General features: G+C 66.3%; 43 protein-coding genes and 5 tRNA genes (1 of these 48 only partly in view). 28 read left to right on the forward strand and 20 right to left on the reverse strand.

The annotated features are described in order from the left end of the window. A protein-coding gene (locus ACLQ3C_RS02245; protein ID WP_425703036.1) for an HIT family protein crosses the window boundary here: on the reverse strand, positions 1 to 261 show its 5' portion. 171 nt of this gene lie to the left of the window's left edge; 261 of the gene's 432 nt are visible here — the first part of the coding sequence; the start codon lies at positions 259 to 261; its stop codon lies beyond the left edge, outside the window. A gap of 471 nt (positions 262 to 732) precedes the next feature. On the opposite strand from ACLQ3C_RS02245, the gene ACLQ3C_RS02250 reads away from it, so the two are divergent. Together ACLQ3C_RS02250 and ACLQ3C_RS02255 are read left to right on the forward strand one after the other, a co-directional pair. Continuing rightward, positions 733 to 10,014, forward strand: a complete 9,282-nt coding sequence (locus ACLQ3C_RS02250) for a fatty acid synthase subunit beta domain-containing protein (RefSeq protein ID WP_425703038.1) — start codon at positions 733 to 735, stop codon at positions 10,012 to 10,014. Beyond that, a complete protein-coding gene (locus tag ACLQ3C_RS02255; RefSeq protein ID WP_425703040.1) occupies positions 10,014 to 10,409 on the forward strand; it encodes a holo-ACP synthase in 396 nt (131 codons plus the stop codon). The genes ACLQ3C_RS02250 and ACLQ3C_RS02255 overlap by 1 nt, the downstream gene beginning before the upstream one ends. Before the next feature lie 32 nt (positions 10,410 to 10,441). On the opposite strand, the gene ACLQ3C_RS02260 is transcribed toward ACLQ3C_RS02255, so the two are convergent. Further along, positions 10,442 to 11,065: a TetR family transcriptional regulator gene (locus ACLQ3C_RS02260; protein WP_425703042.1), complete on the reverse strand. Its 624-nt coding sequence runs from the start codon at positions 11,063 to 11,065 to the stop codon at positions 10,442 to 10,444. Between the two features lie 29 nt (positions 11,066 to 11,094). Next, positions 11,095 to 11,571 carry a thioredoxin-dependent thiol peroxidase gene (bcp, locus tag ACLQ3C_RS02265; protein WP_425703044.1) on the reverse strand — a complete coding sequence of 159 codons (477 nt, stop codon included), beginning with the start codon at positions 11,569 to 11,571 and terminating at the stop codon, positions 11,095 to 11,097. A gap of 185 nt (positions 11,572 to 11,756) precedes the next feature. On the opposite strand from bcp, the gene ACLQ3C_RS02270 reads away from it, so the two are divergent. From ACLQ3C_RS02270 to ACLQ3C_RS02290, 5 genes are all read left to right on the forward strand, one after another. Continuing rightward, a complete protein-coding gene (locus ACLQ3C_RS02270; RefSeq protein WP_425703046.1) occupies positions 11,757 to 11,978 on the forward strand; it encodes a DUF3618 domain-containing protein in 222 nt (73 codons plus the stop codon). Then, the gene (locus ACLQ3C_RS02275; RefSeq protein WP_425703048.1) at positions 11,975 to 13,192 is read left to right on the forward strand and encodes a L,D-transpeptidase; all 1,218 of its coding nucleotides are present in this window, start codon (positions 11,975 to 11,977) and stop codon (positions 13,190 to 13,192) included. The genes ACLQ3C_RS02270 and ACLQ3C_RS02275 overlap by 4 nt, the downstream gene beginning before the upstream one ends. A gap of 89 nt (positions 13,193 to 13,281) precedes the next feature. Further along, positions 13,282 to 13,354 (forward strand) — tRNA-Lys (locus ACLQ3C_RS02280). Positions 13,355 to 13,736: 382 nt separating this feature from the next. After that, the gene (locus ACLQ3C_RS02285; RefSeq protein ID WP_425703050.1) at positions 13,737 to 14,294 is read left to right on the forward strand and encodes a permease; all 558 of its coding nucleotides are present in this window, start codon (positions 13,737 to 13,739) and stop codon (positions 14,292 to 14,294) included. Between the two features lie 231 nt (positions 14,295 to 14,525). Next, positions 14,526 to 15,734, forward strand: a complete 1,209-nt coding sequence (locus ACLQ3C_RS02290) for a L,D-transpeptidase (RefSeq protein ID WP_425703052.1) — start codon at positions 14,526 to 14,528, stop codon at positions 15,732 to 15,734. 203 nt (positions 15,735 to 15,937) lie between these two features. On the opposite strand, the gene ACLQ3C_RS02295 is transcribed toward ACLQ3C_RS02290, so the two are convergent. The 3 genes from ACLQ3C_RS02295 to orn form a co-directional block, all read right to left on the reverse strand. Then, a complete protein-coding gene (locus ACLQ3C_RS02295; RefSeq protein WP_425703054.1) occupies positions 15,938 to 16,099 on the reverse strand; it encodes a hypothetical protein in 162 nt (53 codons plus the stop codon). A 151-nt stretch (positions 16,100 to 16,250) separates the two neighbouring features. After that, positions 16,251 to 16,323, reverse strand: a tRNA-His gene (locus tag ACLQ3C_RS02300). 103 nt (positions 16,324 to 16,426) lie between these two features. Then, positions 16,427 to 17,026, reverse strand: coding sequence for an oligoribonuclease (gene orn / locus ACLQ3C_RS02305; protein ID WP_425703056.1), 600 nt, complete (start codon positions 17,024 to 17,026; stop codon positions 16,427 to 16,429). Positions 17,027 to 17,179: 153 nt separating this feature from the next. Here orn and ACLQ3C_RS02310 point away from each other — a divergent pair, with 153 nt between their 5' ends. After that, positions 17,180 to 18,742: a helicase HerA-like domain-containing protein gene (locus ACLQ3C_RS02310; RefSeq protein WP_425703058.1), complete on the forward strand. Its 1,563-nt coding sequence runs from the start codon at positions 17,180 to 17,182 to the stop codon at positions 18,740 to 18,742. A gap of 101 nt (positions 18,743 to 18,843) precedes the next feature. Here the strand turns inward: ACLQ3C_RS02310 and cmrA are convergent, their stop codons facing one another. From cmrA to ACLQ3C_RS02345, 7 genes are all read right to left on the reverse strand, one after another. Then, the gene (cmrA, locus tag ACLQ3C_RS02315; protein ID WP_425703060.1) at positions 18,844 to 19,653 is read right to left on the reverse strand and encodes a mycolate reductase; all 810 of its coding nucleotides are present in this window, start codon (positions 19,651 to 19,653) and stop codon (positions 18,844 to 18,846) included. A gap of 110 nt (positions 19,654 to 19,763) precedes the next feature. Further along, positions 19,764 to 21,827 (reverse strand): FAD-dependent oxidoreductase, encoded by a 2,064-nt coding sequence (locus ACLQ3C_RS02320; RefSeq protein WP_425703062.1) that lies wholly within the window; start codon positions 21,825 to 21,827, stop codon positions 19,764 to 19,766. Positions 21,828 to 21,910: 83 nt separating this feature from the next. After that, complete coding sequence (locus tag ACLQ3C_RS02325) at positions 21,911 to 22,462, reverse strand: PadR family transcriptional regulator (RefSeq protein WP_425703064.1); 552 nt, start codon at positions 22,460 to 22,462, stop codon at positions 21,911 to 21,913. Positions 22,463 to 22,522: 60 nt separating this feature from the next. After that, positions 22,523 to 24,322 (reverse strand): alpha/beta hydrolase, encoded by a 1,800-nt coding sequence (locus ACLQ3C_RS02330; protein WP_425703066.1) that lies wholly within the window; start codon positions 24,320 to 24,322, stop codon positions 22,523 to 22,525. Further along, positions 24,322 to 24,699 carry a hypothetical protein gene (locus tag ACLQ3C_RS02335; protein WP_425703068.1) on the reverse strand — a complete coding sequence of 126 codons (378 nt, stop codon included), beginning with the start codon at positions 24,697 to 24,699 and terminating at the stop codon, positions 24,322 to 24,324. Before ACLQ3C_RS02335 ends, ACLQ3C_RS02330 begins: the two co-directional genes overlap by 1 nt. Before the next feature lie 262 nt (positions 24,700 to 24,961). Beyond that, positions 24,962 to 25,034, reverse strand: a tRNA-Arg gene (locus ACLQ3C_RS02340). A 170-nt stretch (positions 25,035 to 25,204) separates the two neighbouring features. Next, positions 25,205 to 26,146: a formylglycine-generating enzyme family protein gene (locus ACLQ3C_RS02345; protein WP_425703070.1), complete on the reverse strand. Its 942-nt coding sequence runs from the start codon at positions 26,144 to 26,146 to the stop codon at positions 25,205 to 25,207. Between the two features lie 196 nt (positions 26,147 to 26,342). Here ACLQ3C_RS02345 and ettA point away from each other — a divergent pair, with 196 nt between their 5' ends. The 4 genes from ettA (at position 26,343) to ACLQ3C_RS02365 (ending at position 34,221) form a co-directional block, all read left to right on the forward strand. Next, complete coding sequence (gene ettA / locus ACLQ3C_RS02350; protein WP_425703072.1) at positions 26,343 to 28,016, forward strand: energy-dependent translational throttle protein EttA; 1,674 nt, start codon at positions 26,343 to 26,345, stop codon at positions 28,014 to 28,016. Between the two features lie 195 nt (positions 28,017 to 28,211). After that, on the forward strand, positions 28,212 to 33,011 hold the full coding sequence (locus ACLQ3C_RS02355) for an NAD-glutamate dehydrogenase (RefSeq protein ID WP_425703074.1): 4,800 nt from the start codon (positions 28,212 to 28,214) through the stop codon (positions 33,009 to 33,011). Between the two features lie 42 nt (positions 33,012 to 33,053). Beyond that, positions 33,054 to 33,536 carry an acyl-CoA thioesterase gene (locus ACLQ3C_RS02360; RefSeq protein ID WP_425703076.1) on the forward strand — a complete coding sequence of 161 codons (483 nt, stop codon included), beginning with the start codon at positions 33,054 to 33,056 and terminating at the stop codon, positions 33,534 to 33,536. After that, positions 33,526 to 34,221, forward strand: a complete 696-nt coding sequence (locus ACLQ3C_RS02365) for a hypothetical protein (protein ID WP_425703078.1) — start codon at positions 33,526 to 33,528, stop codon at positions 34,219 to 34,221. The genes ACLQ3C_RS02360 and ACLQ3C_RS02365 overlap by 11 nt, the downstream gene beginning before the upstream one ends. A 9-nt stretch (positions 34,222 to 34,230) precedes the next feature. Here the strand turns inward: ACLQ3C_RS02365 and ACLQ3C_RS02370 are convergent, their stop codons facing one another. Continuing rightward, positions 34,231 to 36,057 carry an alpha-amylase family glycosyl hydrolase gene (locus ACLQ3C_RS02370; RefSeq protein ID WP_425703519.1) on the reverse strand — a complete coding sequence of 609 codons (1,827 nt, stop codon included), beginning with the start codon at positions 36,055 to 36,057 and terminating at the stop codon, positions 34,231 to 34,233. A gap of 153 nt (positions 36,058 to 36,210) precedes the next feature. Beyond that, positions 36,211 to 36,627: a globin gene (locus ACLQ3C_RS02375; RefSeq protein WP_425703080.1), complete on the reverse strand. Its 417-nt coding sequence runs from the start codon at positions 36,625 to 36,627 to the stop codon at positions 36,211 to 36,213. Between the two features lie 205 nt (positions 36,628 to 36,832). On the opposite strand from ACLQ3C_RS02375, the gene ACLQ3C_RS02380 reads away from it, so the two are divergent. From ACLQ3C_RS02380 to ACLQ3C_RS02390, 3 genes are all read left to right on the forward strand, one after another. Beyond that, positions 36,833 to 37,501 (forward strand): HNH endonuclease, encoded by a 669-nt coding sequence (locus tag ACLQ3C_RS02380; protein ID WP_425703082.1) that lies wholly within the window; start codon positions 36,833 to 36,835, stop codon positions 37,499 to 37,501. Positions 37,502 to 37,633: 132 nt separating this feature from the next. Next, positions 37,634 to 37,870, forward strand: a complete 237-nt coding sequence (locus tag ACLQ3C_RS02385) for a hypothetical protein (RefSeq protein ID WP_425703083.1) — start codon at positions 37,634 to 37,636, stop codon at positions 37,868 to 37,870. Beyond that, complete coding sequence (locus ACLQ3C_RS02390; RefSeq protein ID WP_425703085.1) at positions 37,857 to 38,363, forward strand: DUF5130 domain-containing protein; 507 nt, start codon at positions 37,857 to 37,859, stop codon at positions 38,361 to 38,363. Before ACLQ3C_RS02385 ends, ACLQ3C_RS02390 begins: the two co-directional genes overlap by 14 nt. Positions 38,364 to 38,580: 217 nt before the next feature. On the opposite strand, the gene pepN is transcribed toward ACLQ3C_RS02390, so the two are convergent. Then, positions 38,581 to 41,163: an aminopeptidase N gene (pepN, locus tag ACLQ3C_RS02395; RefSeq protein ID WP_425703087.1), complete on the reverse strand. Its 2,583-nt coding sequence runs from the start codon at positions 41,161 to 41,163 to the stop codon at positions 38,581 to 38,583. 182 nt (positions 41,164 to 41,345) lie between these two features. Between pepN and ACLQ3C_RS02400 the strand changes: the two genes are divergently transcribed. From ACLQ3C_RS02400 to ACLQ3C_RS02415, 4 genes are all read left to right on the forward strand, one after another. Continuing rightward, on the forward strand, positions 41,346 to 41,951 hold the full coding sequence (locus ACLQ3C_RS02400) for a DsbA family oxidoreductase (RefSeq protein WP_425703089.1): 606 nt from the start codon (positions 41,346 to 41,348) through the stop codon (positions 41,949 to 41,951). A gap of 159 nt (positions 41,952 to 42,110) precedes the next feature. Beyond that, complete coding sequence (locus tag ACLQ3C_RS02405; protein WP_425703091.1) at positions 42,111 to 42,584, forward strand: ribose-5-phosphate isomerase; 474 nt, start codon at positions 42,111 to 42,113, stop codon at positions 42,582 to 42,584. A gap of 38 nt (positions 42,585 to 42,622) precedes the next feature. Continuing rightward, the gene (locus ACLQ3C_RS02410) at positions 42,623 to 43,426 is read left to right on the forward strand and encodes an Fpg/Nei family DNA glycosylase (RefSeq protein ID WP_425703093.1); all 804 of its coding nucleotides are present in this window, start codon (positions 42,623 to 42,625) and stop codon (positions 43,424 to 43,426) included. 484 nt (positions 43,427 to 43,910) lie between these two features. After that, entirely contained in the window at positions 43,911 to 44,786 is an 876-nt protein-coding gene (locus ACLQ3C_RS02415; RefSeq protein WP_425703521.1) for a PE-PPE domain-containing protein, read from the forward strand. A 99-nt stretch (positions 44,787 to 44,885) separates the two neighbouring features. On the opposite strand, the gene ACLQ3C_RS02420 is transcribed toward ACLQ3C_RS02415, so the two are convergent. The 3 genes from ACLQ3C_RS02420 to ACLQ3C_RS02430 form a co-directional block, all read right to left on the reverse strand. Beyond that, positions 44,886 to 45,584 carry a L,D-transpeptidase gene (locus ACLQ3C_RS02420; protein ID WP_425703095.1) on the reverse strand — a complete coding sequence of 233 codons (699 nt, stop codon included), beginning with the start codon at positions 45,582 to 45,584 and terminating at the stop codon, positions 44,886 to 44,888. 274 nt (positions 45,585 to 45,858) lie between these two features. Continuing rightward, the gene (locus ACLQ3C_RS02425) at positions 45,859 to 46,044 is read right to left on the reverse strand and encodes a hypothetical protein (protein ID WP_425703097.1); all 186 of its coding nucleotides are present in this window, start codon (positions 46,042 to 46,044) and stop codon (positions 45,859 to 45,861) included. 30 nt (positions 46,045 to 46,074) lie between these two features. Further along, positions 46,075 to 46,296 (reverse strand): hypothetical protein, encoded by a 222-nt coding sequence (locus ACLQ3C_RS02430; protein ID WP_425703099.1) that lies wholly within the window; start codon positions 46,294 to 46,296, stop codon positions 46,075 to 46,077. A 177-nt stretch (positions 46,297 to 46,473) separates the two neighbouring features. On the opposite strand from ACLQ3C_RS02430, the gene ACLQ3C_RS02435 reads away from it, so the two are divergent. Beyond that, positions 46,474 to 47,748, forward strand: a complete 1,275-nt coding sequence (locus ACLQ3C_RS02435; RefSeq protein ID WP_425703101.1) for a sensor histidine kinase — start codon at positions 46,474 to 46,476, stop codon at positions 47,746 to 47,748. Further along, the gene (locus tag ACLQ3C_RS02440; RefSeq protein WP_425703103.1) at positions 47,745 to 48,416 is read left to right on the forward strand and encodes a response regulator transcription factor; all 672 of its coding nucleotides are present in this window, start codon (positions 47,745 to 47,747) and stop codon (positions 48,414 to 48,416) included. The genes ACLQ3C_RS02435 and ACLQ3C_RS02440 overlap by 4 nt, the downstream gene beginning before the upstream one ends. Before the next feature lie 538 nt (positions 48,417 to 48,954). Here the strand turns inward: ACLQ3C_RS02440 and ACLQ3C_RS02445 are convergent. Continuing rightward, positions 48,955 to 49,025, reverse strand: a tRNA-Gly gene (locus tag ACLQ3C_RS02445). A 234-nt stretch (positions 49,026 to 49,259) separates the two neighbouring features. Between ACLQ3C_RS02445 and ACLQ3C_RS02450 the strand changes: the two genes are divergently transcribed. The 7 genes from ACLQ3C_RS02450 (at position 49,260) to ACLQ3C_RS02480 (ending at position 57,624) form a co-directional block, all read left to right on the forward strand. Next, positions 49,260 to 49,333, forward strand: a tRNA-Pro gene (locus ACLQ3C_RS02450). 86 nt (positions 49,334 to 49,419) lie between these two features. Further along, complete coding sequence (tig, locus tag ACLQ3C_RS02455; RefSeq protein ID WP_425703105.1) at positions 49,420 to 50,802, forward strand: trigger factor; 1,383 nt, start codon at positions 49,420 to 49,422, stop codon at positions 50,800 to 50,802. Between the two features lie 324 nt (positions 50,803 to 51,126). Then, a complete protein-coding gene (locus ACLQ3C_RS02460) occupies positions 51,127 to 51,732 on the forward strand; it encodes an ATP-dependent Clp protease proteolytic subunit (protein WP_425703107.1) in 606 nt (201 codons plus the stop codon). 50 nt (positions 51,733 to 51,782) lie between these two features. Next, complete coding sequence (locus ACLQ3C_RS02465) at positions 51,783 to 52,478, forward strand: ATP-dependent Clp protease proteolytic subunit (RefSeq protein ID WP_425703109.1); 696 nt, start codon at positions 51,783 to 51,785, stop codon at positions 52,476 to 52,478. A 302-nt stretch (positions 52,479 to 52,780) separates the two neighbouring features. Beyond that, a complete protein-coding gene (clpX, locus tag ACLQ3C_RS02470) occupies positions 52,781 to 54,061 on the forward strand; it encodes an ATP-dependent Clp protease ATP-binding subunit ClpX (RefSeq protein WP_425703111.1) in 1,281 nt (426 codons plus the stop codon). Positions 54,062 to 54,258: 197 nt separating this feature from the next. Continuing rightward, positions 54,259 to 54,882: a molybdenum cofactor guanylyltransferase gene (locus ACLQ3C_RS02475; RefSeq protein WP_425703113.1), complete on the forward strand. Its 624-nt coding sequence runs from the start codon at positions 54,259 to 54,261 to the stop codon at positions 54,880 to 54,882. Positions 54,883 to 54,978: 96 nt separating this feature from the next. Further along, a complete protein-coding gene (locus ACLQ3C_RS02480) occupies positions 54,979 to 57,624 on the forward strand; it encodes a valine--tRNA ligase (RefSeq protein ID WP_425703115.1) in 2,646 nt (881 codons plus the stop codon). Positions 57,625 to 57,671 lie beyond the last annotated feature (47 nt).

The raw sequence follows: 57,671 nt of genomic DNA on the forward strand, positions 1-57,671 counted from the left end.
GTTGATCGCGAGATTGATGCCGTCGGCGGAGAGGTCGGAATCCTTCATCGCCGCGGCGACCGCCTGGCCGCCCCACAACATCGCGGCGCCGGTCTGCGGGTCGAGGTCGGACAATCCGGACGAGTGGGTGCGGGGAACGATCAAGGTGTGCCCGCGGGTGATGGGCCGGATGTCGAGGAAGCCGAGCACGTGCGGGTCGGAATAGACCACGCGGGCCGGTGCCGCGCCGGCCACGATGTCACAGAAGACGCAGTCGGTCATGACCGATCACCCTACGTGCCCCAGATCGGACACCGGAAAGGTTCGCGCTCGTCAGACCGCCGTGGGCGTGTCCCAGCTCACATAACGGTTCTATAACGAATCGCGGACGTCGTACCGAGTGTGCATCTTGTCCTCGGAAATCCCCGTGAACTGGCGCAACCGGCGCCGGGATGAAACCCGACCGAGTGCACACCTGTGTTACCCGCCGGATTACCCACGGGTATACCGGGCCGTCGGGCCAGAACATGAGGAATCCCTCACTTTCCTGTGTCATGATGAGTGCCACGAACACGTCGGTGGTGCCCTACTGCCGAACGCGCCGAGCCGAAGCCGTTGTCGGACAACGTGTTCATGACCAATGCGACCACAATTTCGGGCCGGCTCCACCGAGCGCCGGTCTCGATCGTGCGTGCCCGCAGCCGGGCGCAATCACCTGTCGTACGACAACCGGACACAACCACAGGAGTTCATGTGACCGTCGATCACCATCGTTCCGGAGCAGACCGCGCCCGCCCCAGGGACGCCAACGCGGCCACGCAGGCACTGATCGATCGCCTTGACGCCGGCGAGCCCTACGCGATCAGTTTCGGAGGTCAGGGCGCGGCGTGGCTGCAGACCCTGGCGGAGCTGGTGGTCGACGCCGACCTCGAACATCGGGTGGCGACGATCGTGGATGCCGCCGAGCGGCTCGTGGAGCCGGTCGCCGAGCAGATCACTATCGCTCGGCCCGACGGGTTCCACCCGATGTCCTGGGTAAACGCGTTCGACGCCGGCGAGTCTGTTCCGACCGACGCCGAACTGGCCGACTTCACGCTCTCTGGTCCGGGCGTCCTGATGAGCCAGCTCGCTGCACTCGAATCGCTCAAGAAGCAGGGGCTCGATACCGCGCAGATCACCCCACGGTCGGTCATCGGGCATTCGCAGGGCTCGTTGGCCACCGGCGCGGTCGGGGTCGACGGCGGCGCGGTGTCCGGCCAGGGCCTGCTGCTGGCGGTTGCACACCTGATCGGCGCTGCCGGCACCATCGTCGCGCGTCGTCGGGGACTGGTCCCCACCACCGACGGTTCGCCGATGGTCGCGGTATCCGGAGTGCGGCCAGAACGGATCGAATCCCTGCTCCGGCAGTACCGTGCCGAACTCGCGGACCCGGAACAGTCGACCGCGCCGGTCATCGCGATCCGCAACAGCCGCACCTCGCTGGTGCTCTCCGGCGCCCCCCGTCACCTCCGGGCGTTCGCCGCGCTCTGCGAGAAGGTTGCCGCCGACGCCGCCGACGAACGCAAGTGCAAGGTCACCGGAGGCGCTCCCTTCGATCCGACCTTCGACGATCTCGCGGTCAGTGTCGCCTTCCACCATCCGGCGATGGACGGTGCCGTCGATCTGGTCGGGCAGTGGGCGCACGCGTGCGGCATCGATGTCGAACTCGCCACGCGCCATGCCCACGACATCCTCGTCGCCGCGGTGGACTGGGTGAGCACCGTCGAGGTCGCAGCCGGCAGCGGGGCACGCTGGATCCTGGACTTCGGCCCCGGCGATCTCGCCACCCGTCTCACCGCTCCTATCGTGCGTGGCCAGGGGATCGGTCTCGTGCCCGCCGCACTGCGTGGTGGACAGCGAAACCTGTTCACCCCCGGGGGGATTCCCGAAGTCGCCCGCCCCTGGCGCGAATTCGCGCCGACCCTTGCGCAGCTGCCCGACGGGCGGCGCGTGGTACAGACCGCGTTCACCAAATTGACCGGGCGGTCGCCGATGCTGCTGGCCGGGATGACACCGACGACGGTCGACCCGGCCATCGTCGCCGCCGCTGCCAATGCCGGTCACTGGGCCGAGCTCGCCGGTGGTGGACAGGTCACCGAGCAGATCCTCGCCGACAACATCGCCACCCTCACCGATCTACTCGAGCCCGGGCGGCAGGCCCAGTTCAACGCGCTGTTCCTCGATCCGTACCTGTGGAAGTTGCAGCTCGGCGGCCGGCGCCTCGTGCAGAAGGCGCGCGCACAGGGTGCGCCGATCGACGGTGTGATCGTCTCGGCCGGCATTCCCGAACTCGACGAGGCCGTCGCGCTCGTCGACGAGTTGGTCGAGGCCGGTTTGCGTTTCGTCGCATTCAAACCCGGCACGGTCGCCCAGATCCGATCGGTGATCCGGATCGCGGCCGAGGTGCCACATCACCCGGTCATCGTCCAGATCGAAGGTGGTCGCGCGGGTGGGCATCACTCGTGGGAGGACCTCGACGACCTGCTGCTGGCCACCTATGGCGAGCTGCGCGCCCGCTCGAACGTCGTGGTTTGCGTGGGTGGTGGTATCGGTACGCCCGAGCGTGCCGGGGACTACCTCACCGGCGCGTGGGCCACCACGCACGGTCATCCGCTGATGCCGCTCGACGGTATTCTGATCGGCACCGCGGCGATGGCCACCAAGGAGGCCACCACCGCGCCCGGCGTCAAGCAGTTGCTGGTGGACACCGTGGGCTGTGGCGAATGGATTGGTGCAGGACGCGCGAGCGCCGGAATGGCCTCGGGCCGTAGCCAACTCGGCGCCGACATCCATGAGGTCGACAACGCGGCCTCGCAGTGCGGCCGACTGCTCGACGAGGTGGCCGGTGACGCCGATGCGGTCGCACGGCGCCGCGACGAGATCATCGCCGCGATGGCACCCACGGCCAAACCGTACTTCGGCGACGTCGCCGACATGACCTACCGGCAGTGGCTGGACCGCTACATCACCCTCGCGGTGGGTGCGGCCGACGGCGATCGGCTCGCCTGGGCCGACATCTCGTGGCAGCAGCGGTTCGTCGAGATGTTGCGCCGCGCCGAGGCTCGCATGAATGCGCAGGACTCGGGCCGGATTCCCACGATGTTCGCCGGCATCGACGCGACCGACGACCCTTACGCCGCAATCGAAATGCTCCTCGGCGCCTATCCCGAGGCCGCAGTCGACGTGCTGCACCCCGCCGACGTCACGTTCTTCCTGGAACTGTGCCGCACCCCCGGCAAGCCGGTGAACTTCGTGCCCGTCATCGACAAGGACGTGCGCCGATGGTGGCGCAGTGACTCGCTGTGGCAGGCACACGACGCGCGATACCCGGCCGACGCGGTCTGCATCATCCCCGGTCCGGTGGCCGTTGCCGGCATCACCCGCGTCGACGAGCCCGTCGGCGACCTCCTCGATCGCTTCGAGGCGCACGTCGTCACCGACCTCACCGCCGCCGGTGCGCAGCCGTGCGTCATCGATTCGCGCAAACTGGCGGGGCTGATCGCCGACACCGGTCCGCTGGCCGGCGTGCTCGACGCCGACGACGTCTGCTGGGCGGGTCGGATGGTTCCGAGTCCGATTGCCCGACTGGGAGATCGCGGCAGTTGGTCGGTGCTCTCCGGAGTCCGCTGTGAGCACGAGCCCACCGGCTCGGTCCTGGAAATGGTCGCCGATGAGCGCTTCGACCTCATCGTTCCGATCTCGACTGCCTCGGTACGGATCCCGTTGCGTGTGGACACCTCGCTTCGTGACGGCGGCAACCCATCGGTGCTCGCCGACGACGCGGCCGCCGCGATGCGTGAGATCCTCACCGTCGCTGCCGGTGGCTCATTGGCTGATGTCACCGACGCAATGTCGACGACGACCGTGGCGTGGGCGCCGGATTCGGTCGCCGACCACGCCGCCGTGACCGGCCACTCGCTGCCCGCACACCTGCATCCCACGACACCGGCCGAGCCGTTCGGCTTCGCGGTGCCCGACACGTTGGTCGGCGCCTGCTGGCCGAGCGTGTTCAGTGTCATCGGGGCCGCCACCACCGACGACGGACTTCCGATCGTCGAAGGCCTGCTCGATCTCGTGCACCTCGACCACGCCGTGCACATCGTCGGTGATATCCCCACGGTCGCAACGGATCTGACCGTGGCCGCGACGACCGGTCCGGTGACCGACACCGAGGTCGGCCGGGTCGTCGAGGTAGCTGTCGACGTTCGCGACGGTGATACCCCGATTGCCCTGATGACCGAGCGCTTCGCGATACGCGGACGCCTCGGAGCGACCGAGCTGGCCGACCCGGTCCGCGCAGGTGAGGCGATCGTCGACGAGGGGAGCGCGACCCGCAAGACGCTGCGCATCGCGACCATCACGGCCCCGGCGCGGATGAGCGGATTCGCCGCGGTCTCCGGCGACCGCAACCCGATACACACCGACCTCTGCGCCGCGCGCCTCGCGGGCCTCGGCGAGCCGATCGTGCACGGGATGTGGCTCTCGGCCGCGGCCCAGCAGGTGGTGACCGCCACCGATGCCAAGAATCCGAGCCCGTCTCCGCGTCCCCTGACCGGTTGGACCGCACGGTATCTGGGCATGGTTCGCACGGGAGACGTCATCACCGTCCGGGTCGACCGCGTCGGCCTGGACGCCGGCCGTGAGGTCGTCGAGGTCACCGCCAAGGTCGGTGACCACCTCGTGATGAGCGCCACCGGCCTGCTCGCTGCACCGCGCACCGTGTACGCCTTCCCCGGTCAGGGCATTCAGAGCAAGGGCATGGGCCTCGATGCCCGCTCACGGTCGAAGGCTGCGCGTGAAGTGTGGGATCGCGCCGACGCGCACACCCGTGCCGCCCTGGGCTTTTCGATCCTCGCGGTGGTTCGTGACAATCCGACGACCCTGATCGCGGGCGGGTGCACCTATCACCACCCTGACGGGGTGCTGTTCCTGACCCAGTTCACCCAGGTCGCGATGGCGACTCTCGGTGTCGCGCAGATCGCCGAACTCCAAGAGAACGGTGGCTTCGTCGAGGGAGCGATCACCTGCGGTCACTCGGTCGGCGAGTACAACGCGCTTGCCGCGTGTGCCGGTGTGCTGCCGCTCGAGGCGGTCCTGGAAGTCGTGTTTCAGCGTGGCGAGGCCATGCACCACCTGGTGCCCCGAGACAGCGAGGGCCGCAGCGACTATCGGATGGCCGCGATCCGGCCGAGCCAGTTCGGCCTCGACGACGCCGAGGTGACCGAATTCGTGGCGCAGCTCGGCGCCGACTGCGGCGAGTTCCTCGAGGTCGTCAACCTGAACCTGCTCGGCTCGCAGTATGCGATCGCCGGCACCGTCGGTGGCCTGCAGGTACTCGAGGACGAGATCGAGCGTCGCCGTATCGAATTCGGCGGGAAGCGCTCGTTCATCCTGGTGCCGGGCATCGACGTGCCGTTCCACTCCACGGTATTGCGTGCGGGGGTGCCCGAGTTCCGTGGCAAGCTCGAGGCGCTGCTGCCCGCGGAGTTCGATCCGTCCATCCTGGTCGGTCACTACATCCCGAATCTCGTTCCGCGATTGTTCAACCTCGGCCATGACTTCGTCGCCGAGATCGCCGCACTGGTCCCGTCCGATCCGCTGAACGCGGTGCTCGCGGAATGGGATTCGTGGTCGGCACGCCCGGCCGCACTCGCCCGGGTGATCCTCATCGAGTTGCTGGCCTGGCAATTCGCCAGCCCGGTGCGCTGGATCGAGACCCAGGACCTGCTGTTCTCCGGACCCGAGCGGGGCGGCCTCGGTGTGCAGCGCTTCGTCGAGATCGGACTCAAGGGTGCGCCGACCCTCGCGGGGCTGGCGACCAACACCCTCAAACTCGACCGCTATCAGCGCACCACCACCGAGGTGGTGAACCTCGAACGCGACGCCGAGGTCATCCTGGCCCGCGACTCCGCACCGGAACCCGAGGACGCCGACGAGCCGGCCGCGACCACGCCGGATCAGTCGGTCGCTGCCGAAACCGTGACGGCGGCAACTGCTTCGGCTACACCTGCGCCTCCTGCCTCCGCCGGTCGGCGACCCGAGGACATCTCGTTCGGACCGGCCGACGCGGTCCGGGCCGTGATCGCGCTGTGGACCAAGATGCGCACCGATCAGATCGGCGCCGCCGACACCATCGAGGCCCTGTGCGACGGGGTGTCCTCGCGCCGCAACCAGCTGCTCCTCGACATCGGCGGCGAACTCGGCCTCGGTGCCATCGACGGTGCCGCCGAGGCCGACATGGCCGCCCTCGCATCCACCGTGGACAGCCTCGCCCGCGGATACCGCCCGCTCGGTGCGGTGCTGACCGACGCGGTCGGCGACCAGATCCGCAAGGTGATCGGGCCGGCCGGCAAGCGGCAGTCCTACCTCACCGACCGCGTCACCGGCGTCTGGCAACTGGGCCCGGGCTGGGCCCTGCACACCCAGGTCGCGCTCGCACTGGGCACCCGCGAGGGTGCCAGCGTCCGGGGCGGCGACCTCGGCGATCTGCTCGACGGTACCGTTGCCGACACCGCGGCTCTCGACACCGTGATCGACCGCGCCGTGGCCGCAGTGGGCGAGTCGCGAGGCATCGCCGTGGCCAAGCCCGCCGCCGAATCCGGCGGCGGCGCAACAGTTGACGCGGCCGCACTGGGTGAGTTCACCGAAGCGATCACCGGACGCTCCGGCGCGCTCGCCTCCGCCGCCTACACCCTGCTCTCGAAACTTGGCCTGGCCGGGCACAGCTCGGCACCCGAGCAGACCGAAGACCCCGATGCCGTGCTCGCCGCGCGGGTCGGCGACGAACTGGGACCGGAGTGGGTGCGGACGGTGGCACCGGCCTTCGACGCCGCCAAGGCCGTGCTCATCGACGATCGCTGGGCCGGTGCACGCGAGGACCTCGTGCGGATCTGGCTGACCGCCGACACCGAGCTCGATGCCGACCAGGACACGGTCGTCAGCCGCTTCGCCGGGGCGGGTAATACGGTTGCAGCACAGGCTGACTGGTGGCGCGACCGGGCCCGGACCTCCGGGAATCAGGTACACGAGCGCCTTTTCGGGGCCATCGCCCGCATCGCCGGCGAACCCGCACGTGGACAGTGGGCCGACGACGTTGCGGTGGTGACCGGGGCCAGCAAGGGCTCGATCGCCGCGTCGGTCGTGGCCGCGCTGCTGGCCGGCGGCGCCACCGTGGTGGCGACCACCTCGCGACTGAACTCCGAACGACTTGCCTTCTACACGAAGCTTTTCCGGGAGAATGCGCGTTTCGACGCAGCTCTGTGGGTGGCGCCGGCGAATATGGCCGCCTACACCGACGTCGACGATCTCGTGCATTGGGTGGGCAGCGAACAGACCGAGAACCTCGGTGGCACCACCGCGGTGGTCAAGCCCGCGCTCAAACCGACGCTGCTGTTCCCGTTCGCCGCTCCGCGGGTGGCCGGTGACCTCACCGACGCGGGTGCGCGTGCCGAACTGGAGATGAAGGTCCTGCTCTGGTCGGTGGAGCGGCTGATTGCCGGTCTGTCCGAGATCGGCGCCGACTACGACCTCGCCGCACGGTTGCACGTGGTGCTGCCGGGCTCGCCCAACCGCGGCATGTTCGGCGGTGATGGTGCCTACGGTGAGAGCAAGGCGGCACTCGATGCACTCGTGACCCGATGGGCGGCCGAGGAGTCCTGGGGTTCGCGGACCACCCTGGCGCATGCCCTGATCGGCTGGGTCACCGGCACCGGGTTGATGGGTCACAACGACGGCATGGTCGCCGCGGTCGAGGCCGCCGGGGTGCGCACCTGGACCACCGACGACATGGCCGCCAATCTGCTCGGCCTGTGCGACCCGGGCACCCGAGCCGCCGCACGTGCGGCGGCGGTGACCGCCGACTTCACCGGTGGGCTGGACCCCTCGATCGACCTCAAGGCACTCGCCGCGCAGGCCGCTGACGAAGCCGACGGGACCGGAGGAGTCGACGAGGTACTGCCGGCCGACGAGGACGGGCCGGCGACTGTCGCGGCACTGCCGGCCCCGGCCCGCGCGGTCGGCGGGCCCACCCCCGTGTGGCCACGGATCGACTCACGGCCGGAAGATCTGGTCGTCATCGTCGGGACCGGTGAGCTCGGTCCGTACGGGTCGGCGCGCACGCGGTTCGAGATGGAGGTCGACGAGAAGCTCAGTGCTGCCGGCGTTGTGGAGCTCGCCTGGAACACCGGGCTGATCACGTGGGACACCGCGCCCCGGCCGGGCTGGTATGACACCGCCACCGGCGACCCGGTGCCCGAGGCCGACATCGCCGAGCGGTACCACGATGAGGTCGTGCAGCGATGTGGCATCCGTCGCTACGCCGACGAGGGTGCCATGGTCGAGGGCACCGCACCGCTGCTGACGTCGGTGTTCCTCGACGAGGACCTGACCTTCACGGTGTCCTCGGAGGCCGAGGCCCGCGCGTTCGCGTCGGCCGATCCGGAACGTACGCGGGTCGTGGCCGGCGCCGAGACCGGCGACTGGCAGGTCACCCGGCTGGCCGGCACCGAGATCCGGGTGCCGCGCCGATTCGAGTTGACGCGCACGGTCGGCGGGCAGATCCCGACCGGATTCGACCCGACCCGCTGGGGCGTCTCGGCGGACATGGCCGAGTCGATCGACCGCGTCGCGCTGTGGAACCTGGTCGCCACCGTCGACGCGTTCCTCTCCTCGGGCTTCACCCCGAGCGAGCTGATGCGATGGGTGCACCCGGGTCTGGTGGCCAACACGCAGGGCACCGGTATGGGCGGGATGACCTCGATGCGCGAGCTCTACATCAACACCCTGCTCGGTGAGGCCAAGGCCAACGACATCCTGCAGGAGGCTCTGCCCAATATCGTTGCCGCCCACGTCGTGCAGTCCTACGTCGGCAGCTACGGCGCGATGATCCATCCGGTCGCCGCGTGTGCGACCGCGGCGGTCTCGGTCGAGGAGGGCGTCGACAAGATCCGGTTGGGCAAGGCGCAGTTCGCGGTGGCCGGCGGCTTCGACGATCTCGGTATCGAGGGCGTCGTCGGATTCGGCGACATGTCGGCGACGGCGGAATCGTCGAAGATGGCCGCACGCGGAATCGACGAGCGTCGCTACTCGCGGGCCAACGACCGCAGGCGGGGCGGATTCGTCGAATCCCAAGGCGGCGGAACGGTTCTGCTGGCCCGCGGCGATGTCGCGGCGGAGATGGGACTGCCGGTCCTCGGCGTGGTGGCGTGGGCGCAGAGCTTCGGTGACGGCGTGCACACCTCCATTCCGGCCCCCGGGCTCGGTGCGCTGGGTGCCGCACGCGGCGCCCTGGACTCGCCGCTGGCCGATGCGCTGGGTGCCCTGGGTGTGGCCGCCGACGACGTCGCGATCATCTCCAAGCACGACACCTCCACCCGCGCAAACGATCCCAACGAATCCGAACTGCACGAGCGGCTGGCAGACGCGATCGGGCGCAGTGTAGGCGCTCCGCTGTTCGTCGTCTCCCAGAAGTCGCTGACCGGTCACGCCAAGGGTGGTGCGGCGGCCTTCCAGCTGATCGGACTATGTCAGATGCTGCGGGCCGGCGTGATCCCGCCGAACCGGAGCCTCGACTGCGTCGACGAGCAGATGAAGCAGTACCGGCATCTGGTCTGGCCGCGCGAGACGCTGCGGACGGGGGAGCGACTGCCGCTCAGGGCCGGGCTGCTGACCAGCCTCGGATTCGGGCACGTGTCGGGTCTGATCGCCGTCGTCCATCCCGAGGCGTTCATCGCTTCGCTGCACCCGGCCGAACGCGACGACTATCGCCGCCGCGCCGCCGACCGGGAACGCAACGGCCGCCGCCGATTCCTCGAGGCCATGTGCGGTGGCGAAGCCGCCTACCGTCGTCCGTCCAACCGTCGATTCGACGCGTCGCGCGACGAACACGACGCCGAGGCCCGCGTACTACTGGATCCGTCGGTGCGGCTGGACGGCTCCGGCGCCTACGGTGATGCGGCACAGTCGGTCTCGGACCAGAGACGCGCGGAAGCGATCTGATGGCGGTGTTGGGAGTCGGGATCGACCTGGTGTCGATCCCGGAATTCGCCGAACAATTGTCCCAGCCCGGTACGACGTTCACCGACCGGTTCACGGTCGGTGAGCGTCGGGACTCGGCCGCCGGGACCGGAGCGGACGCACGTCATCTCGCCGCGCGGTGGGCGGCCAAGGAGGCCGTCGTCAAGGCGTGGTCGGTGAGCCGGTTCGCCCGGTCGCCGTTGCTCCCGTTGATCCGGCACAGCGACATCGAGGTGGTCACCGACAACTGGGGCCGTCCCGCGATCCGGCTGGGCGGGGAGATCGCCGAGCACCTTCGCGACACGCAGGTGCACATCTCGCTCACGCATGACGGGCCGTCGGCCGCGGCGGTGGCCATCCTGGAAGGCGACGGCTGACGCGGTTCCGCGGCGGCCGGATCAGACTGTCCTCACACCGAGCTCGTGCTCTCCTCGAGGAGCAGATAGCCGGCCAGCATGCGTTTGAGTTCGCTCACCGTCTCCGGGTGGTCGTGGCCGTCCTGGACGGAGAAACTCAGCAAGGAGTATGCGGTATGCACCAGAACCTGCGACATCATGTCGCGGCGGGTGCGCTGCGACGGCGTCAGCGGGGCAAGCAGGCGCGACACCTGCTCGGCGAGTACGCGCTCGTTCTGCGAGGCGGTCGCCCGGGTTGCCGGTGTGGACTGAACCGCCAACCACACCGCACGCCGCGACGGATCGTCACGCCACAGCGCCGCAAGGTGATCGAGAAACTTCTCGAGCAGTACCGGCCACTCCAGTGAGGGCACCTCGGAGGCGAAAGCGGTGAGTTCTTCGCGTACGGCGACGGTATCGAGGCGGTCGAGCTCGCAGACGATCACATACTTGTTGGCGAAGTACTGGTAGAGCGTTCCGATGGGAACCTCTGCGCGTGAAGCGATCTCCTCGCACGTCAACGACTCGAATCCGACCTCGGTGAGCAGTTCCCGTGCAGCGGCGAGCATCGCGGAGAACTTGCGCCTACTACGTTCCTGCGTGGGAAATTTGCGCGGGACGAGGGGCTGGGGGGTCATCGTGTCGGCTGTCGATCGGCGCGGGCCGGTCAGTCCAGCGCCAGATCACGCCGCAGTTTCGCGACGTGTCCGGTGGCACGGACGTTGTATTGCGCGAGGGCGATCGTCCCCGTCTCGTCGACGAGAAATGTCGATCGGACGACGCCGGTGACGGTCTTGCCGTAGAGCTTCTTCTCACCGAAGGCGCCCCACCGGCCGAGTACGGTCTTGTCCGGATCACTCAGCAGGGGAAAGGTGAGTCCCTCGGCTGCGGCGAACTTTGCGAGCTTCGCCGACGGGTCGGGCGAGATCCCGATCACGTCGATGCCCGCGTCGCCGAGTTCGCCGAGATTGTCCCGGAAGTCGCAGGCCTCCTTGGTGCAGCCGGGGGTGGCGGCGGCCGGATAGAAGTAGACGATCACCTTCCGGCCGGCGTAGTCGGCCAGGGACACCGGGTTGCCTTCCGCGTCGGGGAGCGTGAAGGCGGGTGCCGGGTCACCGACCTGGAGACGCTGTGTGGCTGACATGACGCCCAGGTTAGTCGATGTGGGCGGTGCTCACGGTCGGGTCATGGCGTAACCTAATGAGACCGCTGGCACTGTATCCGCTCCGCGCCGGGATTCGTCCCCGCGCGGGCGCGTTGTGTTCGGGGGTGACCATGCGGCCCGCCGGGCCGCATGACCGATCTTCTTGACATTCCTGGGAGGACCACGTGGCCGGGGATACCGACCGTATCGAGCAGGACATCGCGAAAGCCCGCGAGGACCTGGCCCACACACTCGACGTGCTGGCCGAACGTGCCAATCCGCAGCGTCTGGCCGGTGACGCCAAGAGCGCTGCGCTGGCACTTCTGAACAAGCCTGCGGTGAAGTACACCATCGCAGGCGTCGGCGCTGTCGTCGTCGTTCTCGTCATCCGCCGGATCAGTCGGTGATACGGGCGCGGGGCTCATACGCCCGGAACGCGCTCCTCGTACTCGCTGTCGGCGCTGTCGCGACCGTTTTGCCCGGTTGCGCGGCGTCGCCGTCGTATCCCGACGCGGTCGGGAACACGCCGGCGCTGAGTTCGTTGGGGGAGCCGAATATCTCGATCACCGGATGGGCCGACCGTCCGCTCAAAGACAATGCGATGGGGGTCATGCCCGGCGCGCCGCTGGTCGTGACCGCGCACGAGGGCAGTCTGAAATCGGTCGTGGTGTCGGGTTCGGACGGCCCCGTGGCCGGTACGGTCTCGGCCGACGGGTCGACCTGGACCGCGGCCGGGCCGCTCGACTTCGGTGATCGCTACACCTTGACCGCCGCGGCGCAGGGCATTGACGGCGCGGGAGCCCGCAAGCTGAGCTTCAGTACCGCCTCGGCGGAGTCGACCGCCACGGCGTCGACCGTGACCGACCAGAACGAGACCGTCGGTATCGGACAGCCCGTCGTGGTCAACTTCGACCAGCCGGTGGCCAACAAGCTCAACGCGCAGCGGGCCATTGCGGTGACCACCAACCCGCCGGTGGAGGGCGCCTTCTACTGGTTGAACGACTCGATGGTGCGGTGGCGGCCCGAGCACTATTGGAAGCCCGGCACCAAGGTCGACGTGAAGGTGAACACCAAAGGCATCGATCTCGGCAACGGGGTTTACGGCGACAACAACCTCACCACGAACTTCACCGTCGGCCGCAGCCTCATCGCCTCCGGCGACGACGCGACGCACATGATCACGGTGTCGATCAACGGCAAGGTGGTCAAGACCATGCCGACGTCGATGGGCAAGGATTCCTCGCCGACCAACAATGGCATCTACATCGTGGCCGAGCGGGACCCGAGCGTGATCATGGATTCCTCGACGTACGGCGTGCCGGTGAATTCTCCCGGCGGCTACAAGGAGACCGTCTACGACGCCACCCGGATCTCGTTCAGCGGCATCTATCTTCACTCCGCGCCGTGGTCGCTGGGTGATCAGGGCGTCGACGACGTGAGCAACGGCTGCCTCAACGTCAGCCCCGCGAACGCCGAATGGTTCCTGAACACCGCCCTGCGCGGGGACATCGTGACCGTGAAGAACGCTGTGGGACCGATACTTCCGGGCGACGACGGTCTCGGCGACTGGAACGTTCCGTGGTCGGTGTGGAAGAAGGGCAACGCCACCAACGACGGATGATGCACGGCGGCCGAGCCGAGAACTGCGTGTGACCAGCCGATTTCATGGATCGGGCACCCGTCAGGTAATGTTTCGTCTCGGTTCGCCAAGCGCCATTAGCTCAATTGGCAGAGCAGCTGACTCTTAATCAGCGGGTTCGGGGTTCGAGTCCCTGATGGCGCACAGACAAGCCCCTCACCGGTGGAAACTCCGGTGAGGGGCTTTCTCGTTCTCGTGCCACAGTCCGTGAAATATCTGTCCGCCGCCCGCGGTGTCGCTGTCGTGGATCACCTGGTGCGGGGGGACGCAACGCACCGGCTGGGCGCCCAACCGTCCAAGCTCGTTCTGGCGCAGCGGCTCACGGACGCGTGGCTGTCGACCCTCACCCGCCCCTGAGGGGCCGGCGAACGAGAGCCCTGAGCCCGTGTGATGACACCGCCGCGTCCTGGCCGGTGGGCTCGACGGCGGGCGCGGTCCTCAGGTCGGAGCCGGCACGGGTATCGAAGCGGTCACGTTGTGGTGGGTCGAACTTGGCAATCAGGACACCGAGGGCAACGATGGCTGCATGAGCGACAACATGACGACCGCCGTTCCCGATCAGCAACCCAAGGGCAGGCTCCCGTCGTGGGCGGTGAAGACGATCGCCATCGCCGTCGTCGTCGTTCTCGTGGTGATCGCGTACTTCATCCTCGCGGCATTCCTGCCGCGGTGGTGGTCGCAGAAGATCGGTTCGGCGGTGGGGCAGAGCATCACCACCGGCAGCTTCTACGGGATCGGCCTCGGGCTCGTGTGCACTCTGGTCTCCTTGCTGCTGTTGGCGCTTGCCTGGCGCGCCCGTCGCTGGGGCGAGACCCGCTATTGGGCGCTGGCGTTCGTCATCCTCGCGGTGGTGGCGTCGATTCCGAATCTGCTCACCCTGACCGTCGTCGCCGGCGGTGGCAGCGGTGCTCACGCCGGTGAACGGATACTCGACGTGGAGGCGCCGGGATTCCGCGGTGGAACGCTCGTCGGAGTGATCATCGGTGCCGTGATCTTCGCGGTGGCCACGGCCCTGTGGATCCGATTCCGGCGCCGGCGGAGCGCCGGCCGAACCGCGGCGGCGACCCCGGCCCCACGTGAGTGAGTCCGATCCGGACAAACTGGTACGATCAGCGCAAAAGCGACATGAACGTCCCGCCGCAAGGCGGGGCGTTCGTCGTGTCGGCACCGCGTTCTGGACAACTCCGATGCCGACGTCATTCGCTGAACAGACATCTGGTACACGACAACTCGGACGAATCCGGTATCTCGTACACTTGGTGCAAAATCGGCGGAAATCCGTTGTGGTAGGTGCAGTTGCGAAGGTTGGAGTGAGATGCGGAACGGGCGGACTCGGCTGCGGTCGTCGGTTGTCATCGTCGGTGTTGTGTTGGCGATCGTCGCGCTGGCGACCTCCTGCTCGCCGAAACCGCAATATACCAACGCGGTCGGTAGTTCGGTGCTCTATGACGATCTCCTGAAGCCCGGCGTCGAGATCACCGAATGGAACGATCAGGCACTCGTCGATGATGCGGTCGGCGTCCAGCCGGGCGCGCCGATCAAGGTGCGGGCCAGTGAGGGGGCACTGACCGAGGTCCGCATCGCCAAGGCCGACGGTTCGGTCGTTCGCGGCGCACTGTCCGAGGATGGCACCGAGTGGATCAGCGGCGAGCCACTGGGCTACAACCGCACCTACAGCCTGACTGCAGACGCGGCCGGTGTCGGCGGGTCCACCAGCAAGTCGGTCTCGTTCACCACACGTGCGCCCAACAATCTCACCCAGGCCTACCTCACGCCGAACAACGGCGAGACCGTCGGGATCGGCCAACCCGTCGCGGTGAAGTTCGACGAGGCGATCACCAACCGTCGCGAGGCGCAGAATGCCATCAAGATCACCGCGAACCCACCGGTGCTAGGTGCGTTCTATTGGATCAGCGACACCGAGGTCCGGTGGCGCCCGGCGGAGTACTGGAAACCTGGTACCACGGTGAACGTCGAGGTGAACACCTACGGCATCGATCTCGGCGGCGGCCTCTTCGGGCAGGAGAACCTCAGATCCACCTTCAAAGTCGGCCGATCGATGATCATCACCGCCGACGACCGGACCAAACAGGTCACCTTTGTCCAGGACGGCAAGGTCATCCGCACCATGCCGACGTCGATGGGCAAGGAGTCCGCACCCACCGACAACGGGATCTACCTGGTCTCCGACAAGCACGACAACATCATCATGGATTCGTCGACATATGGCGTCCCCGTCGGGTCGGCCGACGGATACCGCACACCCGTCGACTATGCGACCCGAATGTCCTATAGCGGCATCTTCTTCCACTCGGCGCCATGGTCGGTGTGGGCGCAGGGCAACACCAACACCAGCCACGGCTGCCTGAACCTCAGCCCGGACAACGCGCTGTGGGTCATGAACACCACACTTCGCGGTGATCCGGTCGACGTGAAGAACACCGTCGGCGGCACATTGTCGGGCACCGACGGTCTCGGGGACTGGAACATCCCCTGGTCGGTGTGGTCCAAGGGCAACGCCTGAAATTCTCCACCGAGGGTCCCTGCCCGCCGACCGCTGCTGCAGCGGTCTCGCCCGGTTGGTCGACCACCAACGTGCTCAGTTGGCGGAATGGCCCTGTTGCGCAATGGCCCTGTTGCGCAATGGCCCTGTCGCGCAATGGCCCTGTCGCGCAATGGCTTTGTGATGCAGGCTGGGCGCATCGGGCAGGGTGGCCCGGGTCGCATCTATTTCCGGTCGGCGATGAGCGACTGAACCTCGTCGGAACCGACGTTCTTGGCAACGAGTTTGCCGTTCTTGACCTTGCGGACGGAGTAGAGGTCCTTCTTCTTTCCGGGGGCGACACTCAGGCCGACCTTTTTCGCGGCCTTGTTCAAGTCATCGAGCATGCGCCGCAGATTAGGGCATGAAAGTGAACAACAACGAATCGGTGTGATGGCCGTAGGGGAATCGCGCGGTGGCTGCGGAGCGGCAAGGGCAACTGGAGGTCCGTTGCACAGAGCAAAAAGTCGGAGGGCAAAGATGCCCTCCGACCTTCGGGGTGGATGACGGGACTCGAACCCGCGACAGCCAGGATCACAACCTGGTGCTCTACCAACTGAACTACATCCACCATCGGCGTCGGGAACCAAGGATTGCTCGCCGGGTTCCAGAGCCAGGCTCATACTCTAGCGAACGGAAGCCACTGACACCAATCGCTTTCGTTACCAGCAGGTTCAGGCCGGCCCGAGGTCGGCAACGATCTGCGCCAGCCGATCTGAGTCCGGTCCGGGGGCCGGCACGAAGGCGGCAGCGCGGTAGTACTCGAGTTCCCGGATCGACTCGCGGATGTCGGCGAGTGCGCGGTGGGCGAGGCCTTTCTCGGGCTGACCGAAGTAGATCTTCGGGTACCACCGGCGGCACAGCTCCTTGATGGAGCTGACGTCGACCATCCGGTAGTGCAGGAAGCCATCCAGGTCTGGCATGTCGCGGGCGATGAACCCGCGATCGGTGGCTATCGAATTGCCGGCGAGGGGCACCGAGCCGGACGTGGAGATCTGGGTGCGCAGGTAGTCCAGCACCAGCTTCTCCGCCTCGGCCAGCGTGACCGTGGACCGGCGTACCTCCTCGGTGAGCCCCGAGGCAGCGTGCATCTTCTGGACGACGTCGGGCATCGCTGCCAGCGCGTCGTCGTCGGCGTGGATCACGACATCGACCCCGTCACCGAGAATATTGAGGTCGCTGTCGGTCACCAGGGCCGCGATCTCGATCAACTTGTCCGATCCGAGCGCCAGTCCGGTCATCTCGCAATCGATCCACACCAATTTGTCCTGCACGCCTCAACTCTAACCACACGCAGTTACCGGGTACCTGGACCCACGACGACTATCGTGATCGGTGCGTTCACGATCGCCTGCGGGTTCGGCTGTCCCGTGGCCCTGCGCGGTGTCAGTTGCGCACGTCAGATATCCACAGAGAGGACCCGTCAGATGACCGATCCCGCCCAAGCCGCCGCATCCATCGCAGCCGGATACGCCTTCGAGGGAACCGCGATCGAACTCGGAACGGTCAGCGTGGACGGTACCGTCACCGACGACGCCAAGGTTCGCATCCCACTGTCGATGATGAATCGGCACGGTCTGGTTGCCGGTGCCACCGGAACCGGCAAGACCAAGACCTTGCAGCTCATCGCCGAACAGCTCTCGGCGAATGGCGTTCCGGTGGTGATGGCCGACATCAAGGGCGATCTGTCCGGGCTCAGCCGTCCGGGCGTCGCGAACGACAAGATCACCGCACGCGCACAACAAACCGGTGATGACTGGCAGCCCGCGGGCTATCCGGTCGAGTTCGTCTCACTGGGTTCGACGGGTATCGGGGTGCCGGTCCGGGCGACCATCACCTCCTTCGGACCGATCCTGCTGAGCAAGGTCCTCGGCCTCAACGCCACCCAGGAATCGGTGCTGGGGTTGATCTTTCACTGGGCCGACCAGAACGGACTGATGCTGCTCGACCTCAAGGATCTACGGTCGGTGATCGCATACCTGACCAGCGACGAGGGCAAACCCGAGCTGAAGGCGATCGGCGGCGTGTCGACGCAGACCGCTGGGGTGATCCTGCGGGCGCTGACGAATCTGGAGGCCGACGGCGGCGACACGTTCTTCGGTGAGCCGGAGATCGAACCCGCCGACCTGCTCCGGAGCGCGGCAGACGGGCGCGGCATCGTCACACTGTTCGAACTCGGTGCGCAGGCAGCGCGACCGGCGTTGTTCTCGACCTTCCTGATGTGGATTCTCGCCGACCTCTTCGAATTCCTGCCCGAGGTCGGCGACCTCGACGCGCCGAAACTTGTCTTCATCTTCGACGAGTCCCACCTGTTGTTCGACGGCGCGTCCAAGGCGTTCAAGGAACAGGTGGTCCAGACGGTGAAACTCATCCGCTCGAAGGGAGTCGGCATCTTCTTCTGTTCGCAGTTGCCCACCGACATCCCCAACGACGTCCTGTCGCAACTGGGTGCGCGGATTCAGCACGCGTTGCGCGCCTTCACCCCGGACGATCAGAAGGCGCTGACCAAGACCGTCAAGACCTACCCGGTCTCAGACGTGTACGAGCTCGATCATGCGCTGACCTCGCTCGGGACCGGCGAAGCCGTGGTGACCGTCCTCTCGGAGAAGGGTGCACCGACGCCGGTCGCATGGACCGTCGTCCGGGCACCCCGATCGTCGATGGAAGCCGTTGGCGCGGAAGGTATCACCGCTGTGGCCACCGCGAGTCCGCTGTACGCCAAGTATGGCGAATCCATCGACCGTGAGTCGGCATACGAGAAGCTTGCCGCCAAGACGCTGGCGCCGGGCGAATCGCCGGACGCACCGGCACCGGCTCCCGCTCCGGCACCGGCTCCCGCTCCGGCACCCGCACCGCAACCGGACGAGCCGGGCATGATCGCCGAGGTGTTGACGAGCAAACCGATGCAGAGTTTCCTGCGGTCGGCGGCCTCCGCGGCGGGACGCGAATTCAGCCGCGCACTCTTCGGCACCGGGCGTCGACGCCGTTGACGTCGAACGTCATTGGCGGCCCGTTCATCGCGTCCCGCTCAACCATTTCGTTCCCGCTCGACGAGATCGTTGAGCGGCAAGCGCATGGTTGAGCGGGAACGTCAGGAATCTGCGCCGAGTTTGCGGTAGAAGGTGCCCACAACCGGGGCGACCAGAGCGCGGGGACTGTATCCGCCGGCCACCGACATCGCCTTCGAGAGCGTGCCCGGCACGACACGCATCTTGTTGTGCGTCAGCGCATCCAGACTCATCTCGGCCACCTTGTCGCTCGAGTGCCACAAGAAGTCGGGGACGAGTTTGTCGACCACCGAGGCGTCCACGGGGTCCGGGGTGCCGGTCCGTACCGGTCCGGGGGCCAGCAGTGTGACGTGCACACCGTCTCCGGCGACCTCACCACGCAGCGATTCGCTGAAAGTGTTCACGAATGCCTTGGTGGCCGCATAGGTGGCGTTGTGGGGGATCGGCATGTTGCCGGCGGCCGAGCCGACCATGAGGATGCCGCCCGCGCGTCGGCGTACCATCCCAGGCAGCACGGCGAGAGTCAGGTCGTGCACGGCATTCACGTTCAGACGCACCTGTGTGCGTTCGTATTCGGCGTCGAGGTCGGCAACCGCGCCGAAGGTGGCGATCCCGGCATTGTTGGCGAGAATCGAGATGTCGCGGCCGGCGAGTTCGCCGGCGAGAATCGCCACGGCGGATGGGTCGGACAGATCGGTGGGCCGAACTTCGGCTGCCACACCATATTTTCCGCGCAGTTCCTCGGCGAGACCCTCGAGGATCTCACCACGCCGGGCGACGAGGACGAGCGAATGTCCGCGCCGGGCGAGGGCGCGGGCCAAGGCCATCCCGATGCCCGACGACGCGCCGGTGACGACAGCGCGGGCGGATGCGGACGGTTCAGGTACTCCCATGCCACGTATCGTATCCAGCCGCCGACGTCATCCAGCCGCCGACGTCATCGGGCCGCCGACGTCATCGGGCCGCCGACGTCATCGGGCCGCCGCCGTTGACCGCCGGCGAACTATGCGATGCCTGCCGCGACCTCGGTGCCCTGCCGGATGGCGCGTTTGGCGTCGAGTTCGGCCGCGACATCGGCACCGCCGATGACGTGGGTGCGCACCCCGGCAACGGTGAGCGGGTCGACGAGGTCGCGTACCGAATCCTGGCCGGCGCAGATCACGACATTGTCGACCTCGAGCAGCCGGGTCTCGCGCACAATGCCGTCGTCGTCACGGAAGCTCAGATGTAGGCCGGCGTCGTCGATCCGGTCGTAGGTGGCACCGGAGATCTGTTCGACGCCCTTCATTTTCACCGTGGCGCGGTGGACCCAGCCGGTGGTCTTGCCGAGGGTCTTGCCCTGTCGCCCGGGTTTGCGTTGAACGAGGAAGACCTCACGAACCGGAGGCAGGGGACGTGGTTTGGTGACAAAGCCGGGCTTGCTCAGGTCTTCGCTGACGCCCCATTCCTGAGTCCACTCCTTGAGATTGAGGGTGGGTGACTCGTCGACCGTCAGGAACTCGGTCACGTCGAATCCGATTCCGCCCGCGCCGACGACGGCAACCCGCTTACCGATCTCGCGCCGACCGAGCACGGCGTCGGCATAGGACACGACCATCGGGTGATCGACCCCCGGGATCTCGGGGATCCGGGGGGTGACGCCGGTCGCGATGATCACCTCGTCGAAGCCCTGGGCGATGATGTCCTCGGCCTTCACTCGCGTGTTCAGATGTACTGTCACGTTGTTGATCTCGAGTTGGCGCCGGTAATAGCGTAATGACTCGTTGAACTCCTCTTTTCCGGGAATCCTTGCGGCAATGGAGAATTGGCCACCGATCGATTCATCGGCCTCGAAGAGTTCGACGCGGTGCCCGCGCGCGGCGGTGGAGACCGCGGCGGAGAGTCCGGCGGGGCCGGCGCCGATCACCGCGATGTGCTGGGTATGGCGGGTGGCCCCGAGGGTCAGGGTCGTCTCGCGACCGGCGCGCGGATTGAGAAGGCAGGACACCTTTTTGCCGACGAATGCGTGGTCGAGGCAGGCCTGGTTGCAGCCGATGCAGGTGTTGATCTCGTCGGCGCGGCCGGCCCGCGCCTTGTTGGCGAAGTCCGGATCGGAAAGCATGGGCCGTGCCATGGAAATAGCATCCACCCGGCCGCGTTCGAGGATCTCTTCGGCGAGTTCGGGCGTGTTGATACGGTTGCTCGCGATGAGTGGGATATCCACCTCGGCGCGCAGTCGTTCGGTGAACTCCACGAAGGCTCCGCGCGGCACCGAGGTGACGATGGTCGGGATGCCGGCCTCATGCCATCCGATGTCGGTGTTGATGGCGTCGACGCCGAGTTTTTCGGCTTTACGTGCCATCAGCGCGATCTCATCCCAGGTCTGCCCGTTCTTGACGAAGTCGGCGATGGACTGCCGCAGGATGATCGGGAAGTCGCGGGGTACCTGACGGCGCATCTCGGTGATGATCTCGACGAGAAAGCGCTGACGGTTCTCGGTGTTGCCGCCCCATCTGTCGGTGCGGTCGTTGGTGTGCGGGCACAGGAACTGGTTGATCAGGTAGCCCTCACCGCCCATGATCTCGACGGCGTCGTAGCCGGCCCGGCGGGCAAGCTTTGCCGAGCGGCCGAAGGTGCGGATGACGTGCTTGATGATCGGTTCGGTCATCTTGAGGTGCCGGAACGGATGGATCGGTGAGGGCTCCGATCCCGCGGCGACCTTGAAAGGCGTATAGCCGTACCGTCCGGCATGGATCACTTGCATGGCGATCTTGCCACCCTCGCGATGGACCGCGCCGGTGAGACGACGGTGCCGCGCGACGTCGGCGTAGTTGGTCATCTTGCCGGCGAACGGCAGGAGCAGGCCGGTGCGAGAGGTGGCGAATCCGCCCGTGATGATCAGTCCCACACCGCCTTTCGTGCGCTCGGCATAGTAGGCGGCAAGTTTGTCGGTGTCCCACAACCGATCCTCGAGGCCGGTGTGCATCGATCCCATGATCAGCCGATTGTCCAGCGTGATACCGCCGAGCGGCAGCGGCTCGAAAAGACGAGGGAAATGCGGATTGGGTTGTGCGGATGGGGCTGACATCGAGTCACCTCTCGGTCGGGCCGGAATGTCGGCGGTGGAATCTGATCAGCTGGGCGGTAGCGAGTTGAGTTATGCGGGACAGGTCAGGTCGCGGTGCCGAGCTCCCGGGTGAGCGCGGCGAGAACCTCGTCGCACCAATCGACGAATCCTTCTTCGATCCGGACACCGCCGCGCAGTACCAGGTATTGGTGCAGTTTGCGGCCGGTCAGGCGTTCGGGGTCGGGATAGTCGGTCTTCTCGAACGACCGGTACAGGTCCAGTCGCTCGACATGTAGTCCCCGATGTCGCTCGAGCTCGGCGATCAGATCGGGGAGTGTCGAGCGCTCGGCGGCCCGGATCTTGACGCCGAGATCGTCACGGAGCTGCTGAATCGGCGTCGGGGTGGCGACCCACCGCCGCAACGCCTCTCGACCGTCCTCCGACAGCGAGTAAACCTTCTTGTCGGGTCGGCCGTCCTGCACGATCGGCTCGTAGCCGACCAGGCCGTCGGCGTGCAGTTTGCGCAACGTGCGATAGATCTGCTGGTGCGTGGCCGACCAGAAGTGGCCGATGGAGCGGTCGAACTGGCGGCTGATCTCGTAGCCGGTGCCGGGGCGTTCGGACAACGACACCATGATCGCGTGCTCGAGGGCCATACGTGCACGGTAGCAGTGCACCGTGTTGCTATGCAACGAAGTGCTTATGAACTTCGTCCGTCACCAGAGATTCAGCGGGATGTCCGGCAGCGCCGGCGGGTTGACGGTTCCGGGAGCGTCGTGGGGCAGTGGTGGCGCCGGACCCACGTGCGGGGTGGCAAGGTCGCGGGCCCGGGCGAGGGCGTCGAGCACATCTTTGATCGAGGTGTCGGGATGCAGGTGACGCGCCTGGTGGGCGCCGGTGATCACATCGACGATCGCCCCGAACGCGTCGGAATCGGGATCGTTGAAGTACGAACCGTGCGCGGCGGGCCCCAGCAACCACGACCCGTCGCTTGCGCGGCCGGTGGGGAGATTTTCGAAACCCGGAACGAGGTCGGGGCTGAATCCATGCGGGTTGAACGGAAACATCCGCAACATCTGTATCGGGTCGCCGGGTGCGGTGAGTGTGTATCGGTGCACATCGGGATCGGAACCGGACGGGGGCACGACGCCGACTCCCGCGGAGGACGCATGAATGATGTTGTCGGCTCGCAATCCATGCGCTTCCGCGGCGGCGACGACCGCTCCACCGTACGAGTGACCGATGTAGGTGGTCGTCGCGTCCGGAGAGACCTCGGCGATCTCGGCGTCGAGCGCCCGGCCGAATCCGACCAGCCGCGGTGCCATCTCCTTGGCGTAGTGCGGATCGAGTGCGGTGTCGTCGAACGTGGTGGGAGCGGTCTCGATGATGTTGCCGTCGAACGGGTTGAGCATGTCACCGAAACTCTCGACGACCTGACCGGAGTCGACCAGTTTCTGGGGTAGGTCGCCATCGAGGTAGATGAACACCGGACCGTCGGTGCGGTCGGCGAGGTTCCAGGCCGCCTTCCAGTTGTCTCCGCCGTAACCACGTGCGTTGGTTCCGGTCCCGGGCACGTAGACGGTCGCGTTTGCGGTCACCGGCGTGAGTGCACCGACCATCTCGACCAGCCGCGGGTTGTCGGCGTCGGTGAACGAGATGAACACCCGTTCGGTCTCGGCGTACAGCGGATCGTTGCGCGCAGCGCCCGAGACACCTGGATAGGGGGCGGGGCGCTGCTCGAGAAATGATCGCAGCATCGTGGCGCGTTCGCTCTTGGTGCCGTTTCGGCGGATCTCATCGGCCAGCGCATTGCGGATGTTGATCTCGTTGGCCGTGCTGCGCAACGAAAATGGCACTCCATCGAGGTTCCCCATGGTTTCCGGATCGGCTTGGACCAGGCGGCGCAGGTCTGCGTCGGCGGTGCCGGCGAGCGCACTCCGTCGCTGTTGCACGCTCAAACCCTGCAATCTGCGCACCATCGCGTCGGGTTCCATGGTGCCGAGTCCGGGCACGGTCACATCCGGCTGGCGACGGATCATCGATGCGAGGTCGGACCGGAGATCTTCGATCCGTGCGCCGTAGAGTTCGTCGACTTCGTCGACCGCGCGCAGGCCCTCCTGGATCAGGATCTGATGCCCGTTGGCCATCTCCAGATTTGCGGCGTGCGGGTGGGTCACCGAGCCGTCGTCGGCGACGACGCAGCCCAGCGCGACCGCGTCCTCTACGGCGCGCTTCACCACGTGGCAGGCCTGCCCGAGATCGATTCCGGCGTCACCGGCCTCATCGGCTATCTGTTGCAAGACATTTCGCACCTCGTTTGCGTGATCATGTTCGTGGCGAATACGGGTGAGCGCGGCGTCGTGTGTTCTGCCGTGCCAGTCCGTCGGGCGAAGGGCACTGCCGAGGGCGACGTCGAGTGCTTGCTCGAGGAGCCCGGCAGCAGTCCCTGCGGCGTCGCCGGCCGTGGTGATGTCGCCGGTACGCCACGACCGCACGTCGGAAATGGTGAGACGCATCAGCGCTCCGGCAGGAGGTCGAGAGCGCGGCCCGCGGCGGCGTCGGTGTCGAGGGCATCGGCGGCGAAGTGTCCCAGTGCGACGCTCATCGCGAGCAGGAGCTCGGAGATGGAGTCCGTCGCCGCGTGGGCCGGGTCGGCCAGTGATCGCAGTGCGCCTACCGTCCGGCTCGGCGGGCCGCTGAGATCGGCCAGTTGATCGACGGTGATGTCGGCCACGGCGCGGGCTCGATCGCGCCACGTCGCCTCGATCTCGGCGAGTTCGTCGGCGTCGATGCCGAACAGCGTGTCGTCGTCGGTTCCGAAGAGACGGTCGGCCAGGGCGGGCAGATCGGCCCGGTCGGCCAGGTCGCCGAAGAATTTCGAGAACGGTGTCATGGGTTCCCCTTGCGTCGCGGATGTGACGACATATTCGACGCAGGGATGCGCGAACGGTTCCGCCAGGAGGCGCCGGGCTGTGGACAACGCGAGTCGGGCGGGACTCGCCGGATCTCCGAACGGCCACCTCCGCACCGGCGATCGAAGCGTCAGTTCGGCGGGAGCAACGGGCGTGGGGGCAGAGGGGAGGAGGAGACGACACTGGTGGTGACGGTTCCGAGCGTGCCGATCTTGCCGCTGATCCGTTCCAGGTGACTTTGGGTGCCCCCGGCAGGACTCGAACCTGCAACCACCGGATTAGAAGGCCGATGCTCTATCCGTTGAGCTACGGAGGCATGCCGTTCGGCGGGTGAGTCGTCCCAACGGCGTGGCGAGTATATCCGGGTGGATGCCCGGACGGCGACCGTCCCCTCCACGGCCGCCGTCGCTGCTGAACAGCATGGCCTGGATTCGCCGGGTCGAGGTGACGACGATGCGCGCCTGTGGACAACCTCGGGCGGCCGCCTCACACCGCGCAGCGAAATCCCAGGTGCGAGGTGGCCGAGTCGTCGGATTGTGGCGACCGCGCCGCCGGGCGATACCGCCGGCAGTACTGCGGTGAGCACAGATGCGAGCCGCCCTTGGTGACCCGCACCACCTGCGGAGATGTGGTGGCCGCGAGCAGGTCCGGTCGTCCGTCGGCAGTGACGGTGGCCAGCCCCGGTGGAACATGCCGCGGCGTGAAGACATCCACGGTGCGCTCCCATACGTTGCCGATCATGTCGAGGAGCCCGAGTGGATTCGCCGGATGGCTCCCCACCGGACTGGTCGATCCCCAGCCCTCGTTCTGGTAGGGAAATTTCCCGATCCAGGTGTTGGCCAATATCTTTCCGTCCGGGTGGAGCTCGTCGCCCCAGGCGTAGTCGAGTCCCTCGACACCGCCGCGCGCCGCGCATTCCCACTCGGCCTCGGTCGGGAGCCGCCGCCCGGACCAGCGTGCGTACGCGTCGGCGTCGGCGTGGGCCACATGCACGACCGGATGATCGGGGCGGCCGTCGAGTCCGGAGCCCGGTCCGCGGGGATGTCGCCACGAGGCGCCCGGGACATACCGCCACCACGCTCGCCAGTCGCGCAGGTCGACGGGCCCCGCGGTCGGGGTGAACACCAGCGCGCCCGGAACCAGGTCGGCCGGGTCGGCGCCCGGGAAATCCGCGGGATCGATGTCACGCTCGGCGACGGTGACATATCCGGTGTCGGCGACAAAGGCACCGAACTGCGCGTTGGTGACGGGGTGCGCCTCGATGGCGAAGGCCTCGACATGGCGCGCATGGGCCGGCCGCTCCTCGGGATAGAACCGGTCGGAGCCCATGTGAAATGTCGCGGCGGGAATGTCGACGAGGTCGGTCAGACCGCGAACACGCACGGCGCGCCGCGCGGGTCCTGCCGGGCCGGCGACCGCATCGTTCATCTCCTCGATGGTGCCATCGGCTGAGGCTGCGTGCCGCCGATGCAGGTGGCCCCCGGGTGGCACCGCCGTGCGACTAGACTGGTGCACCGTTGTGTCAGGGCCCGGCTCTGCGTCGCCCCGGGGATCGTCCGCAGGGGAGGAGACCACCGGAGGCCGGTCGGCCCACGACGAAAACTGCTGGTAGAGAGGCTCACGCGTGGCAGAGTTCATTTATACGATGAAGAAGGTGCGCAAGGCGCACGGCGACAAGGTCATCCTCGATGACGTTACGATGTCGTTTTTCCCGGGAGCGAAGATCGGTGTCGTCGGCCCCAACGGTGCAGGTAAGTCGTCGATTCTGAAGATCATGGCGGGCCTCGACCAGCCGTCCAACGGTGAGGCCTTCCTCGATCCGGACGCGACGGTCGGCATCCTGCAACAGGAGCCGCTCCTCAACGAGGAGAAGACGGTCAAGCAGAACGTCGAAGAGGGAATGGGCGAGGTCAAGGTAAAGCTCGATCGCTTCAACGAGATCGCCGAGCTGCTCGCCACCGACTACTCCGACGCGCTCATGGAGGAGATGGGCAAGCTCCAGGAGGACCTCGACAACGCCGAGGCGTGGGACCTCGATTCGCAACTCGAGCAGGCGATGGACGCACTGCGCTGCCCGCCCGGAGATTCCCCGGTGTCGCACCTGTCCGGTGGTGAGCGTCGCCGCGTGGCGTTGTGCAAGCTGCTGCTGAGCCGGCCGGATCTGCTTCTGCTCGACGAGCCGACCAACCACCTCGATGCCGAGAGCGTGCTGTGGCTGGAGCAGTTCCTGGCGAGCTACCCCGGTGCGGTGCTGGCCGTCACCCACGACCGCTACTTCCTCGATCACGTGGCGGAGTGGATCTGCGAGGTCGACCGCGGCAAGTTGATCCCGTATCAGGGCAACTACTCCACTTACCTGGAGAAGAAGGCCGAGCGTCTCGAGGTCCAGGGCAAGAAGGACCAGAAGCTGCAGAAGCGACTCAAGGAGGAGCTGGCGTGGGTGCGGTCGGGCTCGAAGGCGCGGCAGACCAAGAACAAGGCACGGCTGTCGCGGTACGAGGAGATGGCCACCGAGGCCGAGAAATCCCGCAAGCTCGATTTCGAGGAGATACAGATCCCCACCCCGCCCCGGCTGGGCGATGTGGTCGTCGAGGTCTCCAACCTGGACAAGGGCTTTGATGGTCGGGTGCTGATCAAGGATCTTTCCTTCACGTTGCCGCGTAACGGCATCGTCGGGGTGATCGGTCCCAACGGTGTCGGTAAGACGACGCTGTTCAAGACGATCGTGGGTCTGGAGCGGCCGGATTCGGGCAACGTGAAGGTGGGGGAGACGGTCAAACTCAGCTACGTCGACCAGAACCGGGCGAACATCGACCCGAAGAAGACCGTGTGGGAGGTCGTCTCCGAAGGCCTCGACTACATCGAGGTCGGCCAGAACGAGATGCCCTCGCGCGCGTATGTCTCGGCGTTCGGATTCAAGGGCCCCGACCAGCAGAAGCGGTCGGAGGTTCTCTCCGGCGGTGAGCGCAACCGGCTCAACCTGGCGTTGACCCTCAAGGAGGGCGGCAACCTGATCCTGCTCGACGAGCCGACCAACGACCTCGACGTCGAGACCCTCAGTTCGCTGGAGAACGCGCTCGAACAGTTCCCCGGCTGCGCTGTGGTGATCAGCCACGATCGCTGGTTCCTCGACCGCACCTGTACCCACATCCTCGCCTGGGAGGGCAACATCGAAGAGGGCAAGTGGTTCTGGTTCGAGGGCAACTTCGAGGCCTACGAGGCCAACAAGGTCGGGCGACTCGGACCCGACGCATCGCGTCCGCACCGCGTGACACATCGCAAGCTCACGCGCGACTGAGATCGCTCGCGCAACGACGTGCGTAACGCCCCGCCCGGATCCGGATTCCGGGTGGGGCGTTGTCGTCGGCGGGGACCGCATGTGGTCGATGTGCGTCGGGCGCTGTCCGTGGGCGCTAGGCTCGCGAAGAGACCTAACGGCGGCGCGCTGTGCCCACCGGCGCCGCGCACGAGAGGGTGATTGTCGTTGTCGGACATGACTTCGCTTCTGTCGCAAGTCATTCCCAGATACCTGGCGACGTCGGCGGGAGCACGGCTCGGTACCGGTTCCGATCGGACGCAGGCGGGTCTGCCCGAACCGGAGCCGGCCGAGGCCGAACGTATCCGCGCCCATGTGGCAATCGCCGCGGTCCGGCGTCCGGGCGAATCGGTTGTCGACGTCGCCACCGACGGTGCGGGTGGCATCGAGGCTGTGGTCGTCACCGATGACATGCCGCTGCTCGTCGAATCGGTGCTGGCAGCGCTCGAGCGGCACGGTATCGCCGTCGGACGCATCGATCACCCGGTTCTCACGGCGATACGTGATCCTCAGGGCGTGCTCACCGGGATTCGTGATCCGCGCGGCGGTCCGACCGAATCGTGGATATCGGTGTCCGGGCTGGCGAGCCGCGAGGCCGTCGACGATGTGCAACTGCGAGCCGAGATACTCCGCGGGATCGGCGTGGTCGCCGACATCGACGCCGATGCAGCCGACATGCGTGAGCGGCTGAACGCCTGCGCGGCCGCGTGCGCGGGCGCGCAACCCGGCGACCAGACCGGGCTGGCCGCCGGACGCGGCGAATATGCCGAGTTGCTGACGTGGTTCGCCGGTGACCACTTCGTCCCGCTGGGTTATGCCCGGCTCGACAGCTCGGGCAACCGTGTTGAGCGACTCGGCCTCAACCGGACCGAATCCGATGGTCCGGACGTCGAGGTGATCGATACCGCACCGTTGTTGCCGCGAGTGTCGCGGGTGTTCCTCGAAACCGGCATCCAGCGGTCGAGGTTCCCGATCCTCATCCAGGTCCCGGCCTTCGGCCCACACGCCGACGATGCCGGTGAGCATCGCTTCGTCGGCGTGTTCACCTCGTCGGGACTCCATCAGACGGTCCTCGACGTTCCGGTATTGCGTGAGAAGGTCCATGACGTGATCCGGCTTGCCGGCGTCGACGAGGATTCCTTCGCCGGTCGCACGATGGTCGAGCTGCTACAGAACTATCCGTTGGTCGAGATGTTCCAGGACCCGACCGCCGAACTGCACCGGCGGGTGGAGGAGATGCTGACGGCGGTCGCCACCCGCTCACTGCGGGTGTTCCTGCGTGTCAATCCCGCAGGCGCCGCCGCGACGGCGCTCATCTACCTGGCGCGCGACCGCTACAACACCCGCTCGCGGGAGATGTTGGAATCAGCAGTCGTCGAACTTCTCGGCGGCAGCGACCTCGAGTATGCGGCCCGCGTGAGCGAGAGACCGCTTGCGCTGCTGCAGGTGATGGCACGAGTCGATCCCGAAGATGCCCGGTCGTGGGGCTCGGTGGATGTCGACACCGAGCTGCGCCGGCAGCTGCAGACCACGCTCGCCGAGGCCATCCGCAGCTGGGACGAGCGGGTTCGTGAACTCGTCACCGCCGCCTCCGGCGAGCGCACGCTGCCACCCGACGGTGCCGACGGGATCCTGCGGATGATCGCCTCGCTGCCCGACGACTACAAGGACCAGCGCCCGCCCGCCGCGGCGGTCGGCGACCTCGCGCATGTGATGACGCTCGAACCCGGCGAACTCGCCGTCACCCTGGGAGATCCCACGTCGACCGGCGATGCGAACGGCCGGCCGCGCTGGGACTTCACCCTGTATCTGTGCGACGAGTCGGCGACCCTGACCGATGTGCTCCCGGTGTTACAGAGTCTGGGCGTCGACGTCATCGACGAACATCCCTTCGCGTTGTATCGGGACGACGACAAGCCTTGCCACGTCTACGAATTCACCGTCGTATTGACTGCTGGTATCGATGTCGACGCGGATACCGCGCACGATCTGCCGGAGCGGTTCACCGATGCCTTCGCCCAGATCTGGCGGCGTGACACCGAGATCGACGCGTACAACCAGCTGATCATCCGATGCGGCCTCGACTGGCGCGCCGTGACCATGCTGCGGGCGTACGGTCGCTATCTCCGCCAATGCGGATCTGCCTACAGCACAAGCCATGTCGCGGCCACACTGGGGCACCACCGCACGGTGACGCGGGGGCTGACCGCACTGTTCGAGGCCTCGTTCGACCCAGATGCCGTCGACGCAGGCGATCGTGATGGCGTGCTCGAACAACTCCGCTCCGATGTGGGCGAGATCCTGAGTCTGGACGCCGATCGTATCGTGTCGGCATTCACCGCGGTCATCACCGCCACCGACCGGACGAACTTCTACATCGTCGGCAAGTCCGCAGGCGCCCACGGCGGCTCGGCCGCCACGAGCGATCACCGCACCGTGCTGTCGTTCAAGTTGCGGCCCAAAGACATTCCGCAGACTCCCGAACCACGACCGCTGCATGAGATCTTCGTCTACTCCCCTCGAGTCGAGGGAGTGCATCTGCGGTTCGGCGCGGTGGCGCGTGGCGGATTGCGGTGGTCGGACCGCCGGGAGGACTTTCGCACCGAGATCCTCGGGCTCGTCAAGGCCCAGGGGGTGAAGAATGCGGTCATCGTCCCGGTGGGCGCCAAGGGCGGCTTCGTTCTCACCCGCCCGCCTGCGCCGACCGGAGATCCGGGCACCGACCGCGATGCGTTGCGTCATGAGGCGGTCGAATGCTATCGGATGTTCATCTCGGGCCTCCTCGACGTCACCGACAACATCGACCGGGCGAGCGGTGAGGTGATACCGCCGCGATCGGTGATCCGACGCGACGGCGACGATCCCTATCTCGTGGTGGCCGCGGACAAGGGGACCGCGTCGTTTTCCGATATCGCCAACGACGTCGCGCACCGTTACGACTTCTGGCTCGGTGACGCTTTCGCGTCCGGTGGTTCGGCCGGCTATGACCACAAGGCGATGGGGATCACGGCCCGGGGCGCGTGGGAGTCGGTGAAGCGGCACTTCCGGGAAATGGGAATCGACACGCAGACACAGGACTTCACCGTCGCCGGAATCGGTGACATGAGCGGTGATGTGTTCGGCAACGGCATGTTGCTCAGCGAACACATCCGCCTGGTGGCGGCCTTCGACCACCGCCACATCTTCGTCGACCCGACCCCTGACGTGGCGGCGGCGTATGGCGAGCGCGCCCGGCTGTTCGCCATGGCGCGCTCGTCGTGGGCCGACTACGACGCCCGCCTGATCAGCGCGGGCGGCGGCGTGTGGTCTCGTGAACAGAAGTCGATCCCGGTCAGTGCCGAGATGCGCACCGTCCTGGCGCTTGCGGATACGGTGCACACGCTTGCGCCGCCCGAACTGATCCGTGCGGTGCTGCTCGCCCCGGTCGATCTGCTGTGGAACGGCGGAATCGGTACCTACGTCCGCGCATCGACGGAGTCCGACGCCGAGGTGGGCGACAAGGCCAACGACGCGATCCGCGTCACCGGAGAACAGTTGCAGTGCAAGGTGATCGGCGAGGGCGGCAACCTCGGTGTCACCGAGCGGGGGCGTATCGAATACGATCTGGCGGGCGGCCGGGTCAACACCGACGCGATGGACAACTCGGCGGGAGTCGACTGTTCCGATCACGAGGTCAACATCAAAATCCTGCTCGATGCGGCCGTCTGGGCCGATCGTCTGGGGGCAGCGGACCGAAATCCATTGCTGGAGTCGATGACCGACGAGGTCGGGCGGCTGGTTCTCGCCGACAACATCTCTCAGAATGCCGAACTGGGATTCTCTCGTGGCTACTCCCGTGAGCGCGTCGACGTGCACGGGCGACTGCTCGCCGGACTGGCGGCCCGCGGGGTGAGTCTCGAGCTCGAGGCGCTGCCGAACCCCACGCAACTACGCAAACGGTTCGCTTCGGAGTCTCGACGCGGGCTGACCTCACCGGAATTGGCCACCCTCATGGCACATGTCAAGCTCGCCGCCAAGGACGATCTGCTGGCAAGCGGTCTGCCAGACAACGACGTCTTCGACGGCCGGCTGTGCGGGTACTTCCCCGGTCCGCTTCGAGAGCGGTTCACCGACGAGATCCATGTCCATCGGCTGCGTCGGCAGATCGTGGCGACCGTCCTGGTGAACGATGTGGTGGATCGGGCCGGGCTCACCCACCTGTTCCGATTGGGCGAGGCCACCGCGGCGAACACCGAGGAGGCGGTGCGGGCCTTCGTGGTGACCGAAGAGGTATTCGGGGTCGCGGAACTGCTCGATCGTATTCAGAGTGCGGCAGCATCGATCGTCGCCGTCGACGAAATGCTGCTCTATGCGCGGCGCCTGATCTTCCGGGCGTCGCGGTGGTTCCTGGGTTTCCGGCCCCAGCCGCTGGCCATCGCTGCCGAGATCTCCCGGTATCGCGACCGTGTCGCCGCGCTGACACCGTTTCTCGACGGATGGTTCGGTGATGCGACGGCCTCCGATATCCGGCATCGCGCCGATCACTATAGATCGTGCGGGGTCGCATCGGATCTCGCGCATGATGTGGCAACCAGCCTGCACCGGTTCTGTCTGCTCGACATCATCGACGCGGCCGAGATCTCCGACCGCGATCCCGTCGAGGTCGGCGAACTGTACTTCGGTGTGGTGCAGCATTTCGGACTTGAGGAGCTGCTCACGGCGGTTTCCGAGCTGAAGTATGGTGACCGTTGGCATGCCTTGGCGCGCCTGGCATTACGTGACGACATGCACGGCGCGCTGCGTGCGATGACCCTGAAGATCCTGGAGGGCAGTGAGCCCGACGAGCCGGCCGCGCAACAGATCGACGAGTGGGAGGGTGCGCACTCCTCGCGCCTGGCGCGGGTGCGGTCGATGCTTGCCGAGATCGAGAAATCGGGCAACATCGATCTGGCCACCCTCTCGGTGGCGGCCCGTCAGCTCCGTAGTGTGATCAGGTGAGTGTGATCAGGTGAGTTGATCCGCCGCGACGAAGGGAACTGTGTGCGCTACGAGAACGAGGGAACGGCGACCGAGAACGGGTATGTGGTCGAGGTTCCGGTGCGCTGGTCCGACATGGACGTCTTCGCGCACATCAATCACGCTCGCATGGTGACCTTGTTGGAGGAGGCGCGGATTCCCTGGCTGTTCTACGACGGACGTCCCACCGCCGATCTGCGACGCGGGTGTGTGGTCGCCGACCTGCATGTGAAGTATCGCGAACAGATCCGGCATGACCAGGGACCGATTGTGGTGACGATGTTCGTGGAGAAGGTTCGTGCGGTGGACTTCGTCGTCGGATATGAGGTACGTCCGCACGGTGGGTCACCTCAGGACAAGCCGGCTGTTCTCGCGTCAACTCAGCTCGTGGCCTTCGATGTCGACGCCCAGCGACTGCGTCGACTCACTCCGGACGAGCGTGGCTATCTGGAAGGCTTCCGGCTGCCCACAACGATCTCGACAGAGCAGGGACGCCATGGCCGCTGAACGGTATCTGACTCTTCGGCGAAGCGAGGACCGCTCGGACGCCGTGGCCTTCCTCGGCCACGCCGAACGGCTCGAGGACGCCGCGGTGGTGCGACTGGCCGTCCGCCCGGACGGGCTGATCGGCATCTGGTCGCACACCGGTTTCGATGTGCTGGCCACGCGCGCGGTGTTCGGGCAGATGGCTCCCGGCGACCTGGTGAGCGATGCGGCGACGCTGCGTTCGGCGTTGGCGCAGGCCGAGCCCGGCACCGCCGTCGATCCCGGTATGCCGCTCGACTCGGCCTGGCGTGGTGCCTTGCCGGTCCTCACCGGTTATCAGCAGGTCGACGACGTCCCGGCGCGCGCGGTGGTCGGGCTCGTCCGCGAAGGTGCGCGGGTTGCCCGGGACGAGGGCAGTGCACATGGACCGGCGACCGGAGTGCTCGACCAAGACGTGCTCGAGGTGTCCTCGGCCGACGGCGCGCTGCGGGCCGCGGTGTCTCTGCGTTCGCTGTTCGCCCTGACCGCAATGGGTTTCATCCGCGATGCGCAGGGCGCTCCGATCACCGAGACGTCGGAGGTCGACGCGATCGCGCCGGCGGAGCCGGTCCGGATTCGGGTGTCGGCGGCCTGGATACGCATCGACGCGCGATACGGCACCGTCTATCTGCGCCGGAATCGTGATCTCGGCGTCACGGTCAAGTGAGGCGCGGCATCAGATCAGCCAGGCAGCTGCATTGGGGGCGAGATGTCCGTCGACGAGCGGTGCGCTGACCAGCAGCATCTCGCCCGGCGGTAGCGGCACCGGCGTATCGGTGGCGTTGAGCGCGCAGATCACTCCACCCGGCGAGCGACGGAAGGCCAGACATCCCTCGGGGGCGCCGTACCACTCGACCGCGTCACCGGTGAATTCCGTTCGGGTGGCCCGCAGTTCGATGGCTTGCCGATAGAGCGACAGCGTGGAGGAGATGTCCTCGATTTCGCGCTCGACGGTGAATCGGTCCCAGTCGGCCGGCATCGGAAGCCAGGTGTCGGCCGATGAGCTGAAGCCGTAGGGCGGCTCGGTGCCCTCCCATGGGATGGGGACACGGCAGCCGTCGCGTCCGCGTTCGGTGTGGCCGGAGCGCTCCCACGTCGGGTCCTGACGCGCATCGTCGGGCAGGTCCACGTTCGGCAGCGCCAGTTCGGCGCCGTTGTAGATGAACACCGTTCCGGGCAAGGCCAATTCGACCAACGCCATCGCGCGGGCGCGGGCGATGCCGACCTTGAGATCGACCGGCGAATCCAGATCTTGCGGATCGGTACGACCGTACCGGGTGACCTCGCGCTCGACGTCGTGGTTCGACAGTGTCCACGTCGGCGTCCCCGACACCCGTAGCACGGCATCGAGTGAGTTCTCGATCGCTTCGCGGATCGCCTCGGTGTCGAAAGACGCCTTGGCGAGCCGGAAGTTGAAACCGAGGTGCAGTTCGTCGGGGCGCAGGTATTCGGCGAACCGCTCGTTGTCCTCGACCCAGATCTCACCGACGTTGGCGGCACCCGGATATTCGTCGAGGACCGTGCGGATCTTGCGGTGGATGTCGTGGACTGCATAGTTGTTGAAACGCGGGTCGTCGTCGCTGTTGGCCAGCAGACCGACCGACTCGAGGTCCATGTCGGGCAGATTTTCGGGCTTGGCCATCCCGTGCGCCACATCGATGCGGAAGCCGTCGGCACCGCGGTCGAGCCAGAACCGCAGGGTGCGTTCGAGATCGGCGAAGACCTCGGGGTTCTCCCAGTTCAGATCGGGCTGTTCGGCGGCGAAGATGTGGAGATACCACTGTCCGGGGGACCCGTCGGCGTCGGCGACGCGGGTCCAGGCGGGACCGCCGAATACGCTGTGCCAGTTGTTGGGTGGCTCGTCGCCGTGTTCGCCGCGGCCGTCGCGGAAGATGTATCGGGCGCGTTCGGGGCTGTCCGGGGCAGTTGCCAACGCGGCCTGGAACCATTCGTGCTGATCGCTGGTGTGGTTGGGGACCAGGTCCATCGTTACGCGGATTCCCCGGTCGTGTGCCTCGGCGACCAGGTCATCGAAATCGTCGAGATCGCCGAAGATCGGGTCGATGTCGCGCGGGTCGGACACGTCATAGCCATGATCGGCCATGGGGGAGCGCATGATCGGGCTCAACCAGAGAGCATCGACGCCGAGTAACTCCAGATATCCGAGTTTGTCGATGATGCCCGCGAGGTCACCGACACCATCGCCGTTGAGATCGGAGAACGAGCGCGGATAGATCTGATAGAACACCGCTGATCGCCACCACGTGGTGTCGTTGGGATCGAGTTGGGGCACAACGGATTCTGCGTTTGCAGCCTGCGGTGCGGTGGTGGGCTCGTCCGGATCGATGGCGGCCGGGTCGCCGGGTGGATCAACATGCGGCGCAGCGCTTTGCGCCTCGTCGGCTGGGTCGGACACCGCATCCTCGGTGAGTGCGGTCGCGGTGTCCGCGTCGTCCTGACCGGATGGCGCATCGCTCGATGTCTCATCGCTCACGGTGGCAATTGTGCCCTACCTGATGTTTCGGTGAGAAACGCAGCCCTTTGCGGCGAGTCGTGAGCCGGGCGTGTCGGGATGCGTGGCGTCGAACTCCGGCATCGTGTCGTCGGCGCACGGGCAACCGATGTCATCGTGCTCGACCGGTACGGTCCCGCGCGGTCAGATCGGCGAATTCATCAGAGATTGGGCGGCCGAATCCATGTAGTCGACGAGCGCGCGCCGGTGCTCATCGTCGAGTGTCTGCGAATCGATCTCGGCGATGGCGGTGTGCATGCAGCGCAGCCAGGCGTCGCGTTCGATCGGTCCGATCTTGTAGGGCACGTGCCGCATTCGCAGTCGAGGGTGTCCCCGCTCGTCGGAGTAGGTCCGCGGCCCGCCCCAGTATTGTTCGAGGAACATGCGCAGGCGTCGTTCCGCGGGGCGCAGGTCTTCTTCGGGATAGAGCGGCCGCAGGATCTCGTCCTTGGCGACCTCGGTGTAGAACGTCCGGATCAGCCGCTCGAAGGTGTCGGCGCCGCCGACCTCGTCATAGAACGACCGGGCCTGGGGTACTCGGGCGGGTTGCTGTGCACTCACACCACCAGTGTCCTCCACCCGAGTCTGGGCTCTCAAACCGTCGGCCTCATCCGGGCGGGGCGTGCGATGGCCGAAATGCCGGATGCGACTGTTCTCCCACCTGATTCCTGACAGGCGACCTGCACCAACACCTGAGAATTGGCGTGCAGGGGCACGGTCGGCGTGTTCCACTTGACGCGTCCGGTGCGCGCACACGGGAGGCGGTATGACACGCAAAGACCAGCGACACGTTCGCGATGTGTCGGTCGTGCATGGCGAAGCCAGGTCGGCCCGGGCCGTCCACCGGGGTACGGAACGAAAAGCCGCGTCGGCCGGGCAGGTGGAGGTGGCCGACGGCGGTCATCGCGCCGCGGGATTGTGGGGGCGGCGCCCGGTGCTGTTGCTCAACGCGACCTATGAACCACTCACCGCGATCACGCTGCACCGGGCGATCATCCTCATCCTGCGGGGGCGGGCAGTTGTGGTTCATGAGGCCGGCGGCGGCATGGCCGTTCATTCGGCGCAGACGTCGGTGCCGATCCCGACGGTGATCCGTCTGCGCACCTACGTTCGGGTGCCGTTCCGCGCGGTCGTTCCGATGACACGAGCCGCCCTGATGCACCGCGATCGGTTTCGCTGTGGGTACTGCGGAGCCAAGGCGACCACCATCGACCACGTCCTGCCCCGCAGTCGTGGAGGCGCCCATACCTGGGACAATTGCGTCGCATGTTGTGCCGGGTGTAACCATCGCAAGGCCGACCGGCTGCTCAGCGAGCTCGGGTGGGCACTGAACACGCCGCTCACCGCACCCAAGGGGCGGCATTGGCGATTGCTTGCGACGGTCAAGGAGATCGACCCGGCATGGGTGCAGTACATCGACGCCGGGGCCGCATGAGGCATCTACGACACGTCGTAGGCCCCACTGGGCCGCACCCCTGATGGTGGGCTAGATTGTTGAGGAAACCTAGGTGGTGCAGTGGTTTCGGCAACACGGGATGCCGATCGAAAGGATGTCATGGAAAGCACGATGACCGGTATCGGAGTCGTGGTCGCGGTCGTATGTATCGTCGCGGTGGTGATGTGCGTCGTCTCGATGGCGTTCTCGTCTGGACTCAAATACCCCAAGTTGGCGGAATACACCCTCGATCAGGAGTGGACCCACAAGCCGCTGCTGTTCAGTGCGACCGAGATCGAGCCGATGGCACTCCCGCATCACGCGGAACCGACCGATCTGGATGGAGGCTCGGCCAGTGGCAAATGGTGAACTGACTCAGGCAGGAGCCGCAGGCGTCGCCCCGGGTCGCGTCAAGCTCTCGCCCGCCACCGCACTTCCGATGGGGACCGTGATCACCAACAGTGGTCGCATCTCGTCGACCCGCTTCCCCGGACAGACTCCGGGTACGCCGCCGTTCTCGCAGCGCGATCTGATCGCGCTCGACGAGGCGCTGAAGGCAGCCAGTGAGAAGGCGCTCGTGCGATTCTCGGTCTACGTCGGTGAGCTCGGCGAAAATGCAGTCGGCGATGCCCGCGCCGTACTCGCCCAGTGCCCTGAACCGGCCAATGGGGCCCTCATCGCGGTGGCGCCGAACACCCATGATGTCGTCGTGGTCTCCGGGCTCCGGGTCGCCGATCGTGTCAACGACCGCGTCGCCCAGCTCGGTGTGACCGCAGCGATCGGTAGCTTCCGGTCGGGGCACCTCATCGACGGGCTCATCGCGGCCCTGCACGTCGTCGCCACGGCCGCAGTACCCTCTTGATCGTCCCAGTACCCTCTTGATCGTCCCAGTACCCTCTTGATCGTCCCAGTACCGTCCTGATTCGGGGAACCCCTCGTGGTCTCCCGACACTGATTCCCGAATGCGGGCTCGCAAGAGCCCGCATTCGGCGTTTCTGGGGGTTTGCAGGTGTCGCCCGCGACGAAGGCGCCCGCCGGGGTCACCGCGTGGGTGGTCCGACGGGCGCTTTCTGCTCCTGCTAGTGCTCGGCGTCGAACTTCTGTGCCCGCAACGATCGTTCGACCCCGGCGCGGCCTTCGATGATCAATCGTTTGAGGGCGGCGGGGTGGTCGGCGGCGAGGAACCCGTCGGCCGCGGCCAGTGCCGCCTCGGTGATCTCCCACGACGGATACAGACCCACGACCACGGTCTGGGCCACCTCGCTCGTGCGGCGCGACCACACTGCGGGCACCGCATCGAAGTACTTTTCCACGTAGTTGCCGAGCAGCGAATCCTGACCGGGCCGGGCGAAGCCCGCAACAACCGCGCGGGTGTAGATGTTCGACGCGGCGTCGTCGTCGACGGCCCGTACCCATGCGTCGGCCTTGGCCTCGGCGAGCGGGCGGGCGGCACGTGCGGTGGCGGCCTGACGGGCACCGGCCGCGGTGTTGTCCCGGTCCGCCTCGGCATCGATGACCGGGGTCGTGGAACCGGTGTCGATGGCGCCGGCAGTGGCCAGCGCGACCACGAGCTTCCACCGCAGATCGGTGTCGACGGCGAGACCGCTCAGGCCATGGGTGGCGGGATCGTCACCGTCGAGCAGGCCGCGTACCACGTCGATCTGGTCGTCGTTCAGCTTTCCGGCGAGCAGTGTGTTCACGAATGCCAGCTGGTGATCCGATCCGGATTCGGCGCCACGCGCGAGCTCGAGCAACCGCGCGGAGAAGGCGGGGCGCCCGGTGTGTTCGGCCCACGTCGGGTCGGCATAGGACTCGATCGCCGTGCCGGCCTGCAGCAGCACTCGCTGCACCACACCGATCTCGGTCTCGGCGGCGATACCGCGCTGTACCAGTTCGACGAAGTCGCGGGCGGCCATCTCGGTCTGCCGGGTCATCTCCCACGTCGCCGACCACACGAGTGTGCGGGGCATCGAGTCGCTGATGTCGGCGATGCGTTCGGTGGCGGTGGCCAGCGAATCCGGGTCCAGGCGTACCGAGGCATAGGTCAGGTCGTCGTCATTGATCAGCACGAGCTGCCCGCGCCCCACCCCGACCAGATCGACGACGTCGGTGCGCTCACCCTCGACGTCGAGTTCCACACTGTGTGAACGGATCAGCGCTCCCGAACCGTCGTCGCCGTAGACCCCGACGCGCAGCCGGTGCACGCGAGTCTCCCCGGCACCCGGTTGTGCACCGTCCTGGATGATGGTGAACCGGGTGAAGGTGCCGGAGTCGTCGACCTCGAAATCGGGACGCAACACGTTGATACCGGTGGTCTTGAGCCACTGGCCACCCCACTCCGACAGATCCCGGCCCGACGACTTCTCCAGTGCGGCAAGTAGATCGGCGAAGGTCGCATTGCCGAAGCGATGCGTGGCGAAGTAATCGCGCAGGCCGGCGAGGAAGTCGTCGAGCCCGACGTAGGCGACGAGTTGCTTGAGTACCGACGCGCCCTTGGCGTAGGTGATGCCGTCGAAGTTGACCTCGACCGCGGCGATGTCGGGAATGTCGGCGGCGACGGGGTGCGTCGAGGGCAACTGGTCCTGCCGGTAGGCCCACGACTTCTCGACGTTGGCGAAGGTGGTCCACGCGCTCGAGTACTCGGTGGCCTCCGCCTGGGCCAGCACCGACGCGAAGGTGGCGAAGGACTCGTTGAGCCACAGGTCATCCCACCACTTCATGGTGACGAGGTCGCCGAACCACATGTGCGCCATCTCGTGCAAGATGGTCTCGGCGCGGCGCTCATAGAGGTATTTGGTGACCCGGGACCGGAAGACGTAGTCCTCGAGAAAGGTGACCGCGCCCGCGTTCTCCATGGCACCGGCATTGAACTCCGGCACGAACAGCTGATCATATTTCCCGAACGCATACGGGAGTCCGAAGTTCTTGTGGTAGAAGGCGAATCCCTGTTTGGTCTCGGCGAACAGTCGCTCGGCATCCATGAATTCCCCGAGCGAGGCACGGCAGTAGATCCCCAGCGCAATGGTGCCGTGGTCGTCGGTGTAGGAGTCGGTCCACACCGCGTACGGCCCGGCGATCAGCGCTACGAGGTACGTGCTCATCGGCGGTGTCTCGCGGAAGCGATGGACACCGGGCTCGGCGGTGCCGTCGTCGACCACCGGACCGTTGGAGATGACCTTCCAGTCGGTCGGCGCGGTCACCGATATGGCGTAGGTCGCCTTCAGATCGGGTTGGTCGAAACACGCGAACATCCGCTTGGCGTCGGCCGTTTCGAACTGCGAGTACAGGTACACCGAGTCGTCGGTGGGGTCGACGAAGCGATGCAGACCCTCGCCGGTGTTGGAGTAGGCGCAGTCGGCGACCACTGTCAACGTGTTCTCGGCGCCGAGCGTGGACAGTGGGATACCGACGGATTCGTCGAAGTCCGACACGTCGAGTTCGGTGCCGTTGAGCGTGGCAGAGTGCAGCTGCGGGGCGACGAGGTCGATGAACGTCGACGATCCCGCGGTCGCGGTGAAGGTGACCGTCGATGTCGAACGGAAGGTGGTGGCGCCCGGTGCGCCGTTGCCGTCGGTGAGGTCGAGGTCGATGACGTAGCGGGTGACGTCGACGGTGGCGGCGCGCTCGCGGGCCTGATCACGGGTGAGGTTCGGGGCAGTCACAGCGGCCAGCTTAGCCGTGTTGGGCGAACCGGATCCGGGTCCGCGCGGGCACGGATGATGTGACGGTCCGGGTGCGGATGGAATGTCGCCGCGTGTGGTCGGGTTGAATCGACTGTGTCCCGGAGCGGGTCGGCGCGTGCCTGCCGCATCGCGGGAACCCCATGACGAGAAGGGATGCATGTATGTCGAAGGATCGTGTGGATTTCTGGTTCGACCCGCTGTGCCCGTGGTGCTGGATCACCTCGCGGTGGATTCTCGAGGTCGAGCAGGTACGCGACATCGAGGTGAACTTCCACATCATGAGTCTGGCCGTCCTCAACGAGGGACGCGACATTCCCGACGACTATCGGGAGAAGCTCAAGGAGGCGTGGAAGCCGGTGCGGGTGATCGCCGCCGCGGCGGCACAGAAGGGCGATGAGATCCTCTCGCCGATCTACACCGCCTTCGGCACCCGCATCCACAACCAGCAGGTCAAGGACTTCGGCGTCGTCGTCGCCGAATCGCTCGCCGAACTCGGTCTTGACCCGGAATTGGCGAAGGCCGCCGATTCGACGGAATTCGACGACGCGATCCGCGAGAGTCACCACCGCGGGATGGACAAGGTCGGCGACGACGTCGGCACCCCGACCATCCACATCAATGATGTGGCCTTCTTCGGGCCGGTGCTCTCGCGGATTCCGCGCGGCGAGACAGCCGGAAGTGTCTGGGACGGCGCGCTCGCGCTGGCCTCCTACCCGCACTTCTTCGAGCTCAAGCGTTCTCGCCACGAAGACCCCGAATTCGACTGAGGGGAAGATTGATTCGGGCGTGATGGCAGCGATCGCCGCCCGTCTCGATCGACACCGTCGGAGCCGCGGCCCCGTCCTCCCGTGGCCTGCCGCCGATGCCGCTCTCGGGCGTCGCGGGCAGGTTCACGTCGGGCCGGGGCCGGGCTCTATAGTGTCGGCATGCGCGTATACGTGGGTGGAGATCATGCCGGGTTCGAACTCAAGACGGCCATCGCCGAGCATCTGCAGGCCACCGGTCACGAGGTGATCGATTGCGGGGCACACGCCTACGACGCCGTCGACGACTATCCCGCGTTCTGCATCGCCGCCGCGGAAAAGGTGGTGGCAGATCCGGGCAGTCTCGGGATCGTGCTCGGCGGCAGCGGCAACGGCGAGCAGATCGCCGCCAACAAGGTGCCCGGTGCCCGCTGCGCCCTCGCCTGGAGTGTGGAGACCGCGCAGCTCGCCCGCCAGCACAACAACGCCCAGCTGATCGGAATCGGTGGCCGGATGCACACCACCGCGGCGGCTTTGGAGATCGTCGACGCGTTTCTCGCCGCACAGTGGTCGGAGGAGCCGAGGCATCAGCGGCGCATCGACATTCTGTCCGAATTCGAAGAGACCGGTGTGGCCCCCGCCGTACCGGAGGCGTGACTCGTCACGTTCGGTGTTGATCGAACGCGTGGCACACGATGCCTGAGGGCCACACCTTGCACCGGCTCGCGCGCCGGCAGCAGAAGTGTTTCGGCGGCCGAGAGGTCCGTGTGTCGAGTCCACAGGGCCGTTTTGCCGCGGGCGCGACCGTCGTCGACGGCATGGAGTTCCATCGTGCAGAGGCGTGGGGCAAGCATTTGATCCAGCGCTACCGGGATGGCGCGCGCCAACAGATCGTCCATGTGCATCTGGGTCTCTACGGCGGATTCACCGAACTGCCGGTGCCGATGGGGGAGCCGATCGGTCAGGTGCGGATGCGGATCGTCGGCGACGAGGTGGGCATGGATCTGCGGGGCCCGACCGCGTGCGAACTCTACACACCTGCCGAGCTCGATGACCTCGTCGCCCGGCTCGGTCCCGATCCGCTACGTCGCGGCGCCGACCCGGAACGCGCATGGCAGGCGATTCATCGTTCTGCCCGGCCCATCGGCGCGCTGCTGATGGATCAGAAGGTGATCGCGGGTGTGGGCAACGTCTACCGTGCCGAAGTATTGTTCCGGGCACGCCTCGATCCGCTGCGGGCCGGACGTGGCGTAGGCCGAGCGGCCTTCGACGAACTGTGGACCGATCTCGTGACGTTGATGCGAATCGGGGTGCGCCGCAGGCGCATTCACGTGGTGCGGGTCGAGGACGACTACGGTCCGGGCTCATATGCGCCCGACCGCCCGCGCACCTACGTCTACCGACGTACCGGCGAACCGTGCCGAATCTGTGGTACCCCCATCGCCATGGCCGAGATGGCTGGACGAAATCTGTACTGGTGCCCCAACTGTCAGCGGTGAGCGCCCAGGCGATGAATGAGGATGTAGTGGACGAGTCTGTGGCTCAGCGTGATTCGTGACGTTGGGCCATGACGAGCAGCTCGTCGCGCTGGGGTCCGGTCGACATCTGTGCGATGCGATCATAGAGGCGACGGTGACTGGGTCCGGGGAAGAGAAAACGTTCACGCAAACGTGCGAACGACATGGGTACCGCTTCTTTCATACTTCTGGGAGTAGTTGATCGTTGATTACGGAATCAACCCCATCCATTGTTCGCGTTACGACAGTGTAAATCAATCTGGTTCCCGGTGATCCTGGTAACCCCGCGGACTACGACATGCGGGCCGCGAACGCGTGACCGGCCCGGTCACGACGGACTCTCAGAGTATGTTCAGGCGACTGCGCAGCGCTTCTCATCGGAGACGATGACGATGGATTCATGAGCGTCGACTGCGAGAGCGGCATCGGGCCCACGGTCACCCACGACCCCGACAGGTCCGCTGAGATGGGGGCGGGGCCGCGCGTGCGCGTGTTGGTGGTCGGCGGCACCGGCGAGTCCTTCGACGGCGACACCCGCCGCGAGGTCACCGGGCTGCTTGCCGGGGTCACCGGCGCGCTCGACGATCGGTTCTTGCCGCAATGGGTGGGATATCCCGCCAGTTATGGCCCGGCTCCGCATGTCTCGGGAATGAGTTTCGCCGATAGCGTCGACGCGGGCGTACGGCGAGTGTCCGCAGCGCTCGCCGAGACAGCTGGGCCGGTCATGATGGTCGGGTATTCACAAGGCGCGGTGGTGATCCGGCGCGCGCTCGCCGAACTACCGGCGTCATCGACCGCACAAATCCTGGCCGTCGGGTTCGTCGCCGACCCGCATCAGCCGCCAGATGCGGTAGCCGGATGTCACGGGTGGGGTGTGGCCGGGCCCGGTCCCGTGCTGCCGCCCGGTTTGCCTGCTCGATGGGTTGGCACCCCGGCGGACATGATCTGTAACGCCGCGCAGGACTCATTCGTCCGCGACATCGCCGATCTCACCCGGGCCCTGACGTTGGCGGCGCCGCGTCGATGGATGACAACGATCTGGAAGGTACTGCGCGACAACTCTTTCCAGAATGCCGACGTGACCTCTGTCAGGCCGGCGCAGTGGCGGCGGGACGTGGCGCGGTTGGCATCGGCATGGTGTGAGGTACGGGGCTATCTGCCGCCGGTCATCACCTGGCGCGGTATGGCCTTCGGCAACTCCATCGGTGGTAGGCACACCGCCTACCACGACGAACCGTACCGGCGGGACTCGGTGACCGATCCCTGTACCACAGGTTGTGAGTCACTGGCCCGCTGGATGCAGGTACAGGTGACCTTCACGCTCGGCGGCGTACCGAACTGAGGAAGTGGGTTCTCCCCGCGAGAGCACAGCAAAAAGGGCCGGCCCCCGCGGGGCCGGCCCTTGTTTGCTGTGCTCAGTGGATGCGAACGTCAGTCGCAGTCAGTTGCCGTCGTACTGGCCGCCGACGGTGCCGGTGACCACGATCGGGGTGCCCTGGCCGACGGTGTCATAGACCCACTTGCCGTTCTCGGTGCTCACATTGATGCAGCCGTGGCTGACGTCGCTCTTGCCCTGTTGCTGGACCGACCACGGCGCGGCGTGGATGAAGATCCCGTCACCCGACATCCGGGTCGCGTACTCGACGTAGGTGCGGTAACCCTCCGGCGAGTTGACCGGCACACCGTAGGTGGAGGAGTCCATGTACATGTCACGGTACTTCTCCCGGGTGTGGTAGACGCCGTTGGGAGTCGGATGCTCGTTGGTGCCCATCGAGATCGGCATCGACTTGACGAACTTGCCGTCGTTCCACCAGTAGATGGTGTGATTCGAGTCCTGCGCGAGGGCGACCCAGCCGGTGGGAGTCGCCACGTTCGGCTTGGCCGGCACGCCGGGGGTCTCCGGGGTGGTGGTGGCCGGCGGCGGAGGCGGTGTGGTCGGCGCAGGCGGCGTGGTGGTCGGCGGTGTCGGGAGGCCGGGGATCGAGGGCACCTCGACGGGCGGGAGTCCGGGGACGACCGTGATCGGGGCCGCCTGGGCCAAGCCGGGTAGGGCAAGCGCCACGGCGAGTACACCGAGTACGACGGCCACGAGGCGGCCCATGCCGCGTCGACGACGAGGTGAGTTGGTGGTGTTCAGCACGGAAGTTGAAACCTTTGCTTGTGGGACATCCGAGCGCTCCCCCGAGGGCGCCGAACCATCGTTACACAACTGTTGCCGCGGGCCCAAGACGTAGCGCGGCCTTGGCGCCTATGACGGTCTTGTATCGGCGATCCGTCATCTGAAAACCAAAGGTGAGAGTCACGCCGACGGAAAGTGTGATTGCGGTCACACTCGGGTACCTGTATGCGTCAACCGGTACGAATGATCAGCTCACGACGGGCGGTCACCGGCCGGGTGCGATGCCGGTCTCGTGTCAGGCGGGCTGAAGATGTTCGGTGTGCAGATGCCGCGACGGTTCGGAGCACCCCTCGTCGCGGCAGACGAGCGTGGTGTCGACCCGGCGACTGCCGCTCGAACTCTCGGTGACGTCCTTGCGGACATGCAGATTCGCCCCGCACGAGGGGCACTTGCGCCGGCTCTTGAGATAACTGGAAGGCATGGCCCAAGCCTACGCGTGAAGTGGCACAGATCACATCGATGGCTGCGGGCCACGCAGCGCCGCGACGGACTTGGGCCGGTGCGGTCCTGCGAGTCGAACAGCCGCGGGGATCTGCCGCCGGTGGCGCTTCCGGTTCGCGCGCGCGACGTAGACTGCGCCCGCCTCGCGTGCCCGGAAGTTCATGTCGTCGGGAGCATGCAGGAGCCAGAACACGACGGCGAGGGTGGCGGCGACGATCAGCACGATCAACACGGATTTCTCCTCTGGTCTGGTGGAACCCCCGGCGGTCGGGGGATACCGAAGACGCTATTGAGGACTTCTGCCCAGGTCAGCGGCCTGTGGGCGGAACTTTGCCGACCGCCCGGGGGCTGAGGCGGAATCCGACCAGGGGTGGATGTGCGACCCGTGCCGCGGGGATAGAATCGACGAATGCGCTGGTTGGAGGCGCACTACCGCCACGCCCTGGACATGTTCGGGTTCGAGTACCCGACGAGCTACATGCTGATCGCCGACCTCGGCGTGTTCACGCTTTGTGTGGCTGCGGTCGCGCAGCGCGTGCTCGCGGGTCCGTCCGGTCTCGACTGGGTGTGGATCTCCTCAGCAGTTGTCGCGGCCCTCGTGCCGCACGGGGCGTGCCTGTACGTGGGCTGGAAGCCACGGATTCTCGGGGTGACGGCGTTCACCATCGCAGCGGTCGTCTTGTTCTGGCAGGTTCCCGTCAAGGTGGATGTGGCCACTCTGTTGCTGCCGCTGGCGGCGACGATCATCGCTGCGGCGGCGACCCGGCGCAATGCGGTGATCTCCACCGCAGCTCTGGCGGCGACCGCCTTCGGCGGCAGCGTCGCCGGGGTCATCGCACAGGGCTGGCTGGTCGTCCTCATGGTCGGCTTCGGCGGCGTGGTCGGGTACCTCCTGCAAAAGCAGCTACTTCTGCTGCGCTCCGAGCGGCTCGCGCAGACGCAGCAGATGGCCTTGGATCGGGCAGCGATCGCCGGTGAGGTCCACGATGTGCTCGCGCACTCGCTGAGCATCATGATGCTGAACGTCACCGCCGCGCGTCGGGCGTTGCGGGAACACCAGGACCTGCCCGAAGCCGCCGAGGCGCTCGAGGACGCCGAACAGGTGGGGCGCTCGGCGATGCAGGATGTGCGCCGCACCATCGAACTGCTGCGTTCCACCGACGCGACGGCACCGACCACACCGCAACCAGGCCTCGCCGATCTCCCTGAACTGATCGACGGATTTCGGCGTGCGGGCGTCGACGTCGACGAGGCGGTCGAGCCGGGCCGGGTCAGTGCCGGAACCGGATTGGCGGTGTATCGCGTCGTGCAGGAATCACTGTCGAACGCGAGCAGGCATGCCGCCGGTTCGTCGGTGAGCGTGTCGGTATACCCGGAGTCCGCTGATGTGCTGGCCGTGCGGATCAGCAACGGCGTGACCGTCGGTACCGGTCGTGGCGGCGGAGGTTCCGGTCTGGCCGGGATGGCCTCGCGGGTCGAGCATTGCGGCGGGACGTTCCGCGCGCAGATCGTCGACGGACAATGGCGGGTGGAGGCGTTCTTTCCGATCGGTGCACGCGCAAGGCACACCACCGACACCGCGTCTGCGGTGGAGCCTGAAGCCGTTGGATTCCACAGTGGCACAGATGGACTCGGCCCCAGGGTGTCGGTGTCCGACGGTCCCTCCGTAGCTGGTTCGGTATGACGACCGGCGTCGCTCTGGTCGACGACCAAGATCTGGTGCGTGCTGGTCTGCGCAGAATCCTTCGCCCCCGGGACGGATTCGAGGTGGTCGCCGAGTGCTCCGACGGTGACGAGGTCGTCGATATGGTGGCCTCGAACCGGCCCGACGTGGTGGTCATGGATCTGCGCATGCGGCGGGTCGGGGGAGTGGAGGCCATCCGTCGCCTCGCCCGCACCACATCGCCGGACCGGTCGCCACCGCCGGTCCTCGTGCTCACCACCTTCCGTGACGAACAGTTGCTCTCTGCGGCGCTACGAGCGGGCGCGGCCGGCTTCGTGCTCAAGGATTCGCCCGCCGAAGAACTGATCCGGGCGGTCCGCCTCATCGCCCAGGGCGATGCGGTTCTCGATCCGGCCGTGACCGCGCATGTACTCGACACCTACCGGAGTGCACCGGCACCGATATCGGCGCAGGATGGCGACCACGACTGCCTGACCTCACGCGAACTGACCGTGCTCGCGCTCGTCGGGCGCGGGCTCTCCAACGACGAAATCGCGGCCGAACTGGTGATCTCGGTGGTCACCGTGAAAAGCCACATCGGAAAGATATTCACCAAGCTCGGCGTGCGCGACCGCGCTGCCGCCGTCATCTACGCCTTCGATCACCGGATCGTCGAGCCTCGCGTGTGAGGCGGCGGCCGGCACGAATGGCTGCGGGTCGGTGATCGAGAATGATGCTGTTGACTGCCACGGCGTCTGATTGACACGGCGTCTGATTGCCACTGCGTCTGATTGTCACTGCGGGGTCGAGTGATCTTCTCGCACAAATGAATAGAAGCCGAAGCGGCCGGTGTCGACTCTGAGTGAGTCGGTGTGGACGCTTGCTGCGTTCAGCGCTATTCGTGCGTTCCGGGCTGTTCGTGCGTTCCGGGTTGTTACAGCGCCGGCCGCGTCCGGTGACGGTACAGCGCGAACATCGCAAGCCACACGGTCGCGACGGCCACCGCTTCCATCACCCGGTTGCCGACAAACATGCCGACGAGAGCGATCGTGACGAGCGGTTCATGTGTCCGATTCTATCGAGTTGCGACATCAGGTGAAGTGGGTCCTCGCGGCGTCGAACTTGTCGGCGGTGGGGAAGCCGAGCCGGGCTCGCCGATCGCAACCGAGGTTGCGCGGTTGCCCGAAAGAAAAAGGCCAGAGGGTGAAAATGCCCTCTGACCTGCGGAGCGGGTGACGGGAATCGAACCCGCGTAGCTAGTTTGGAAGACTAGGGCTCTACCATTGAGCTACACCCGCGTGCGCTCGCGTGGTGCCCGGATGATCCGCCGGCCGCCGTGGTGCGCGGATGAGACTGTACCTGCTCGGGGCGCCGGAACCGAAATCGCCCCGGCGGATACGCGTCGGGAGCACGAGTGGTGGCGGGCGTGCGGCGGACCGGGTTTCCCTCCGGCGTGCACCGACCCGTAACATCATCGGTCGGTCCTGTACGCGCGCATCCTTCGGTCGGTGATGTGCCGCGCTGCCGGGTCACGGGATGTGGCGCAGCTTGGTAGCGCATCCGCTTTGGGAGCGGAGGGTCGCAGGTTCGAATCCTGTCATCCCGACTATCACCGGCCTGACCCAACAGGACGGGTCGAGACGCTCAAGGCGTCCGTCGGCGTCCGCAACGCAGAAATAGGAGCATCGAAGCGTGAAGAGCACCGTCGAGCAGCTGAGCCCCACCCGGGTGAAGCTCCACGTGGAAGTACCGTTCGAGGAGCTCTCGGGCGATTTCGATCAGGCCTACCGGGTACTCGCCCAGCAGGTCCGCATCCCCGGATTCCGCCCGGGCAAGGCCCCCGCCAAGCTGATCGAGGCGCGCGTGGGCCGGGATTCGATCCTCGGTCAGGTCGTCAACGACGCATTGCCGGGCAAATACAGCCAGGCGGTCGCCGAGACCGAGACCAAGGCGATCGGGCAGCCCGAGATCGACCTGGAAGAGCTCAAGTACGGCGAGACCATCACGTTCTCCGCGGAGGTCGATGTCCGGCCGGAGCTCGACCTGCCCGACTACTCGACCCTGTCGGTAGAGGTCGAGCCGCTGGTCGACGACGCCGCGGCGGTCGACGAACAGGTCGAGAGCCTGCGTGCCCGCTTCGGCACCCTGGTCGGGGTCGATCGCGCGGCCCGCGACGGTGACATGGTCTCCATCGACCTGTCGGCCACCGTCGACGGCGAGGCCGTCGACGAGGCGTCGACCGAAGGTCTCTCGCACGAGGTCGGCTCCGGCGACCTGATCGACGGACTCGATGAGACTCTCGTCGGGCTCAAGGCCGGCGCGTCGAAAGTCTTCACCACCGAACTCGTCGCCGGCGATCATGCCGGCCAAGAGGCACAGGTCTCGGTCACCGTGAATTCGGTCAAGGAGCGCGAGCTACCCGAGTTCGACGATGAGTTCGCGCAGATGGCCAGCGAGTTCGACACCGTCGACGAGCTGCGCGAGTCCCTCGTGCAGCGGGTTGAGCAGTCCAAGAAGCTCGACCAGGCCAACAAGATTCGCGATGCCGTGCTCGACGAGCTGCTCGAGAAGGTCGAGATCCCGCTGCCGGAAAATGCCGTGCAGGGAGAGGTCGATGGTCAACTCGAGCAGGTTCTGCACAGCATCGGACACGACGAGGCCGTCTTCGCTCAGTTGCTCGAGGCGCAGGGCACCACTCGGGAAGCCTTCGAGGCCGACGCCCGCGAGGGTGCCGAGAAGTCCGTGCGTACGCAGCTGCTCCTCGATGCGATCGCCGATCAGCGCGAGACCCAGGTCGGCCAGGACGAGCTGACCCAGCAGATCCTGTTCTCCGCGCAGCGATACGGCATGGCTCCGCAGGAGTTCATCCAGCAGCTGACCCAGGCGAACCAGGTCGGTGCGGTCTACGCCGACGTGCGGCGGAACAAGGCGCTCGCCGAAATCGTCAAAGAGGTCACCGTCACCGACACCGACGGCAACACCGTCGACCTCACCGAGTTCTTCGGCGACCCCGACGCCGTCGACAGTGCCGAGAGCAATGACGACGCTGCGGACGTGAAGGGCGACGACGCCTGATCTTCACGTTTCGTAACAGCCGGATTCCAGTGATGGTGTCCGGCTGTTCGCGTCTGTGACTTGTCGCTGCGGATGTTCTGCTGTGAGCGAAGTAGGGCACCGGTGGGAGTGTCTCGGGGCGCGCATTGGTTAGTGTCGGTGACGACGCCGCACCGCTGACGCCGTTCGGCGATCCGAGACAAGCGCCGCCACCCGACTGCACAGAATGGACGAGCAACAAACCACGACGTGCGTGTCGATCAGACCGGCACGAGTCAGACCGGGGTTGCCCCGGGACCGGCACCATCCAGACAGGTACCACACCGACAGGTAAAGGCAGGAATCGTGAGCAAGCCGATGATCCACACCCCTTCGATGAGCTCAGGAGTCGCCGGGCTGAATCTCACCGATTCGGTGTTCGAGCGACTGCTGCGCGAGCGCATCATCTTCCTCGGCACGCAGGTCGACGACGACATCGCCAATCGGCTGTGCGCGCAGATCCTGCTGCTGGCCGCCGAGGATCCGACCAAGGACATCCACCTCTACATCAACTCGCCCGGCGGATCGGTGACCGCGGGCATGGCCATCTTCGACACCATGCAGCTCGCGGAATGTGACGTTGCGACCTATGCGATGGGTATGGCCGCGTCGATGGGCCAGTTCCTCCTGGCAGCCGGCGCCAAGAACAAGCGCCATGCGCTGCCACACTCGCGCATCATGATGCACCAGCCGTCGGCGGGAATCGGTGGAACCGCGGCCGACATCGCCATCCAGGCAGAGCAGTTCGCGGCGACCAAGAAGGAGATGAATCGGCTCAATGCCGAGTTCAGTGGTCAGCCGCTGGAGAAGATCGAGGCCGACGCCGATCGCGACAAGTGGTTCACCGCAGACGAGGCCAAAGCGTACGGGCTGGTCGATCACGTGATCACCCGGCCCGTGGCCAAGCCCTGACCCGGTTCCGCCCAGACCATTCGTCGTATCCCAACCTCACGGAGCAGACCATGACCAACATCTCCACCCCGGACGCACTGCCCGCCGATGTGGCTGCGGGAATCCCCGCTGCTGCGCTCGCCCTGAAAGCCATCGAGGCGCGCTACATCCTGCCCCAGTTCATCGAGCACACCCCCAACGGGCAACGGCAGTACGACCCGTACGCCAAGCTGTTCGAGGAGCGGATCGTCTTCGTCGGTACGCCCATCGATCAGACCGTCGCCAACGATGTGATGGCGCAATTGCTCGTCCTCGAGTCGCAGGACCCCGATCGCGACATCACCATGTACGTCAATTCGCCCGGCGGCAGCGTCCCCGACATGCTCGCCATCTACGACACGATGCAGTACGTGCACTGTGACATCGTGACCGTATGCCTCGGCGAGGCGGCCTCGGCAGCGGCGATCCTGCTCGCCGGGGGTACCCCGGGAAAGCGCGCCGCACTCCCGAACGCCACGATCCTGATCCATCAGCCGCGTACCGGTGGGGCCTACCAGGGTCAGGTCTCCGACCTCGAGATCCAGGCGGCCGAAATCGAGCGCATCCGCGGCCTGCTCGACGAGATCCTCGCCTCGCATACCGGGCAATCGGCCGAGAAGATCCGTGAGGACACCGACCGCGACAACATTCTCACCGCCGATGCCGCCAAGGAATACGGCATCATCGACGAGGTGTTCGAGTACCGCAAGAAGTCCATGAAGAAGTGAGTCAGCAGCACTGAGTCGGCCGCAGTCTGCACCGGGGCACGAGAGGTCGGTCGAGGTGGTCGCCGGCATCGGCCGGCGACCGGGGAATGTGACATTCTCACGCGACATTTGCCCCAAGCGGTCGAAGTAACGAGCAGGCGCGGGTACCGTCGGGAGGGCGAACGTTGGTGGCGCTCGAGTACGAACCCGAGCCCTCCGGGTGGCCACGACCGTCCGCGCCGCGCCTGTCTCCCGTCGCCGCCGATCTGGTGGCGGCGGCATCGAGCAGCCACGCAACATCGAGGAAGTAGGTACAGCACACGATGGCACGAATCGGAGACGGTGGCGATCTGCTGAAGTGCTCCTTCTGCGGAAAGAGTCAGAAGCAGGTCAAGAAGCTCATCGCCGGTCCCGGCGTGTACATCTGCGACGAGTGCATCGACCTGTGCAACGAGATCATCGAGGAAGAGCTCGCCGAGAACGGCGACGTCAAGCTCGATGAACTACCCAAGCCGGCCGAGATCAAAGAGTTCCTCGAGAACTACGTCATCGGCCAGGACACGGCCAAGCGCACGCTCGCAGTGGCGGTCTACAACCACTACAAGCGCATTCAGGCGGGGGAGAAGAAGGAAGCCCGCAGCGGTGAGATCGTCGAGCTGATGAAATCCAACATCCTCATGCTCGGTCCGACCGGTTGTGGCAAGACCTATCTCGCCCAGACACTCGCGAAGATGCTGAATGTTCCGTTCGCAATTGCCGACGCGACGGCGCTGACCGAAGCCGGATACGTCGGTGAGGATGTCGAGAACATTCTGCTGAAGCTGATCCAGGCCGCCGACTACGACGTCAAGCGCGCCGAGACCGGCATCATCTACATCGACGAGGTGGACAAGATCGCCCGCAAGAGCGAGAACCCGTCGATCACCCGGGACGTCTCCGGTGAGGGTGTGCAGCAGGCGCTGCTGAAGATCCTCGAGGGAACCCAGGCGTCGGTGCCCCCGCAGGGTGGCCGCAAGCATCCGCATCAGGAGTTCATCCAGATCGACACGACGAACGTGTTGTTCATCGTCGCGGGTGCGTTCGCCGGTTTAGAGAAGGTGATCTCGGAACGAATCGGTAAGCGCGGCATAGGTTTCGGCAACGAGGTCGCGTCGAAGAACGAGGTGGACACCACCGATCATTTCTCCTCGGTGATGCCCGAGGATCTCATCAAGTTCGGTTTGATCCCGGAGTTCATCGGTCGGTTGCCGATCATTGCGTCGGTGACCAACCTCGACAAGGAATCGTTGGTCTCGATCCTGTCGGCGCCGAAGAACGCGCTGGTGAAGCAGTACACCAAGCTGTTCGAGATGGACAACGTCGAACTCGAGTTCAGTGCGGATGCGCTCGAGGCGATCGCCGATCAGGCGATCCACCGCGGCACCGGTGCGCGCGGGCTGCGGGCGATCATGGAAGAGGTGCTGTTGCCGGTGATGTACGACATCCCGAGCCGCACCGATGTCGAGAAGGTCGTCGTCACCGCCGAGACCGTCAACGACAACGTGCTGCCGACGATCGTGCCGCGGGCCGACAGCGACGACGAACGGCGCGACAAGACGGCCTGAGTCCCGACGCCGGTACGCCCGGCCCAATCGGTAGAAGTTCACCACTCCCGCCCGGTCGGTCACGACCGGGCGGGAGTGGTGTGTTCCGGCCATCGGCCGGAGGTGTGCCCGGCGGGCCGACGGTCGAATACTTGTTGTGCGACACCGGTATCGGCGATCTCGGCACGCGGCAAGTGGTCATCACCCACACTGGAGCCATGACTGCGCAGACGAGCGATCGACATCTGGCCGGATTGGTGCTCGCGGGAGGACGATCCCGGCGAATGGGCCACAACAAGGCGGCGATGGACTGGGAAGGACAGCCGATGCTGGCGCGCATCGTCGAGACCCTCAACGGTTCCTGCGACAGCGGTGTCTTCGTCGCCGCGAGCACCGCCTCACCTGCCTATCAGGAGTTGTACGGCACAGGTGGCCCGCCGGCGCAGTGGGTAACCGGGGAACAGCAGGGCGCAGGCCCGCTCGGCGGGCTTGCCGAGGGCCTCGCGACAGCGCGCGATCACGGCGCGACGCTGGTGTTCGTCTGCGCCACCGACATGCCACTGATCGCACCCGGACTGATCGAGGAGCTCCTGGTGGGCATGACCGAGTCGGCCGACGCGGTGGTTGCCCGTGACGCCGAGCGCGATCATCCGATGGCGGGGATCTACCGCGTCGGGTCCGCAGCGAAGGTGGAAGCTCTGCTGGAGACCGGCGAGCGTCGCATGACCGCCGCTCTCGACGCGTTGATCACCCGTCGGATCACCGTGTCCGACCCGTCGTGGCTGATCAATGTCAACGCACCGGAGGACCTCCATCGGCTGCGCACCCTCGCGCGGCGCTGAACCTTCACACCCGGACGAGCCGGCCGGCTGCGGCGCGGTGACCGTCTAGCGCGCGGTGGGCGCAGGAGCGTGCGGGGCGTTCCCTAAGATTGGGGGGTGACCACACCCGATTCCTCCCGCGAGCTGCCGAAGTCCTGGGATCCCGCCGAGCATGAGGCCGCGCTGTACCGGCAATGGGTGGACGCAGGCTATTTCACCGCGGACGCGGCCAGTGACAAGCCGCCGTTCTCGATCGTGATCCCGCCGCCCAACGTCAACGGGTCCCTGCACATGGGGCACGCCTATGAGCATGTCCTGATGGACGCGTTGTCGCGTCGCCGCCGGATGCAGGGCTATGAGGTGCTGTGGTTGCCCGGGATGGACCACGCGGCGATTGCGATGCAGACGATGGTCGAGCGCAAACTCGCCGCCGAAGGGCTGACCCGCGACGACCTCGGCCGCGAGGCATTCATCGAGCGCGTCTGGGCCGAGAAGGCCGAGATCGGCGGCAACATCGGCGAACAGATGCGCCGCCTCGGCGACAGCGTGGATTGGAGCCGGGAACGCTTCACGATGGACGCAGGCCTCTCGCGTGCCGTGCAGACGATGTTCAAGAAGATGTACGACGACGGGCTGATCTATCAGGCCGAGCGTCTGGTGAACTGGTCGCCGGTCCTCAAGACGGCGGTGAGCGACATCGAGGTCAGTTACGCCGACGTCGAGGGTGAGCTGGTGAGCTTCCGCTATGGCTCGCTCGACGATTCGCAGCCGCATATCGTGGTCGCCACCACCCGGCTGGAGACGATGCTCGGCGACACCGCGATCGCTGTGCACCCTGGCGATGAGCGGTACGCACATCTGATCGGCACCGAACTGGCGCATCCGTTCGTCGAGCGGACGATACCGGTCATCGCCGATGACTACGTCGACCCCGAATTCGGCAGTGGCGCAGTCAAGATCACGCCGGCCCACGATCCCAATGACTTCGCGATCGGACAGCGGCACGATCTCGCGATGCCGACGATCCTGGACGAGGAGGCCCGGATCGTCGGCACCGGAACCCAATTCGACGGCATGGGCCGCTTCGAGGCGCGCGTCAAGGTGCGAGAGGCGCTGGCCGGTCAAGGGCGCATCGTCAAAGAGATCCGCCCATATCTGCACAGCGTCGGGCATTCCGAGCGGACCGGCGAGCCCATCGAACCGCGGTTGTCGATGCAGTGGTGGGTCGATGTCGCACCGCTGGCGAAGTCGGCCGGGGACGCGGTACGCGATGGTTCAACCGTCATCCACCCCACGTCCATGGAGCCGCGGTGGTTCGGCTGGGTCGATGACATGCACGACTGGTGTATCTCGCGCCAGTTGTGGTGGGGCCACCGGATTCCGATCTGGTACGGCCCCGAGGGCGAGGTCGTGTGCGTGGGCCCCGACGAGGAGGTGCCCGCCGGCTACCGACAGGAAACCGACGTCCTCGACACCTGGTTCTCCTCGGGTTTGTGGCCGTTCTCCACACTGGGATGGCCGGAACAGACCGATGATCTCGAGAAGTTCTATCCCACTTCGGTTCTCGTCACCGGCTACGACATCCTGTTCTTCTGGGTGGCGCGGATGATGATGTTCGGCACCTACGCAGGCACCGAGATGGGTGCGGATCGCCGTGTGCCCTTCCGGAATCTGTTCCTGCACGGTCTGGTCCGCGACGAGCACGGACGCAAGATGAGCAAGTCCAAGGGCAACGGCATCGACCCGCTCGAGTGGGTGGAGCGCTTCGGTGCCGACGCGTTACGTTTCACGCTCGCGCGTGGTGCGAATCCGGGTAGCGACATCTCGGTCGGTGAGGATCATGCGCAGTCCTCGCGGAATTTCGCGACCAAACTCTTCAACGCCACCAAGTTCGCACTGATGAACGGTGCAGCAGTCGGTGAACTGCCTGATCCGGCGGAACTCACTGCCGCCGATCGTTGGATCCTGTCGCGGCTCGAGGAGGTGCTCGCCGAGGTCGACGCCGGCTTCGAGTCCTACGAGTTCGCCAAGGCATGCGAAGCGCTCTATCACTTCGCCTGGGACGAGTTCTGCGACTGGTATCTCGAACTGGCCAAGGTTCAGTTTGCCGGTGGCGATGAACGGCGTTCGCACACAACAGGTCTGGTCCTCGGTGCGGTCCTGGATCCACTGCTGCGCGCGTTGTCGCCCGTGATGCCCTTCGTGACCGAGGTGCTGTGGAGGGCGGTGACCGGCGGTGAGTCGCTGGTGATTGCGCAGTGGCCGACGCCTGCGGGTCGCCGCGCCGACCCCGAAGCCGCGGCGACCATCGAGGACCTGCAGAAACTCATCACCGAGGTGCGGCGTTTCCGCAGTGACCAGGGCCTCAAGCCGGGCCAGAAGGTGCCCGTTCGGTTTGCGCACCTCGAGGAGTCCGGTCTGACGCCGCTGACGCCCTACATCGCGGCGCTGGCCCGGCTGGATGAGCCGGAGGCGGGATTCGCGGCGACGGCCACCGTCGAGGTCCGGTTGCGGGCCACGACGGTGGAGGTACAGATCGACACGTCCGGGACCGTGGACGTCGCGGCCGAACGCAAACGGGTGGCCAAGGATCTCGCGGCCGCCGAGAAAGAGCTGGCCCAGACCACCGCCAAGTTGGGCAATGACCAGTTCCTCTCGAAGGCCCCTGACCACGTCGTGGCCAAGATTCGTCAGCGGAGCACGATCGCAGCCGAAGAGGTCGCCCGGCTGCAGGCCAAACAGGATTCGCTGGGAGCGTCATGAGCCGCCGCGACGACGATGATCGGGTTGACGATGCCGTCGAGGGCGCC

This window comes from Gordonia sp. DT30 (assembly GCF_049844915.1).
GTDB lineage: Bacteria > Actinomycetota > Actinomycetes > Mycobacteriales > Mycobacteriaceae > Gordonia.

Excerpts from the sequence above, each read along its gene's own strand:
- ACLQ3C_RS02475 (WP_425703113.1), top strand. The coding sequence starts at position 54,259 with ATGACTGCGCAGACGAGCGATCGACATCTGGCCGGATTGGTGCTCGCG.
- ACLQ3C_RS02295 (WP_425703054.1), bottom strand. The coding sequence starts at position 16,099 with ATGCTCGATGACTTGAACAAGGCCGCGAAAAAGGTCGGCCTGAGTGTC.
- ACLQ3C_RS02320 (WP_425703062.1), bottom strand. The coding sequence starts at position 21,827 with ATGTCAGCCCCATCCGCACAACCCAATCCGCATTTCCCTCGTCTTTTC.
- ACLQ3C_RS02415 (WP_425703521.1), top strand. The coding sequence starts at position 43,911 with ATGGGGGCGGGGCCGCGCGTGCGCGTGTTGGTGGTCGGCGGCACCGGC.
- ACLQ3C_RS02285 (WP_425703050.1), top strand. The coding sequence starts at position 13,737 with ATGAGCGACAACATGACGACCGCCGTTCCCGATCAGCAACCCAAGGGC.
- ACLQ3C_RS02345 (WP_425703070.1), bottom strand. The coding sequence starts at position 26,146 with ATGAACGATGCGGTCGCCGGCCCGGCAGGACCCGCGCGGCGCGCCGTG.
- ACLQ3C_RS02310 (WP_425703058.1), top strand. The coding sequence starts at position 17,180 with ATGACCGATCCCGCCCAAGCCGCCGCATCCATCGCAGCCGGATACGCC.
- ACLQ3C_RS02385 (WP_425703083.1), top strand. The coding sequence starts at position 37,634 with ATGACCGGTATCGGAGTCGTGGTCGCGGTCGTATGTATCGTCGCGGTG.
- ACLQ3C_RS02435 (WP_425703101.1), top strand. The coding sequence starts at position 46,474 with ATGCGCTGGTTGGAGGCGCACTACCGCCACGCCCTGGACATGTTCGGG.
- ACLQ3C_RS02290 (WP_425703052.1), top strand. The coding sequence starts at position 14,526 with ATGCGGAACGGGCGGACTCGGCTGCGGTCGTCGGTTGTCATCGTCGGT.
- ACLQ3C_RS02365 (WP_425703078.1), top strand. The coding sequence starts at position 33,526 with ATGGCCGCTGAACGGTATCTGACTCTTCGGCGAAGCGAGGACCGCTCG.
- ACLQ3C_RS02335 (WP_425703068.1), bottom strand. The coding sequence starts at position 24,699 with ATGACACCGTTCTCGAAATTCTTCGGCGACCTGGCCGACCGGGCCGAT.
- cmrA (WP_425703060.1), bottom strand. The coding sequence starts at position 19,653 with ATGGGAGTACCTGAACCGTCCGCATCCGCCCGCGCTGTCGTCACCGGC.
- bcp (WP_425703044.1), bottom strand. The coding sequence starts at position 11,571 with ATGTCAGCCACACAGCGTCTCCAGGTCGGTGACCCGGCACCCGCCTTC.
- ACLQ3C_RS02440 (WP_425703103.1), top strand. The coding sequence starts at position 47,745 with ATGACGACCGGCGTCGCTCTGGTCGACGACCAAGATCTGGTGCGTGCT.
- ACLQ3C_RS02465 (WP_425703109.1), top strand. The coding sequence starts at position 51,783 with ATGACCAACATCTCCACCCCGGACGCACTGCCCGCCGATGTGGCTGCG.
- ACLQ3C_RS02325 (WP_425703064.1), bottom strand. The coding sequence starts at position 22,462 with ATGGCCCTCGAGCACGCGATCATGGTGTCGTTGTCCGAACGCCCCGGC.
- ACLQ3C_RS02260 (WP_425703042.1), bottom strand. The coding sequence starts at position 11,065 with ATGACCCCCCAGCCCCTCGTCCCGCGCAAATTTCCCACGCAGGAACGT.
- ACLQ3C_RS02255 (WP_425703040.1), top strand. The coding sequence starts at position 10,014 with ATGGCGGTGTTGGGAGTCGGGATCGACCTGGTGTCGATCCCGGAATTC.
- ACLQ3C_RS02330 (WP_425703066.1), bottom strand. The coding sequence starts at position 24,322 with ATGCGTCTCACCATTTCCGACGTGCGGTCGTGGCGTACCGGCGACATC.
- ACLQ3C_RS02355 (WP_425703074.1), top strand. The coding sequence starts at position 28,212 with ATGACTTCGCTTCTGTCGCAAGTCATTCCCAGATACCTGGCGACGTCG.
- ACLQ3C_RS02405 (WP_425703091.1), top strand. The coding sequence starts at position 42,111 with ATGCGCGTATACGTGGGTGGAGATCATGCCGGGTTCGAACTCAAGACG.
- ACLQ3C_RS02400 (WP_425703089.1), top strand. The coding sequence starts at position 41,346 with ATGTCGAAGGATCGTGTGGATTTCTGGTTCGACCCGCTGTGCCCGTGG.
- clpX (WP_425703111.1), top strand. The coding sequence starts at position 52,781 with ATGGCACGAATCGGAGACGGTGGCGATCTGCTGAAGTGCTCCTTCTGC.
- ACLQ3C_RS02380 (WP_425703082.1), top strand. The coding sequence starts at position 36,833 with ATGACACGCAAAGACCAGCGACACGTTCGCGATGTGTCGGTCGTGCAT.
- ACLQ3C_RS02425 (WP_425703097.1), bottom strand. The coding sequence starts at position 46,044 with ATGCCTTCCAGTTATCTCAAGAGCCGGCGCAAGTGCCCCTCGTGCGGG.
- ACLQ3C_RS02410 (WP_425703093.1), top strand. The coding sequence starts at position 42,623 with ATGCCTGAGGGCCACACCTTGCACCGGCTCGCGCGCCGGCAGCAGAAG.